The sequence below is a fragment of the Rhizobium sp. ZW T2_16 genome (assembly GCF_044987325.1).
GTDB classification, from domain to species: Bacteria; Pseudomonadota; Alphaproteobacteria; order Rhizobiales; family Rhizobiaceae; genus Neorhizobium; species Neorhizobium cellulosilyticum.
The window spans coordinates 1-57,671 of record NZ_JBJDRG010000013.1 but is presented as its reverse complement, the minus strand read 5'-3'; the positions used below and the strand labels follow the sequence as shown (position 1 = coordinate 57,671).

The window sequence follows — 57,671 nt, the reverse complement described above, 5'->3', positions numbered from 1 at the left end:
GTCAATGTCAGTCGTTCCAACGCCTTCGATATCCCGGCGCTACTGATGAGCCTCGACCGCTATCCTTATGGCTGCGCCGAGCAGACGACGAGCCGGGCGCTGCCGCTTCTCTATCTTAGCGAAATGGCGGTGCAGAACGGGCTTGCCGATGATGCCGAGGTGAAGAAGCGCGTGCAGGATGCGATCTATCGCGTGCTGTCTTTCCAGGCCTCCGCCGGCAGTTTCGGTCTCTGGGGACCGGATGGTGCAGGCAATGATCTCTGGCTCGATGCCTATGTCAGCGATTTCCTCTCGCGTGCCCGCGAGCAGGGTTACGACGTGCCGGAACAGCCGCTGGTGCAGGCGCTGGAAAACCTGCAGAACACGCTCGCCTATACGACGAACGTGCGCGACCAGGGCAACCAGATCGCTTATGCGCTTTATGTTCTGGCCCGTAACCGCAAGGCCGCGATCAGCGATCTCCGCTATTACGCCGATACGATGCTCAATGATTTTCCGACACCGCTTGCGAAGGCACATATCGCGGCCGCACTGTCGCTTTACGGCGATGGCCAGCGGTCGCGAAGTATCTTCAACGATGCGCTGCAGATGTCGGAAAATGCGCAGGTCCATAAGGTGAGCCTTGCCCGTTCCGACTATGGGTCGTCGCTGCGTGACGGGGCTGCGGTTCTGGCGCTAGCCGCCGAAAGCCGTCCAGTACCGCCGATCGTTCCGGCGCTGGCCAATGTCGTTGCCAAGGAGTGGACGCAGAAAAAATACACCAGCACCCAGGAACAGACCTGGATGCTGCTTGCCGCCCGTGCGCTGCAGAATGGCGATGAGAGCCTTCGCCTCAACGTCAATGGCGCTGCCCATAGCGGCACGCTGATGTCGCAGATGGCGGGCGATGTTCTGCTCGATCACCCACTGACCATCCGCAATGACAGCGGCGATGCCCTGTCCGCCGCGATCACCACGGTTGCCGCACCCGCTACGCCGCTTCCGGCTGGTGGCGACGGGTTCGAGATCTCGCGGACCTATTACACGATGGAAGGCGAGGAGGCGAATGTCAGCGAGGCGAAGCAGAACGAGCGCTATGTCGTTGTCTTGAACGTCACCGAGACCAATGACTGGCCGTCGCGTATCGTCGTCACCGACCTTCTGCCGGCCGGTTTCGAGATCGACAATCCGTCGATCGTCAACAGCGCCAATCTTGCCAATTTTGACTGGATCGAAGAGGTGCAGGCGGCGCATACGGAATTCCGCAACGACCGTTTTGTGGCCGCCTTCGATCGCGCCCAGGGCGACAACCGGCAGATCAAGCTGGCTTACGTCGTGCGCGCCGTGACACCGGGCGTCTACGATCATCCGGCCGCACAGGTGGACGACATGTACCGCCCGCAGTTCTCGGGCCGGACGGCGATGGGCAAGATGGAGGTTTTGGCGGCGCAGTGAGGTGATTGGTAGAGGGAGCTAGCCTTAGCCAAACAAGCAATTGGCCAGCACTCTCTTAATTCTAGATGGGGCTGCTCTCGCCCTCTTCATTTGTGGTGGGCTTGCTTCTCACCCTGACCCTCTCCCCGCAGGCGGGGAGAGGGGACGTGGCTCGCGCACAACGTTGGAGGGAGACGGATTGGCTGCGGCACAGGTCCTTCGCCCCGTGTACGGGGCGAAGGTGGCGGCAGCCGGATGAGGGGCGGACGTTGCCGAAGGTTCGGCGCATGATTGAAAACGGACAACAGAAGAACCCGCATGAAGCGCAGGTGGAAATTCTCGGTCGGTTTCGGCGCCTGCCTCTTGTTGGCGGGAGCGGCGACCCTCGGCCTTGACTGGGCCGATCGCGCCTATCCGCCGCCACTCGAGAATGCAACGGTCACCTCGCGCGAAGTGCTGGATGCCGATGGAGACTTGCTGCGGGCATTTGCCGCGCCGCAAGGGCGCTGGCGGTTGAAGACGGATGTCGAGGATGTCGATCCACGTTTTCTCGCCATGCTGATCGGTTATGAGGATCGACGGTTTTACCAGCATGGCGGCATTGATCCGCTTGCGATCGGTCGCGCAGCATTCCAGCTTCTCACCAATGGCCGGATCGTCTCCGGTGCCTCGACGCTTTCCATGCAGGTGGCGCGGTTGATCGAGCCACGCGAGACCCGGTCGTTTTCGGCAAAGCTCCTGCAGCTCGCCCGTGCGATCCAGATCGAGCGCCGTCTGGACAAGAAGGCGATCCTCGAACTCTATCTCACGCATGCGCCCTATGGCGGCAATCTGGAGGGTGTGAGGGCAGCGAGCCTCGCGTATTTCGGTAAGGAGCCGAAGCGGCTGACGGTGGCGGAGGCGGCACTTCTCGTCGCCCTGCCGCAATCGCCGGAGATGCGCCGGCCGGATCGCCATCCGCAAGCGGCTCATGCTGCGCGCGAACGGGTGCTGACCCGTCCTGCGGTGGCGGAGGTGACGGGTGAGGGTGAGGCGGAGCGGGCTTCCCTTGATGCGGTGCCGCGGCAAAGGCTGCAATTGCCAGCCTTAGCCGCGCATCTCGCCGAAGCCGCCATCCGCAAGCAGCCGAAGGCGGAAGAATATCGCACCACGCTGAAACGCGGCATCCAGAGACAACTTGAGGAGGTGGCGCGAGAGGCTTCCGCAAAGCTAGCCCCAAAGGTTTCGCTTGCCATTGTGATGGCGGATGCAACGACCGGCGAGATCGTCGGGGAAGTGGGATCTGCGGATTATTTCGATGCGGGGCGTTCCGGCTGGATCGACATGACGCGCGTATTGCGGTCGCCGGGCTCGACGCTCAAACCGTTCATCTACGGCCTTGCCTTCGAGCAGGGGCTGGTTTCCCAGGAAACCATGATCGAGGACCGGCCGGCGGATTTCTTCGGTTACCGGCCGAAGAATTTCGACATGACCTATCAGGGCGACGTGACGATCAGGCAGGCGCTGCAATTGTCGCTCAACGTGCCGGCGGTGAGGTTGCTCGATGCGGTCGGGCCGTCGCGGCTGATGATCCGTTTTCGTCGTGCCGATGTGCGCCCGGTCCTGCCGCCGAGCGAAGCGCCGGGGCTGGCGATCGGGCTTGGCGGGGTTGGGATCACGCTGAAAGATCTGGTGCAGTCGTACTCAGCGCTTGCCAATGGCGGGCAGCCGGTGCGGGTCGGCAATGGCATCGACGAGCAACCGGCCGTGCTCGACAACGAGATGCTGCTGGACCGGCAGGCGATCTGGAATGTTACGGATATTCTCTCTGACGTGCTGCCGCCGACTGGTAGCCGGAAACTCGGCATCGCCTACAAGACCGGTACCAGCTACGGTTATCGCGATGCATGGTCTGTCGGGTATGACGGGCGTTATGTGCTTGGCGTCTGGGTCGGGCGGCCGGATAATGGCGCGGTGCCGGGCATTGCCGGTTACCAGACGGCGGCGCCGATCCTGTTCGAGGCGTTTTCGCGCTCCGGCGTGCCGTTCACGCCGCATCCCGCCGCACCGGCCGGTGCCGTGCGGCTGTCGCAGTCGGACCTTCCGATTGCCCAGCGACGGTTTGCGGTCACCGCAAGCGGGCTTATCCGCTCTTCATCCCGCGAGACTGCGCCGCAGATCGTCTATCCGCCGGAAGGGGCGAAGGTCGATCTCGGAGCGTCATCGGGCGAACTCTCGCCGCTGGTGCTGAAACTGCAGGGCGGTCGTCCGCCGTTCCGCTGGCTCGCCAACGGCAAGCCACTGGATGCTCTCTCCCGCCGACGCACCAATGAATGGCAGCCTGAAGGCGCGGGGTTTTCGACGCTGACGGTGATCGATGCAGCGGGAAAGGCTGCGACGGTGAGGGTGTTCGTCGAATAAAAAAGACCGGAGAGATTTCTCTCTCCGGTCCCCTATCTGTCGCGAGCAGTGAGTATTAAGCCGCCGAAGCAGCCTTCTTCGCCGCTATACGGGCGCGGATGGATTCCACGTCGGCCTTCGGCGTCGCCTTGAACAGGGTCTGCGTGTATTCGTGCTTCGGATTTGAAAACACCTCGTCGCGCGTGCCGTATTCGACCGCCTCGCCAAAATACATCACCATCACCTCATCTGCGATGTAGCGAACGACCGAGAGATCGTGGCTGATGAACACGTAGGTGAGGTTGAACTCGTCCTGCAGGTCGGCGAGCAGGTTCAGCACCTGAGCCTGAACCGAAAGGTCGAGTGCGGAAACCGGTTCGTCGAGCACCAGCAGTTTCGGGTTCATCATCAGCGCGCGGGCAATGGCGATACGCTGGCGCTGACCGCCGGAGAACATGTGCGGGTAGCGATTATAGTGTTCCGGGCCGAGGCCGACCTTGATCAGCATTTCGGTGGCGCGGTTGCGGCGCTCGGCAGCAGACAGATCGGTGTTGATAGCCAGCGGCTCACCCAGAACGTCGCCGATCTTCTGGCGCGGGTTGAGTGAACCGTAGGGGTTCTGGAAGATGATCTGCACCTTCTGGCGCATTTCCGACGTCAGATGGCCCGGGCGGGTGTCCATTTTCTTGCCGTCGATGATCAGCTCACCGGATGTCGGCTCGTCGATGAAGGTGATCATGCGGGCGAGCGTGGACTTCCCGCAACCGGATTCACCGACGATCGCCAGCGTCTTGCCGCGTTCCAGGCTGAAGGAAACGCCCTTCACCGCATGAAGCGTCTTCTTCGGCTTCATGAAGCCGCCCGGCAGTTCGTAGTCGCGCTTGATGTCGCGGACTTCCAGCATGGTGTCGGTGGTCTTTACGTCGCTCATACCGATGCTCCTGCGGAAGGTGCCGGTTCCGGGTTGCCGTCGAAGAAGGCGGAAACCGTGGTCAGGCGGTCACCGGTGGCGTTTTCGGGCAGGGCTGCCAGAAGCGCCTTGGTGTAATTGCTCTTCGGGTTTTCGAACAGCGAAAGCACGTCGGCTTCCTCCATCTTGCGACCCTTGTACTGCACGACGACGCGGTCGGCGGTTTCCGCCACTACGCCCATGTCATGGGTGATCATGATCAGGCCCATGCCGGTGCGTGCCTGCAGGTCCATGATCAGGTCGAGGATCTGCTTCTGGATCGTCACGTCGAGCGCCGTGGTCGGCTCGTCGGCGATCAGCAGCTTGGGATTACAGGCGATCGCGATCGCGATCATCACACGCTGGCACTGGCCGCCCGACATCTGGTGCGGGAAGGCATGCATGCGCTCTTCCGGGTTCGGCAGGCCAACCTGCTTGAACAGTTCGATGGCGCGCGCTCGGCGCTCCTTCTTTCCGAGGCCGAGATGGATGCGCAGGACTTCCTCGATCTGGAAGCCGACCGTGAAGCAGGGGTTGAGGCTGGCGATCGGCTCCTGGAAGATCATGGCGATATCCTTGCCGATCAGCTTGCGGCGCTCGGCCGGGCTGAGTTTCTGGATATCCCGGCCTTCAAAGAGCATACGGTCGGCAGTGATCTTGGCCGTCCAAGGCAGAAGTCCCATGACGGCAAGCATGGAGACCGACTTGCCGGACCCGGATTCACCGACGATGGCAAGAACTTCGGCCTTGTCGACCGAGATCGAGACGCCGTCGACGGCGCGGAACCAGCCGCTGGCGGTTTCGAATTCGACGGTGAGATTGTCGATTTGCAGAAGCGACATGATCAGGACCTCTTCAGCTTCGGATCAAGCGCATCGCGCAGGCCGTCGCCCATCAGGTTGATGGCAAGAACGGTGATGAGGATTGCGAGACCCGGGAAGGTGACGACCCACCAGGCGCGCAGAATGAATTCGCGGGCTTCGGCCAGCATCGTGCCCCATTCCGGTGTCGGCGGCTGAGCGCCCATGCCGAGGAAGCCGAGAGCGGCCGCATCGAGAATGGCGTTGGAGAAGGACAGGGTTGCCTGGACGATCAGCGGTGCGGTGCAGTTCGGCAGGATGGTGCGGAACATCAGGCGCAGCGGGCTTGCGCCGGCGATACGGGCGGCGGTGACATAGTCGCGGGTCTTTTCGGCCATCACGGCGGCGCGGGTGAGGCGCACGAAATGCGGCTGCAGCGTCACGGCAATCGCGATCATGGCGCTGTTCAGGCCCGGACCGAGAATGGTGACGAGCACCAGCGCCAGAAGCAGCGAGGGAACGGCGAGGATCATGTCCATCAGGCGCATGATGATCGTGTCCAGCCAGCCGCGGTAATAACCGGCCAGAAGACCGACGACGATGCCGGAAACCAGCGACAGTGTGGTGACGACCAGACCGACGAACAGCGAATACTGCGCGCCGTAGATCAGGCGCGAGAGGATATCGCGACCGACCGGATCGGTGCCGAGAATATAGGTGGCGGTGCCACCTTCAGCCCATACCGGCGGCTTCAAGACCGCATCACGATACTGTTCGAACGGCGAATGGGGCGCGATCACCGGTGCGAGGATCGCGACCAGCACCAAAGCCAGGAAAACGAACAGGCCGATCACGGCGCCGCGGTTTTCGGAAAAGTAGAACCAGAACTCCTTGAGCATCTGGCGTCGCATCTGGGCCGAGGATACGGGCTCCGCAGCCTTTGGTGTAAGAGTGGCGTCAGCCATGGGATTTTGCTCCTTCTTAGTGGCGGATACGCGGGTTGACGAGACCATAGAGCAGGTCGACGATCAGGTTGACCGTCATGATGATCGCGGCGATCAGCAGCAGTCCACCCTGGATGACGGCGTAGTCACGGCGGAAGACGCTATCGAGGATCCATTTGCCGATGCCCGGCCAGGAGAAGATCGTCTCGGTCAGGATCGCGCCGGCCAACATGACGCCGACCTGCAGGCCGACCGTCGTGATAACCGGGATCATGGCGTTGCGCAGCGCATGGATGCCGACGACGCGGAATGGCGACAGGCCTTTGGCGCGGGCGGTGCGCACATAGTCTTCGGACAGAACTTCCAGCATGGCCGAACGGGTCTGGCGGGCGATGACGGCGAGCGGAATGGTGGCGAGCACGATCGACGGCAGAACGAGGTGGCTGAGTGCCGAGGCAAACGCCCCCTTCTGGCCGGAAATCAGGCTGTCGATCAGCATGAAGCCGGTGACCTGCGGGAAATAGAACATCAGCGAGATGCGACCCGATACCGGGAACCACTGCAGGGTGCCCGAAAACAGGATGATCAGCAGCAGACCCCACCAGAAGATCGGCATGGAATAACCGACCAGTGCGATGCCCATCAGGCCCTGATCGAAGATCGAGCCTCGCTTGATTGCGGCAATGACACCGGCGGGAATGCCGAGCGCGATCGCTATGATGATGGCACAGAAAGACAGTTCGACCGTTGCCGGGAACAGTGTCAGGAACTGATCAAGAACCGGCTTCTTCGAGACGATCGAGGTGCCGAAGTCGCCGGTGAGTACGCCACCGAGATAATCGAAATACTGCACGATCATCGGCCGGTCCATGCCGAGCTGCGCACTGATCTGCGCGTGACGCTCCGGAGACATGACGCGCTCACCCGAAAGGAGCGCAACCGGATCACCCGGCAAGAGCCGGATGAAGGAGAAGGCGATGATGGAGACCCCGATGAAAGTCGGGATCAGGACGGCGAGGCGCCGCAGAAGGAAGCCAAACATTTTAAGCCTTTGCGGAAAGGGGGCTGGACCGACCTGGGCTTTTGTCAAGCCATGGATCGAACCATATCGGCGTCACCGCCATATTTTTAGGCATCTCATAAGAAAATGCCGCGGGAAACGCAACGCGTCCCGCGGCAAAAAGTTGTGATAGGCCAGTTTTACTCGGCGATATCGACTGCTTCAAAAGTGAAGTCGCCGAGCGGGCTCTGGGTAAAGCCGGTCACACCCTTGCGCATCGGAACGACGGCGAGCGAGTGATCGATGGTTGCCCAGGGAGCGTCCTTTTTGAAGACGGCCTGTGCCTGCTCATAAAGCTTGGTGCGCTCAGCCTGGTCGGAGGTGACCTTGGCCTTCTTCACGAGAGCGTCGAATTCCTGGTTGCACCACTGTGCGCGGTTGTTGCCGCCAACTGCATCGCAGCCGAGCAGGGTGTCGAGGAAGTTGTCCGGGTCGCCGTTGTCGCCGGTCCAGCCGAGGATTGCGGCACCGTCACGGTCTTTTGCCTTCGAACGCGACAGGTATTCAGCCCATTCGTAGGAAACGATCTCGACCTTGACGCCGATCTTGGCGAAGTCGTCCTGCATGATTTCAGCAGCGCGACGTGCGTTGAGCATGTATGGACGCGAAACCGGCATTGCCCAGATCTTCATCGAGAGATCCTTGACGCCAGCGTCTGCCAGCATCTTCTTGGCAGCGTCGAGGTCGTAGGTGTCGTCCTTGGTCTCGTTGTTGTAAGACCACATTGTCGGCGGGATCGGGTTGGTTGCAGGCGTTGCCATGCCCTGGAAGACGGCGTCAACGATGGCCTTCTTGTTGATCGCCTTGTTCAGAGCGATACGAACTTCCGGCTTGTCGAACGGAGCCTGGGTCGTGTTGTAGGCGAGGTAGGCGATGTTGAGGCCTTCCTGCTCCAGAACTTCCAGGTTCGGGTCGGACTTCATCGATTCAACGTCGGCGGCATTCGGGAACGGCATCAGGTGGCATTCGCCGGCCTTCAGCTTCTGGTAACGAACGGCAGCGTCGCTGGTGATCGCGAAGACGAGATCGTCGATCTTCGGAGCGGTGCCCCAGTAGTCGGCGTTCTTCTTGTAGCGGATGATGGCGTCCTGCTGGTAGGCGACGAAGGTGAACGGACCGGTACCGACCGGGTTCTGGTTCAACTGCTCCTTCTTGCCGTCCTTCTCGAGGCTGTCGGCATATTCCTTCGACAGGATCGAAGCGAACGGCATGGCAAGGTTGGCCAGGAACGGTGCTTCCGGACGGTTCAGCGTGACCTTGACCGTCAGGTCGTCGACTTTTTCGATCGACTTGATCAGCTTCGGGAAGCCCATGCCGTCGGCATATTCCCAGGTGCCGCCGGAAATGTACTTGTTCCAGGCGTTCTTTTCGTCAATCTGGCGACCGATCGAGAAGATGACGTCGTCTGCGTTCAATTCGCGGGTCGGGGTGAAGAAGTCCGTGGTCTGGAACTTGACGCCCTTGCGCAGCTTGAAGGTGTAGACGGTGCCGTCAGCGGAAATTTCCCAGCTCTCTGCGAGACCGGCTTCCGGCTGCGTCGTGCCCGGCTTGAATTCGAGCAGGCGGTTGAAGATCGGATGAGCCGAGGCGTCGAAGGTCGTGCCGGCGGTATAGAGGCCCGGATCGAAGCCTTCTGGCGAACCTTCGGAGCAATAAACGAAGGTCTTCGCGCTGGCGGCGCCGGCAAAGAATGTTGCGGACAGAAGCGCTGCCGCTGCGAGAGTAAGTACACGTTTCATTGATAGTCTCCCTACCTGTGCCGGCTTTGCCAGCACGGTTGATTTCCCTGATTTACGATGCGTTTTGCCGCATCTTTTGACCAAGTCCTGTGTTGTTCACCTCCTGACCGGCAAGCCCAACTCTATGCCGGTCGAAATATATTTCCCCATCTCGGGTGAAACTGCAGGATCATGCGGGTCGTCCTACATATCGGCTGCCTCAAGGAATAGATTTTCAATCGAGGCGACAAATGCAGAACGTCATGCTTGGTCTTTGCTCATTCACTCCATATTTGTTTTGCGGTGAAGCAATGCTCGCTCAGCGTGTCTGCTTCCCGTGGCGCGCGAGAATAGCGATTATCACTCGGTTGTCGAGACGGTAAGATTCGGGATTTGATCACAACTGCGGTGACGCTGCCTAATCGATGCGCATAGCCTTAATTCTTTGCATTATGCGTTGCGCTTGGCCCGGAAAGGGATAGGTATGCGGTTATTGCATTCCATACCCAAAACTCATCTTAGCTAGAAATCAAGGCGGCTGTTTCATGACCGATGGCAACTCGAACCTCCCTCTCGTCTGGGATCTCGTGGATCGTAAAACGGAGGTGTTCGCGGAACTGGCCAACCAAGTCTGGGAGACGCCCGAGACCTGCTACATGGAGACGGAGTCTGCTGCTGCCCATCGCGAGATGCTGGAGGCGCAGGGTTTTCGGATTACCGATGCGGTTGCCAATATCCCGACCGCTGTGATGGGCGAGGCCGGCAGCGGTGGCCCGGTCATTGCATTTCTCGGCGAATATGATGCGCTGGCCGGTCTCAGCCAGAAGGCGGACACCGTAGAGCACGATCCGCTGGTTGCCGGTGCAAACGGTCACGGCTGCGGGCACAACCTGCTCGGTTCCGCTTCCCTCCTGGCTGCGACCGCGCTCAAGGATTGGCTTGAAAAGACGGGCACGCCCGGCCGGGTCCGTTATTACGGCTGCCCGGCGGAAGAGGGTGGTGCCGCCAAGGCCTTCATGGTGCGTGACGGCGCCTTTTCCGATGTCGATATCGCCATCAGTTGGCATCCGAGCAACTTTGCCGGGGTGCAGCGTGAGACGTCGCTTGCCAATTGCCGCATCGATTTCACCTTTACCGGCCGTGCCGCCCATGCCGCCGCCGTGCCGGAACTGGGTCGTAGCGCGCTCGATGCCGTCGAACTGATGAGCGTCGGTGTCAATTATATGCGCGAGCACATGCCGTCCGAATGCCGTATTCATTATGCGGTGCTGGACACCGGCGGCATTTCTCCGAACGTCGTTCAGGCGCATGCCAAGGTTCGTTATGTCGTGCGCGCGCCGGATCTCGCCGGTCTCTTCGCGCTTATCGAGAGGGTAAAGAAGGTGGCCGAGGGCGCGGCGCTGATGACCGAGACGAAGATGGAATCCGTCACGCTTGCCGGCGTTTCCAACCTCGTGGTGAACACGCCGCTGATGGATACGATGCAGGATATCTGGGAGAGCATGGGGCCGCCGGCCTTCGATGCTGCGGATATCGAATTTGCGGAAAAGATCCGCGCCACACTGACACCCGAGGATGTTGCGGCCAGCTGGGCGCAGGAGCGCCTCGAACAGCGGGATATCCCGCTTGCCGACTTCGTTCTGCCGCCTCACAACGAAGTTCGCCAGATGGGCGGATCGACTGATGTGGGCGATGTCAGTTGGGTCGTGCCGACTGTTCAGGCCTATGGTGCGACGCTCGCCATAGGCACGCAGCTTCATACCTGGCAGGTGGTTGCGCAGGGCAAGAGCGCGCTCGCCCACAAGGGTATGGCTTCGGTCGCGAAAGTGATGGCGGCCACGGGTCTTGCGGCGATGACCAGCGAACAGCTGCGCGAGGCTGCCTGGGCAGATCTGAAGCGCCGGCACAAGGGGCAGGATTACAAGAGCCCGATCCCTGCTCAAGCAGAGCCGCCGATCGCGGCCATGTCTGTACGCTAGGATGTCGGTTCGCTGATCAGGCCTATGAAAATTGCTCATGAGCCCGTCAATTATTTTAAACGACGGGCTCTGCTAAATCGTGTTTGAGGGCTGGAAATCCGCTGGATTCCTCTTATGAATTTCCTATTCGCGTTCGTGCAAGAGGAGAACAGCCCGTGACGATCCAGCCCAATTCCATCGAGGCCCGCGACAAGGCCTATCATCTGCATTCGTACACGAACGCACGGGCGCTGGAGCGCGATGGCGCGCTGGTGATCGAGCGCGGCGAAGGCATCCATGTCTACGACAATGCCGGCAAGCAGTATATCGAGGGCATGGCGGGGCTTTGGAGCGTCGGCGTCGGCTTCGGCGAAAGTCGGTTGGTGGAAGCCGCTGCCAAGCAGATGGCGAAGCTGCCTTATTACCACACATTCACCGCGCGCACCCACAGCCCCTCCGTCGAGCTTGCCGAAAAGCTCATCGAGATCGCGCCGGTGCCGATGTCAAAGGCTTATTTCACCAATTCGGGTTCGGAAGCCAATGATACGGCGATGAAGATCGTCTGGTACCGGTCGAACGCGCTCGGCAAGCCGGACAAGAAGAAGATCATTTCCCGCACCAAGGGCTATCACGGCGTCACCATCGCGTCCGCCAGCCTGACCGGCCTGCCCAACAATCACCGCTCATTCGACTTGCCGATTGCCCGCGTACTGCACACGAGCTGCCCGCATTACCGCGCCTTCAAGACCGAGGGCGAGACCGAGGCGCAGTTCGTCGAGCGCTGCGCAAAAGATCTGGAAGACCTGATCCTGAAGCAAGGTCCCGATACGGTTGCCGCCTTTATCGGCGAGCCGGTCATGGGTGCGGGCGGCGTCATCGTGCCGCCGGCCGGTTACTGGGAAGCGATCCAGAAGGTTCTGAAGAAATATGATGTGCTTTTCATCGCCGACGAAGTTATCTGCGGTTTCGGCCGCACGGGCGAGATGTTCGGCGCCACGACCTATGCGCTGCAGCCCGACATGATGACGCTGTCGAAGCAGATCTCGTCTTCCTATCAGCCGATCTCGGCGCTTCTGATCAACGAAAATGTCTACCAGCCACTGGCGGATGAATCGGCGAAGATCGGTACGTTCGGCCATGGCGTCACTGCTGCCGGCCATCCGGTCGCTGCTGCCGTCGCTCTGGAAAATATCAGGATCATCGAGGAGCGTGATCTTGTCGGCAATGTCAGGTCGCTCAGCCCGAAATTCCTGGCGCGGCTGAAGTCGATCGCTGATCATCCGCTGGTCATAGAATACCGCGGGGTGGGCTTGATCGGCGCCTTCGAACTTGTGCCGCGCGAAGGCTTTGCCGCCGGGCAGCTCGGGCCTAAGCTGTTCGGATATCTGATGGAGGAGGGCGTCATCAGCCGCGCGATCGGCGATTCGATTGCGTTTTGCCCGCCGATGATCATTACCGACGAGCAGGTCGATGACATGTTCGACAAGGTCGAGCGCGGGCTTGAAAAATTCGCCAAGGAGCTGACGGCGTAAACCGCTGATTTCTCCAATTGTCTAGCCGCATTGCCTAGTATCATGGCGTCCCTATATTGGACGCCATGATCTTGCTTATCGACGCCTATTGGCCGCACATCCTGTTCATTGTCTCGGTGGTGGCCGGCGCGTCTGCGGCCTTTCACGCGACAATGACGAAGGAAGAGGTCCGCTCCGCGGTCGGGTGGGTCGGCGTCATCCTTCTGTCGCCCATCGTCGGCGCGGCGTTTTATCTGATCGCCGGCGTCAATCGTATCCGCCGTAATGTCATCGGTGATCGGCGCTCGCTGCTGCAGGGAGCGGAGCGTTTCGATTTCGCCTCCTATGATGCGACCGATGATCAGGTGATCGAGGACTTCGGCCACCGGTTTCGGGGGATGAAGACGCTTGGCGACCGTGTCACCCGGCACCACCTGACGACCGGCAATACGATTTCCGCCTTCGACAATGGCGATGCAGCCTATGGCGCAATGCTCGAAGAGATCGCGCTCGCGAGCCGTTCCATTCTGCTCGAAACCTATATTTTCGACCGGGACCGGATTGGCGCGCGGTTTATCGAGGCGCTGAGTGCGGCGGCTCGGCGTGGTGTCGAGGTCCGGGTGCTGATTGATGCCGTCGGTGCACGTTATTCCGTGCCGAGTGTGCTCGGCATGCTGCGTGAGGGCGGCGTCACCGTCGATGTGTTCAACGGCAATGTCATCACCGGCCTGCGGCTGCCCTATGCGAACCTGCGGACCCACCGCAAGATCATGGTCATCGACGGCGAAATAGCCTTTACCGGCGGCATGAACATCCGTGAGGGATTTTCCTGCGAATTCAGCGGCGATAAATGTGCCGCTGACACGCATTTCCGCGTGACCGGACCGGTTGTGGCCGATCTTTTGGCGATCTCGGCTGCCGACTGGGAGTTTTCCACCGACGAAAAGCTGGAGGGTGAAGCCTGGAAGGTTCCGACACCTGGCATGCGGCCCGGTTCGCCCACCATAATGCGAGCCGTCTCTTCCGGTCCGGATCGCAGCGTCGAGACGAACCAGAAGATGCTGATGGGCGCTTTTTCCATCGCCCGGTCCTCGATCAAGATCGTCTCACCTTATTTCCTGCCCGACCGGGAGCTGATCACTGCGCTGATCACGGCGGCCCGGCGCGGCGTGGTGGTCGATATCGTCGTACCGAGCGCCAACAACCTGAAACTAGTCGATCTCGCCATGACGGCTCAGTTCGACCAGATGCTGAAAAACTATTGCCGCATCTGGCGGGCGGCAGGACCGTTCAACCACTCCAAGCTGATGGCTATCGACGGCTGCTGGGCCTATGTCGGTTCTTCGAATATCGACCCCCGCTCGCTGAGGTTGAATTTCGAGGTCGATCTTGAAGTTTTCGATCGTGGATTTGCGCAAGCGCTGGAACGAAGGGTCGACCTGGCTATTTCCTCTGCGGAAGAGGTGACGCTGCATGGTCTTCGTTCACGACCATTTGCAAAACGCCTGCTTGAACGGGTGCTCTGGTTGGGTTCACCCTATCTGTGATCTGTACCGGTCGGCGCGGCCCGCGTCGGTCATGCTTTGAAGAATGACGGTGATGCACGAGAAACGTACAACCTTGCCGGCCAGCATCATTGCGTCGATCCGCGCCCGAAAGGCGCGCGGGATTGGCATCCATTCACAGCATGATCCTTCAACCGGCCTGCTTGTCGCATCCTACAATGTGCACAAATGCGTCGGGGTCGATGGCAAATTCGATCCTGGCCGGATCGCCCAGGTAATCCGCGAAATCGGTGCCGATATCATCGCGCTGCAGGAGGCGGATACACGCTTCGGTGAGCGCCGTGGGCTTCTCGATCTCGCATGGATGGAGAGGGAAACGGGGCTTTACCCGGTTCCGGTCTCTGGCGTCGCGCGCGCGCATGGTTGGCATGGCAATGTCGTGTTTTTCCGCGAGGGGGTGGTGCGTGATGTGCACCAGGTGAAGCTGCCGGGACTGGAGCCGCGCGGGGCGCTGATGGCGGAACTCGACCTTGCAGGTGGAAATACATTTCGGGTGATTGCCGCGCATCTTGGCCTGCTCAATCGGTCCCGCCAACAGCAGGCGCGGATGATCCTCGATATCCTGCGCGCACGCGAAGAATATCCGACCGTTCTAATGGGGGACCTCAACGAATGGCGGCTGGGCGATCGTTCCTCGCTCAACACGCTGGCGACGGTTTTCGGCCTGCCATCGGCGGTGCCAAGTTTCCCGTCACGACTGCCGGTGCTGGCGCTCGACCGCATCATGGCGAACCGCCCCGAGTTGATCGATCGTGTCGAAACGCATGACACGCCGCTTTCTCGGCGGGCATCGGATCATTTGCCGATCAAGGCTGTGGTGAAGATCGGTGCCCGGCTTACTCGTTGAAACTGGCCGGCTGAATTGACTTGGTGACAATCTTCCCGGCTTGCGTCGCTTTACCTCGAGCCGGGGCGATAATAGGCTTTTGTCATTCACGCGCCGCTGCCTTTTCCGAGCAAGGATTTCCATGACCGATATTGCCATGATCGAAGCCGCCCGAGCCCGTCTCGACGGCCATGTCCGCCGCACGCCGCTGCTTTCCTCTCCCTTCCTCGACGAGATCGCCGGACGGCGGATTTTCGTCAAACCCGAATGCCTGCAGCATACGGGATCGTTCAAATTCCGCGGTGCATGGTCGGCGATTTCGGGGCTGGCGCCGGAGGTTCGTGCAAAAGGCGTGATCGCGTTTTCTTCCGGCAATCACGCGCAGGGCGTGGCGCTTGCCGCGAAGCTGCACGGCATTCCGGCAGTCATCATCATGCCGGCCGATGCGCCGCGCATCAAGATCGAGAACACCCGTGCCTATGGCGCCGAAGTCGTGCTCTACGATCGCGCGACGGAGGATCGCGATGCGATCGGTGCGCGGCTCTCGGCCGAGCGCAACCTCACGCTGGTCAAACCGTTCGATGAACCGCTGGTGATCGCCGGTCAGGGGACGGCGGGTCTCGAAATCGCCGAACAGGCAGAGGAACTGGGTATCGAAAAGGCCGGCGTTCTCGTCCCGACCGGTGGCGGCGGCTTCATTTCCGGCGTTTCGCTGGCGCTCGCCGCCAAGGCGCCGGGCTTCACTGTCCACCCTTGCGAGCCGGAAGGGTTCGATGATGTCACGCGTTCGCTGGCATCCGGCACGATCGAAAAAAACGCGAGGCAGTCCGGTTCGCTCTGCGATGCGATCATCACGCCGCAGCCGGGAAACATCACCTTTCCGATCATGTCGAAGCTTTGCGGCGCCGGGCTCGTCGTCACCGAGGACGAGGCTTTGAAAGCCATGGCGCTTGCCTTCAGCCGGTTGAAGATCGTCGTCGAACCGGGCGGCGCTGTGGCGCTTGCGGCAGCGCTTTTCCACGGCGAGACGCTCGGCGACACCGTGATTGCGGTCTGCTCGGGCGGCAATGTCGATAGCGACATTTTCCGCATGGCGCTCGAACGAAATCCGGATTGAGGCGACAAAAAGGCGCTCGTCGGAACCGGAGGCATAATAAACCGTTAACGTCGCATTACAGGCATTAACGGAAAAGGATTTTCCAATCCGCCGCTTTTGCTTGGAACTTTATCTCTACCAAGTTGATAGGGATAAGGTAGCATCAGTCATCACCCGGAGAATGGTGGCTTTAAGAAAAGCTGGAGGAAGATCATGCGACACTCGACTGTTCAGACACGATCGCTTTCCCATCGCCACTCGCTGTTCGACAGCTGGCAATCTGCCACGCATCTGGCAATCGCCGTTGCGGCTTTTGTCTTCGTCGGTGCCGTGACGCTCGGTATTTTCTGAGCCTTAAATGCGGTAATGCCGCGTTCTGTCATGCTCGGGCTTGTCCCGAGCATCTGCTACGTTGAATTGGTGGAAACGTGATTAGATCCTCGCGACAAACCCGAGGATGACGAGCGGGAGAGATCGTCGATAACGTCTCCTCCCGTAAAGAAATCCTATTTCGACGCCAGATAAGTCTCGGCAAGCTCAACCCAGAGATTGACGCCGATCGGTAGTGCATCGTCGTTGAAGTTGAAGCGCGGATGATGCAGCGAAGGGTCGTTGTCGGTCTTCGCGGTGCCGAGGAAAAAGTAGCTGCCGGGACGCTCAGCCAGCATATAGGCAAAGTCCTCGGCGCCCATCATCGGGCGTTCGATCTCGGCGACATTCTCTGCTCCGACGACCTTTTTTGCCAGGTCGCGAACGAAATCGGTTTCCGCTGTGTGATTGATAGTCGCTTCGTACCCCCGCTCGTAATGGACCGTGGCGGTCATGCCATAGCTTGCGGCCTGGCCTTCGGCGATGGCGCGGATGCGCTCTTCCAGCTTGTTGCGCACACCCGGATCGAAGGAGCGGATGGTGATGACCATTTCCGAGCGTTCGGGAATGACATTGCTGGCGATGCCAGCGTTGAATGCGCCGACCGTGACGACAGCCGGATCGAGCGGATGGATGTTGCGCGAGACGATCGTCTGCAGCGCCATGATGATGCTGGCGCCAGCAACGATCGGATCGGATGCCGCCTGCGGTTCGGCGCCGTGACCGCCATGGCCGTTGACGATGATGCGGGCTTCATCGACCGCCGCCATCAGTGGGCCGTCCTTGACGAAGACCTTGCCGAAGGGCATGGCCGGATCATTGTGCATGCCGAAGACGGCGTCGCAGGGGAATTTATCGAACAGGCCTTCGTCAATCATGATCCTGGCGCCACCAAAGTTTTCCTCCGCCGGCTGGAAGATCAGATGGATCGTGCCGTCGAAATTCTTTCGCTCGGCAAGGATTTTTGCCGCTCCCAACAGCATGGCGGTGTGTCCGTCGTGGCCGCAGGCATGCATCACACCCTTGTTCTTGCTGGCATATTCGAGGCCGGTCTCTTCGGTGATCGGCAGGGCGTCGATATCGGCGCGAATGCCGACGGAACGCGAACTGTCGCCGTTTTTAAGCGTTGCGACGATGCCGGTCTTCGCCAGCCCGCGCGTGACCTCGTAGCCGTACTCCTCAAGCTTCCCGGCAATGAAATCCGAGGTCTTGAATTCTGAAAGGCCGATTTCCGGATTTTCATGCAGATGCCGGCGGATGGCGATCACGTCGGTCATGTCGTTTGAAAATCGCAGCGTCATCTGTCAGGCCTTTCTGGCTTTCGCAAAGAGAAGGCGCGGGTATAGACCATTGGCCGCTATGCGCCAATCGAGTGGCTCAAGCTTTAAAGTTTTCTTCCTGAATCAATCGTTTGAATCCGTTCAGCCTTTATTCAGGCTGCCAAGGTTAATTGGATAGATTGTGTCAATCCGAGCTGTGGCTGGCGATAATTGGTGTCTTTGATTTGCAATATTCAAGCCGGCCTCTATCTCCCTTCGCGCGGATTGCACCGGAACTTGGCGCCATTTCCCAGATGGCGACGTGATCTTCCGGCGTAGGCCCAAGAAATTTGGCCGATAAACCCCGATCTTTCATTCAGAAGCGTGTCCATGTCCCTTGATACTCCGAAGCCCGGCTCCTCGCGCGAAACAGACGTCAAGCAGATCGATCACAATGATTCGATCCGTGCGAGCTATCTGACGATAGACGACCTGAGAGACTGCGGCGTAAGGCTCGGCCGCGGCGAGGGGGAAGATCTTCCCGGCCTCATGTCCTTCGAGTTCTTCCAGCAGCATTCCGACAACGAGAAGGAAATCCTTCGCGTCTATCGCGCTGCGGCTCTCGACGTGGACGCCGGTGCCTCGATCACGCCGGCGGCCGAATGGCTGCTCGACAACTATTACATCGTCGAAGAGGCGATCCAGGAAGTCCGCCGCGATTTTCCTAAAAAGTTCTTCAAGCAACTGCCGACCCGCGTCGTCCAGGGACAGAAGATGCCGCGCGTTCTGGCGCTCGCATGGCTTTACGTGGCGCATACCCATTCGGGCGTGAACCGCGAGACGCTGGCCGCCATGGTCGAGGGTTTCCAGGAAAACGAACCGCTCGAAATCGGCGAACTTTGGGCGCTGCCGTCCTTCATCCGCTTCGTGCTGATCGAGAACCTGCGCCGTATCGCCACCCGCGTCGACCGTTCGCGCAACATGCGCAAGCGCGCCAATGACGTGGCCGACGAGATCATCCGCCTGAACGACGAGACCGAAAGCGCCAAGGTGCTGGCCGGTGTTGCGGATCTGGTGCGCGACAACACGTTTGCAGCTCAGTTCCTCTATAGAATGCGCAATGCCTCTCAGTCGACGACGTTCGCCACGCAGTGGATTGAACAGCGCCTTGCCGAGGTCGGCACGGATGTCGAGACCGTCACGCAGTCGGAGCAGAGCCGTCTGTCTTCCGGCAATGTGACGATGGGCAATATCATCAAGAGCCTGCGTCTCATCATCGATACGGAATGGAGCGTCTGGTTCGAGGACGTCTCGCAGATCGACAAGCTGTTTCGCGAGCATACCGATTACGAAGCGCTCGATTTCGGTTCGCGCAACGCCTATCGCAACCGCATCGAAAAGCTCGCGCGCCTTTCCAAGCGCAGCGAAGCCGAAGTCACCCAGGCCGCTATCAAGCTTTCGCAGGAAGCGGCCGAAAAAGACCCGGATGTACGCGAGACCAATGTAGGCGCATTCATCGTCGGCCGTCACCGCAAGGAACTGGAGGCAGCCGTCAATTATCACCCGCCGATCCTGCAGCGGGCCGTGCGCGCCTATCGCAAGCTGAACTGGCTCGCGATTGCCGCTCCGGTGATCCTGCTGACCGTGCTTGCCCTGGCGATCACAGGCCATTTCCTGGTTCAGGCCGCGATCCCGCTGATCGTCGTTTTCTTCCTGCTCCTGATGTTTGCGCTTCCTGCTTCGGAAGGCGCGACCGGCCTGTTCAACACGGTCGTCACCTATTTCGTTAAACCGGCGCGGCTTGTCGGTTACGAATTCAAGGAAGGCATTCCGGAAGAGGCAAAGACGCTCGTCGTCGTGCCGTGCCTGATTACCGACCGCGATACGGTCGATGAACTGGTGCGCAATCTCGAGGTTCATTATCTCGCCAACCCGCAGGGCGAGATCTATTTCTCGCTGCTGTCCGACTGGCGCGACAGCAAGGTTGAGCAGACCGAAGCCGATCTAGAAATCCTCGATTATGCCAAGCGCGAAATCGTGGCGCTCAACGCGCGTTACAAGGACGAGGTGGCAAGCGACCGGTTCTTCCTTCTCCATCGTCGTCGCCTGTTCAATCCGAACGAAGGCGTATGGATGGGCTGGGAGCGCAAGCGCGGAAAGCTGCATGAGCTGAACCTGCTTCTGCGCGGCGACCGCGATACGACCTATCTCCAGGGCGCCAACACGGTTCCGGCAAACATCCAGTATGTGATGACGCTCGATGCCGATACCCGCCTCATCCGCGATGCGGCGACCAAGCTCGTCGGCAAGATGCACCACCCCATCAACCGCCCGGTTCTCGATCCTGAAACCAACCAGGTGGTCAAGGGCTACGGCCTGATGCAGCCGCGCGTCACGCCGTCGCTGACGACCGGCACGGAAGCCTCGGTCTTCCAGCGCGTCTTCTCGGTCGGCCGCGGTCTCGACCCTTACGTCTTCGCCGTCTCCGACGTCTATCAGGACCTGACCGCTGAAGGTTCGTTCACCGGCAAGGGCCTCTATCACGTCGATGCCTTCGAGGCATCGCTGAAGGGCCGTATCGAAGAAAACGCGGTTCTCTCCCACGACCTTCTCGAAGGGTCTTTCGCGCGTTGCGCTCTTGTCACCGATGTCGAGCTGGTCGAGGATTTCCCGACCCGTTACGAAGTCGAAGTTTCGCGCCAGCATCGCTGGGCACGCGGCGACTGGCAGCTCATCCCTTACATCATCGACGCCAAGCGTGGTGTGACCGCGCTCGGTCGTTGGAAGATGCTCGATAACCTGCGCCGGTCGCTCACTCCGATCGCATGGTTCTTCGCCTCCGTGCTCGGCTGGTATTGCATGGACCCGCTTGGCGCGCTGATCTGGCAGATTTTGCTGATCTTCTCGCTGTTCGTCGCTCCGACGATCTCGCTTCTGACCAATCTTTTGCCGCGTTCGAGCGACAACGTCGCCAAGGCGCATTTCTATTCTGTCTGGTCCGACGTCCGCTCGACCAATGCTCAGGTGGCGCTCCGGATCGTCTTCATTGCCGATTCTGCCTGCATCATGACGGACGCGATCGGCCGTTCGCTCTATCGCCTGTTCGTTTCCCGCAAGCTGATGCTGGAATGGAAGACGGCTGCGTCTATCCAGTCGAATGCGCAGGGCAGCCCGACCGATTATTACCGGTCGATGTGGCATGCGCCGGCAATTGCCGTGCTCAGCATCATTCTTGCCGCCATCCCGGGCGACAATGCCTTCCTCGTCGGCATTCCGTTTGCAATCCTGTGGATCTTCTCGCCGCTCGTTGCCTGGTATGTCAGCCAGTCGGCCGAGACGGAAGACAAGCTGTTCGTGCCGGAAAACGTGTCGGTCGAGCTGCGCAAGATCGCGCGCCGCACCTGGCGTTATTTCGAAATGTTCGTGACGCCGGAACACAGCTATCTGCCGCCGGACAACTATCAGGAAAAGCCGAATCCGTCGGTCGCCAAGCGCACCTCGCCGACCAATATCGGCGTCTATCTCCTGTCGACCATTTCGGCGCGTCACTTCGGCTGGATCAGCTTTGCCGAGACGATCGAACGGCTTGAGCAGACGCTTGCGACCGTCGAAAAGGCCGACAAGTTCCGCGGCCACATGTATAACTGGTATCATATCGACACGATGAAGCCGCTGATGCCGCGCTACGTGTCGTCGGTCGACAGCGGTAACTTCGCCGGTCACCTGATTGCGATTTCGTCTGCCTGCCGCATCTGGGCAGAAGCGCCGTCGGCGCATCTGCAGGGCAATCTCGATGGTCTGGGTGATGTCGCCGGCATTCTCGGTGAAACGCTGAAGGCGCTTCCCGACGATCGCAAGACCGTGCGTCCGCTGCGTCGCCGTCTCGAAGAGCGGATCAACGGCTTTGCCAATGCGCTTGCCGCCGTCAAGCGCGAGCACGAGTTCGCCTCGATCCGCATCATCAACCTGTCGGTGCTGGCGCGCGAGATCCAGAAGCTTTCGCACAATCTCGACCACGAAGTTCGCTCCAGCCAGAGCGAGGAAGTGACCAAGTGGGCCGCCTCGCTGGTAACCGCCTGCGAAGCGCATATTGCCGACAGTACCTTCGATAACGCCAATGTCGAAGAGCTGCGCGATCGCCTCGCGTCGCTTAGTGTCCGTGCCCGCAAGATCGCCTTTGCGATGGACTTCAAGTTCCTGTTCCGCAAGGATCGTCGTCTTCTGTCGATCGGTTACCGGGTCGAGAGCAACGAAGTCGACGAAGCCTGCTATGACCTGCTCGCGTCCGAGGCTCGCCTCACCAGCCTGTTCGGCATCGCCAAGGGCGACCTGCCGAACGAGCACTGGTACAAGCTCGGCCGCCATGTCGTGCCGATCGGTGCGCGCGGTGCGCTGGTGTCCTGGTCGGGTTCGATGTTCGAATACCTGATGCCGCCGCTCGTCATGCAGGAGCGTCAGGGCGGTATCCTCAACCAGACCAACAACCTGATCGTCAAGGAACAGATGAACCATGGCCGCCGCCTCGGCACGCCGTGGGGCATTTCGGAAGCCGCGTTCAACGCGCTCGACCATCAGATGCACTACCAGTACACCAATTTCGGTGTGCCGACGCTGGGTCTGAAGCGTGGTCTCGGCCAGAACGCCGTCATCGCGCCTTACGCGTCGATCCTTGCCAGCCAGTACGACCCGACGGCAGCGGTCGAAAACCTTGCCGAACTGCGCGAACTCGGTGCGCTCGGCATTTACGGTTTCCACGATGCGGTCGACTTCACACCGACCCGTGTGCCGGAAGGCAAGCGCTGCGCTGTCGTCTACAACTACTATGCCCACCACCATGGCATGTCGATTGCTGCTGTTGCCAACGTCGTCATGAACGGCTTGCTGCGCGAGCTCTTCCACGCCGATCCGGTGATCGAGGCGGCCGAACTGCTGCTGCAGGAAAAGGCGCCGCGCGACATTCCGGTGATGAGCGCCAAGCACGAGGAAAAGCCGGGTACCGGCGGCGGCGAGTTGCTTCGTCCGGAAATTCGCACGATCACCAGCCCGGCCACCAAGGACCGCGAACTGGTGCTGCTCTCCAACGGTCATTACTCGCTAATGATGACGGCGACCGGTTCGGGTTACTCCCGCTGGAACGGCCTCTCCGTTTCGCGCTGGAGACCAGATCCGACGGAAGATCGCTGGGGTCAGTTCATCTTCCTACGCGATACGGCGACCAATGACTGGTGGTCGACCACGACCGAACCGCGTCGTGCGGAAGGCGAGCAGTCGAAGGCTGTGTTCGGCGACGAAAAGGCCGAGTTCCACAAGACGGTCGGCGACCTGACCAGCACGGTCGAGGTCATCGTCGGCACCGAGCACGATGCCGAAGGCCGTCGCGTGACGCTGCTCAATATGGGCACCGAAGACCGTTTCATCGAAGTCACCTCCTATATGGAGCCGGTGATTGCGGGTGATGACGGCGATAACGGCCACCCGGTCTTCTCGCGCATGTTTATCAATACCGAAATCGGCAAGCGCGGCGACGTGATCCGCGCATGGCGCAACAAGCGCGATCACAGCGAACCGGACATGCTGGTTGCGCATCTCGCCGCCGACCACGCCGGAACGGACCGCCCGACCGAATACGAAACCGACCGCCGCAAATTCCTCGGCCGTGGCCGCACGCTGTCGGAGGCTGCTGCCTTCGATCCGGGCGCGTCGCTGTCGAATACCGACGGCTTCACGCTCGATCCGATCCTATCGCTGCGCCGCAGCGTGCGGGTTCCGGCCGGCAAGAAGGTCAGCGTCGTCTTCTGGACGATCGCAGCACCGAAACGCGAAGATCTCGACAAGGCGATTGAACATTATCGCCACGCCGAAAGCTTCCAGAGCGAACTGACCCAGGCCTGGACGCGTACGCAGATGCAGATGCGCCATCTCGGCGTCACCTCGCAGGATGCGGCCGTCTTCCAGCATCTGGCCCGTTATCTCGTCTATCCCGACATGCAGCTTCGCGCCGACCAGCAGACGCTGCAGGCAGGCATGCAGAAGCAGTCGGGCCTCTGGCCGTCCTCGGTTTCGGGCGACCTTCCGATATTCACGCTGCGGATCAATGACGAGGCGGACATGCCGGTCGCCAAGGAAGCCATCCTGGCGCAGCAATATCTGCGTTCGCGCGGCGTAGTCTCCGATCTCGTGATCTTCAACGAGCGCGGGGCCGACGATGCACAGGACATGCAGCAGTCGATCGAGCAGATGGCGACCCGCATGGGCCAGGAAGGCGGACGCACGCATGTGTTCACGCTGCGCCGCGATCTTCTGGAAGGCGCGGGCGCTGATGGCCTGATCGCCGCTTCCCGCGTCGTCCTGCATGCCCGTAACGGCCAATTCGGGGATCAGCTCAACCGTACGAGCACGATCTTTGCGCCTTCGACGGAACAGCAGATCGATGCCGATCGTCGTCCGCTTCTGAACGGCGAGATCTTTGCCGCTCCCGAAGTCCTGCCGAAGGAGCCTACGGATCTCGAATTCTGGAACGGCATCGGCGGCTTCTCGGAAGAGGGCAACGAATATGTGGTCCGCCTCAACGGTGGCCAGTCGACGCCGCATCCGTGGATCAACGTCATCTCCAACGATACGTTCGGCTTCCACGTTTCGGCCGAAGGTGCAGGCTTCTCCTGGGCGGAAAACTCCCGTGACTACCAGCTGACGCCTTGGACCAATGATCTCGTTATCAACCGTCCGGGTGAAGGTTTCTACGTATCCGATACGGAAACGAACAAGGTTTATACGCCGTTCGCTGCGCTCTCGCGTCGCCCGGAAGTCCTGTTCGAAGCCCGCCACGGCCTCGGTTATTCGGTCTTCTCGTCCGAAGAGGACGGCCTGAAGCTGGAACTGACCCAGACCGTCGACCGGACGCGTCATGCCAAGTTCTCGCATATCAAGCTGAAGAACTCCGGCTCGGAAACGAAGAAGCTGAAGCTTTACGGTTATGTCGAATGGCTGCTCGGTGCGAACACGGCAAAGACTGTTCCCTTCATCCTGCCTTCGCGGGACGAGGCGACGGGCACGCTGTTTGCCAACAACGCGTTCAGCATCAATTTCAGCCGCTTTGCCTTCCTCGGCATGAGCGAGATGCCGACCGGCTTCACGGCAAGCCGTCGCGAATTCGTCGGCCGCTTCGGCTCGGTTCAGATGCCGGCTGCGGTGGCGGGTGTGTCCTCACTCAGCGGTTCGCTCGATCTCGATGGCGATCCGTGTGCGGCGCTCGCCTATGACGTGGAGCTTGCTCCGGGTCAGGAAACGGAAGTCACCTTCTTCCTCGGTGATGCCGCAACGAAGGAGGAGGCAGTTGCGCTTTCCGCCGAGCTCAAGACCGTCAGGTTCGACGGTGCGCTGGCAGAGAACCGTGGCTTCTGGAACGAGTTCACCGGTCGTCTGAAAATCTCGACGCCGGACAAGTCGCTCGACAACATGGTCAACCACTGGCTGCCCTATCAGGCGCTCGGTTGCCGCATCATGGCCCGTACCGCCTTCTATCAGGCATCGGGTGCATTCGGCTTCCGCGACCAGTTGCAGGATACGCTGGCCTTCCTCGTGCACGAGCCGTCGCTTGCCCGCCGGCAGATCATCAATGCGGCGTCGCGCCAGTTCAAGGAAGGCGACGTGATGCACTGGTGGCTGCCGCATAACGGCTCCGGCGTGCGCACGACGATCTCCGACGACGTGGTGTGGCTCGCCTATGCGATCAACCAGTATGTCTCGGTCACCGGCGACCAGACCATTCTGGAAGAGCAGTTGCCGTTCCTCTCCGGTCCGATCCTCGAAAAGACGAAGCACGATGCCTTCATCCAGCCCGAGGTGACGAACGAGATCGCCGACCTCTACGAACATGCGGCGCGTGCGCTCGATCTTGCTATCGACCGTACCGGCGACATGGGCCTGCCCTTGATGCTCGGCGGCGACTGGAACGACGGCATGAACCGTGTCGGCGTTGCAGGCCGCGGCATGAGTGTCTGGCTCGGCTGGTTCCTGGCGGCTGCCCTGCGTGACTTCATTCCTTACGCCGAAGCGCGCAAGGACAAGAAGCGCGTTGATCGCTGGAAGAAGCATATCGACACGCTGAAGGATGCGCTCGAAACCGACGGCTGGGACGGCGACTATTATCGTCGCGGCTATTTCGATGACGGCACGCCGCTCGGTTCTGCCAAGAGCGACGAATGCCGCATCGACAGCCTCGGCCAATCGTGGAGCGTACTTTCCGGCGAAGGCCGGGTGGACCGGCGTGACCAGGCGATGGATGCGGTGATGAAACAGCTGGTGGACGAAGAGGCGGGCATCATCCGCCTGTTCACCCCGCCGTTCGAAAAGACCCGGCAGGATCCCGGCTATATCAAGGCCTATCCGCCCGGTGTCCGCGAAAACGGCGGTCAGTACACGCATGCAGCCATCTGGGTCGTGCTGGCGCTGGCGCAGATGAAACGTGGTGACGATGCCTGGAAATGCTTCCAGATCCTCAACCCCATCAACCACGCGCTCAATCGCGATGCGGCCGAAACATATCGGGTCGAACCTTACGTCGTTGCCGCCGATGTCTATGGCGCCGGCGACTATCAGAGCCGAGGTGGCTGGACCTGGTATACGGGTTCCGCCGGCTGGCTCTATCGCGCGGCGATCGAGGGCATTCTCGGCATCAAGCGCAACGGCGATCGTCTGACCGTCGATCCGTCGCTGCCGACCGGCTGGGATGGTTTCGAGGCCGAACTGACGATTGAGGGCAAGGCCCACAAGATCAAGGTCGAAGGCGGCAATGTTACCGTCGACGGCAATTCTGCCGGCAAGGATGGCGGGTTTCTGCTGTCGTCCAAATAGGCCGCAAAGCCAGACAACTGCGTGACGTGACAATCGAATGAGATGGCATCGCCCCGGAAACCGGAATGGTTTTCGGGGCGATGCTTTTCTACGTCGGCATAAGGCAGTCTCCATCGAAAAGAAGCGCAGCACAGGTGACCGCAACGGGAGATTCCGTCACGGTCGGCTCATTGGGGAGGCGGGCAGTGCGATAATGGGTGGATATTGGTGTCAGGCATTCTGCCCGCCCGATCGTGAAGCGTTCCGGAAGGTTGACGGGTGAGGAGCATCCCGTTTTTCCGTTCCGGTGAAGGACTTTGCCCTGACGGCATGCCCTTCCGCTTAACGACCATCATCGTGCGCCGGATCTTTCGTCCGTAGGCGTCCGGTTCGCGACCCGGCCCCCTGCTTGATGACGTGATCAGGTTAAGCGGTTGGCCGGGTGTGGGGATGATCGTCGGCGATGATTTTCGCCAGGTGATTGATTGGCAATGATGTTTTTTGCGGGGAGGGCGGATTTCGTCCCCACCGCGGCAAGCCCGCGTAAGAACCGCTGCCTCTTTCGTCATGCTCAGGCGTGTCCCTAGGATGACGCCACGCAAAAGGCTTATCCCACAAACATAAAAGCCCGGCGTCTTATGGAGCGCCGGGCCGTATAGTAATCTATCCAAAAAACTGCATCACGCCGGGTTCGGCGTCGCCTCCGGTTTCTTGTCCTTCTTCGACGCGTCATCATCCTCGCTGTCGTCCAGCAAGCCGCTGGTTCGCAGGAGCGAGGCGAAGCGGCCGCCGAGGCGGCTCAGCTCGTCATAACTTCCCACTTCGGCGACACGACCGCCATCGAGGAAGATGACGGTGTTGGCGTCACGGACAGTCGACAGGCGGTGGGCGATGATGAAGGTGGTGCGGTCCTGCCGGAGCTTGTCGATCGCTACCTTCACCCGGGCTTCGGTTTCGACGTCGAGCGCACTGGTCGCCTCGTCGAGAACGAGGATCGGGGCATTTTTCAGGATTGCGCGAGCGATTGCGATACGCTGGCGTTCGCCACCGGACAGCTTGTTGCCGCGTTCGCCGACCGCAGTCTCATAACCATTGAGGCGGTCTTCGATGAATTCGGTCGCGGCCGCGGCTTCCGCAGCTTTGATGATATCGGCTTCCGTGGCACCCTCGCGGCCGAGGCGGATATTGTCGCTGATCGAGCGGTTCAGAAGGCCGGCATCCTGGAAGACGGTGGCGATCTGCTGGCGCAGCGATTTGCGGGTGACGGTCGAGATATCGATCCCGTCGATCAGGATCTTGCCCTGTTGTGGATCGTAAACTCGCTGGAGAAGGTTGATGAGGGTTGTCTTGCCGGCACCCGTCGGCCCGACGATCGCAACAGTCTGACCGGCCTTGGCGGTAAACGAGATGTTGTGAACGCCCTGTTTGGTGTTGGCGAAACCGAAGCTCACATCGCGGAATTCGACCTCGCCGCTGACATCGCGCAACTCGCCGGCATTGGCGGGCTCGGTGCGGTCATCGACGGAATCTTCGAGCGCGAAGAAATCTTCGAGCTTGGCGCGGGCCTCGAAAATCTGGGTGGCGAACTGGCGCAGCAGGTCGAGGCGGGCGATCAGAAGGTTGGCGAAACCGATAAATGCGACCACATCACCGACGCGGATCTCGCCGCGCTGGACGAGCGTGGTGCCGATGACGAGGATAACGCCCATGGAGACGGTCGAGGCCGTGCGGTTGAGGCCGCCTGCCAGCGCCCACCAGTCGAGAACCGGATACTGGGCTTTCAGCAGGTCCTTGGTATAGACCTTGAGGGCCTGGGTTTCAGCCTCGATACGGTTGTAGCTATGCAGGACCGAGACGTTGCTGATCGAATCGCTGACATGCGAGAACACCTGGTGATAGTGGCTTTCCACGGAGGCCTGGCCTTCCTTGGTTCGCTTCATCACCGCAACGCCGATCACCCAGTAGAAGACGGCGAGGCAGAGCAGTACGAGGCTGAGGCGCCAGTCCATGGAGATTGCGGTCGGGATCAGGAAGAGGATCGCCACAGCGGTTGCGAGATGCGTGCGCATGAATTCGAGCCAGAGACCGAAAAGGCTTTCGGCGGCGCGAAGCAGCGTGTGAAGGGCGTTGGAAGTGCCGCGCTGGTGATGCCAGGAGAGCGGCATCGAGATGATCCGCCCGAAGGCCTCTGTCAGCAGCGATGCACGCCGGCCGTGTGCAAGCCGGTCAGCCTCACGGGCCACGAGTACGTATGCTACCGTATTGAAGAAGCCGAAAGCTGCCCATAGGATCAGGACATTGGTCACTGCACCGCCGGAGGATATCGCATCGATGATCCAGCCGAACAGGATCGGCTCTGCGATGGTGATCACGGCCAGCACGATGTTGGCGATGACGATTGCCGTCACGCGCCACTTGTTCTTGCCCAGGTATCCAAGTGCCCGCCCATAAACCTGAAATAGTGTCAACCGTCTAACCTCTTCAGTCACTTTCACCCTAATGTGGGTCACAGAGCTTTATGGACAATACAAGGCGATTCCAAGCCATTATCGTAGGCGAGATTGTGTCGCTATGGTGTGTCGTGTAGAAAAATAGGAATGCACGTATTTGTGGTGTTTATCGATTCAGCGATGCTAGATTTGGCGGCCCGGTTTCAATCAATCCTAACCGTCTGTGTAAACTATCTCGGCAATTGTAGCTTATGTAATTCGGCATGCCCGGTTCGGGCTCGGGGGCGGTATTGAATATTACCATGATTGTCCAGTTCCTGGTGTTGCTTGGGGAAGCAAAGACGCCGGAACAGGTTACCGCCGAGCTGGAAAGCCTGGTCGGTAGCTATGGGTTTGATTTTTACAGTCTTCTCATCCAGCCCCTGCCGCAGCTCAATCTGCAGAGATCAATCCTTGCCGCCGAATGGCCGGCAAACTGGACGGAACTCTATACCCAACGGAAATATTCGCTGATCGATCCGACGCTTCGATGGCTGCGCCTGGCTCAACGGCCGTTCCGCTGGAAGGATGCGCTTTTGACGTTGAAGGCCGATCCGCATCGTCAACGAATGAAGAGGATGCTTCAGGAGGCCGCGCGGCACGGGCTGCACGACGGATATCTGTTTCCGGTTCATGGCCGCAACGGACTTGTCGGCAGTTTCGCGGTTGGGGGTAACCCGGTCGACCTCTCGCCGGCCGAAATCAGCCTGTTCGATGCGGCTGCCAAAGCGGTTTTCTGGAAGTTGCTTGAGCTTCGCCACAAGGCGGATATCTTCGAGAATGCGCCTTTGAGCGATGTACAATTGACGCGGCGTGAAATGGAAATCACACTTCTATTGGCCAACGGGCTTACCTCTAACGAGATAGCAAAGGAGCTGGATATTTCCAGCCATACAGTCGATTGGTACATCAACGGGCTGCACGAAAAGCTCGGTGCTAACAACCGGCAGCATTTGATTGCGCTGGCGTTTCGCCTGGCGCTGATCGCCTGAGGCAATCTGTGCAACTTGAGGTGCCATTTTCGGCCAACTTTATACTTGCGTAATTTCAGGGATATTGATCTCTTGCGGTGCAACAAACTCAAATTGCCGTGGGGAGAGCGCTTTGCAGATAAAGAAGATCCTTGTTGCCAACCGATCCGAGATCGCAATCCGCGTTTTCCGCGCTGCCAACGAGCTCGGGATTAAGACGGTCGCGATCTGGGCGGAGGAAGACAAACTTTCGCTGCACCGGTTCAAGGCGGACGAGAGCTATCAGGTCGGCCGCGGCCCGCATCTTGCCAAGGATCTCGGGCCGATCGAGAGCTATCTCTCGATCCCGGAAGTGATCCGGGTCGCTAAACTTTCCGGCGCCGACGCGATCCATCCCGGCTACGGGCTCCTGTCGGAAAGCCCGGAATTCGTCGATGCATGCGATGAGGCTGGCATCATCTTTATTGGTCCGCGGCCCGATACGATGCGGCAGCTCGGTAACAAGGTGGCGGCCCGCAATCTGGCCATTTCCGTCGGCGTGCCGGTCGTGCCGGCAACCGATCCACTGCCGGACGACGCTGCAGAAGTGGCGCGGATGGCCGAGGAAATCGGTTATCCCATAATGCTGAAGGCTTCCTGGGGCGGCGGCGGTCGTGGTATGCGCGCCATCCGCGACCCCAAGGACCTGGCCAAGGAAGTCGTCGAGGCCAAGCGCGAGGCGAAGGCGGCTTTCGGCAAGGACGAGGTCTATCTGGAGAAGCTGGTCGAACGTGCCCGTCACGTCGAAAGTCAGGTGCTGGGCGATACGCACGGCAATGTCGTGCACCTGTTCGAGCGCGATTGTTCCATCCAGCGACGTAACCAGAAGGTGGTGGAGCGCGCGCCGGCTCCTTATCTTTCCGAGGCGCAGCGTGCTGAGCTTGCCGGCTATTCGCTGAAGATCGCCAAGGCAACGAATTATGTCGGCGCCGGCACGGTCGAGTATCTGATGGATGCCGAGACCGGCAAGTTCTACTTCATCGAAGTGAACCCGCGCATTCAGGTCGAACATACGGTGACGGAAGTCGTGACCGGTATCGATATCGTCAAGGCGCAGATCCACATTCTGGAAGGCTTTGCAATCGGTACGCCGGAATCGGGCGTGCCTGCCCAGGAGAATATCCGGCTCAACGGCCACGCCCTTCAGTGCCGCATCACCACGGAAGATCCGGAACAGAACTTCATCCCGGACTACGGGCGTATCACCGCTTATCGTTCGGCTGCCGGCTTCGGTATCCGGCTGGATGGCGGTACGGCCTATACGGGTGCGATCATCACCCGTTATTACGATCCGCTGCTGGTCAAGGTGACGGCCTCGGGATCGACGCCGCAAGAAGCGATCAGCCGCATGGATCGCGCGTTGCGCGAATTCCGTATTCGTGGTGTGGCTACAAACCTGACCTTCCTCGAAGCGATCATCGGGCACCCGAAATTCCGCGACAACACCTATACGACGCGGTTTATCGATACGACGCCGGAACTGTTCGAACAGGTGAAGCGCGCCGACCGTGCGACGAAGCTTCTGACATATCTCGCCGACGTGACCGTCAACGGCCATCCGGAGACGAAGGGGCGGCCGACGCCATCGGACAAAATCTCGAAGCCCGTCCTGCCGTTCATCGAAGGGGCGATCCCGGCCGGTACCAAGCAGAAACTCGATGAGCTGGGGCCGAAGAAGTTTGCCGAATGGATTCGCGGCGAAGGCAGGGCGCTGATCACCGACACGACGATGCGTGATGGCCACCAGTCGCTGCTCGCGACCCGCATGCGTACCCACGACATTGCCAGCATTGCCGGTGTCTATGCACGGGCGTTGCCGAACCTCTTCTCGCTGGAGTGCTGGGGCGGTGCGACGTTCGACGTTTCGATGCGCTTCCTCACCGAAGATCCGTGGGAGCGGCTGGCGCTGATCCGCGAGGCGGCTCCGAACATCCTTCTGCAGATGCTTCTGCGCGGGGCAAACGGCGTCGGCTACAAGAATTATCCCGACAATGTCGTCAAATATTTCGTCCGTCAGGCGGCGAAGGGCAGTTCAGAAAACGGCGGCATCGATCTGTTCCGCGTGTTCGACTGCCTGAACTGGGTCGACAACATGCGAGTGTCGATGGATGCGGTGAACGAGGAAGGCAAGCTGTGCGAGGCTGCGATCTGCTATACCGGCGATCTCGGCAATTCGGCGCGGCCGAAATACGACCTCAAATATTATGTCGGGCTGGCGCAGGAACTGGAAAAGGCCGGTGCGCATATCATTGCCGTCAAGGACATGGCCGGGCTTCTGAAGCCGGCCGCGGCCAAGGTTCTGTTCAAGGCGCTGCGTGACGCGACATCGCTGCCGATCCATTTCCATACGCATGACACATCGGGCATTTCGGCAGCCACAGTGCTTGCGGCCGTCGACGCCGGCGTCGATGTGGTCGATGCGGCTATGGATGCGTTTTCCGGCAATACATCGCAGCCATGTCTCGGTTCGATCGTCGAGGCTCTTTCGGGCTCCGAGCGCGATCCGGGTCTCGATCCGGAATGGATCAGAAAAATCTCGTTCTACTGGGAAGCGGTGCGCAACCAGTATGCGGCCTTCGAAAGCGATCTCAAGGGGCCGGCATCGGAAGTCTATCTGCATGAGATGCCGGGTGGTCAGTTCACCAACCTGAAGGAACAGGCCCGTTCGCTGGGGCTGGATACCAAGTGGCACAAGGTCGCCCAGACCTATGCCGACGTGAACCAGATGTTCGGCGATATCGTCAAGGTGACGCCGTCTTCGAAGGTCGTCGGCGACATGGCGCTGATGATGGTGTCCCAGGACCTGACGGTGGCCGATGTCGAGAACCCGGACAAGGATATCGCCTTCCCGGAATCGGTCGTTTCGATGCTGAAGGGCGATCTGGGCCAGCCTCCGGGCGGATGGCCGGAAGGTATCCAGAAGAAGGCGCTGAAGGGCGAAAAGCCCTATACGGCGGTGCCCGGTTCGCTGCTGCCGCCGGCCGATCTTGCCAAGGAGCGCAAGGACATCGAGGAGAAGCTTGGCCGTAAGGTCGATGACTTCGAGTTCGCTTCTTATCTCATGTATCCGAAGGTGTTCACTGATTTCGCACTGGCGTCGGAAACCTATGGCCCGGTCTCCGTGCTGCCGACGCCCACCTATTTTTACGGTTTGGCAGACGGCGAGGAAATGTTTGCCGATATCGAGCGGGGCAAGACGCTGGTTATCGTCAACCAGGCAATCAGCGCTGCAGATGCGCAGGGCATGGTGACAGTGTTCTTCGAACTCAACGGCCAGCCGCGCCGCATCAAGGTGCCGGACCGCAATCGTGCCGCCTCCGGTACCGTCCGCCGCAAGGCGGAAGCCGGCAATGCAGCGCATCTGGGCGCACCGATGCCGGGTGTCGTCTCGACGGTTTTCGTCTCTTCCGGCCAGACGGTGCAGGCGGGCGATGTGCTGTTGTCGATCGAGGCAATGAAGATGGAGACCGCGCTGCATGCCGAAAAGGACGGCGTGATCACGGAAGTTCTCGTCAAGGCCGGCGATCAGATCGACGCCAAGGATCTGCTGGTGGTCTACGCCGCCTGAACAGGGTTTGCGCATGAATGATAGAAGGCGGCTCGCCATGCGGGCCGCCTTTTTGCGTTGTGACATATTTCGTGTTTTTGCACGATATTGCGTATTTATGCCGAATCGTGCATGGTTACGGCATGGATCAATTTGTCAGTGAAAGACAGGCGCGCATCCTTGCCGAACTTCGCACCAAGGGGCGTGTTGCGGCGCAGGATCTCGCGCAGGCGTTCGGTGTTTCAGAGGATACGGTTCGGCGCGACCTCAGGGAAATGGCGGGACGGGGCGAATGCGAACGGGTCTATGGCGGGGCGCTGCTGCCGGGCGGCACGACGGTTCCGCTGAAAACGCGCATCTCAGAGCAGCCGGATCGCAAGGTGATGCTGGGGCAAAAGGTGGTGGAACTGCTTGAAGAAGGCAGTGTCGTCTTCTTCGACGCGGGGTCGACCAATCTTGCTGTTGCCCGCAGCCTGCCTGAAAATTTTCGCCTGACCGCCGTCACCAATACGCCGGCAATTGCTGCAGAACTCTCCGGTCGACCCGGCGTCGAACTGATCATGATCGGCGGCAGGGTGGATCCGGCTGTCGGGGCTGCGCTCGATGCGACTGCCATCCGGCAGTTGGAAATGATCCGGCCGGATCTTTGCATTCTCGGCGCCTGCGGCCTGACGCTGGAAGACGGGCTGGCCGCGGATATTTTTGAAGACGCTGCCTTCAAGCGTATGGCCTGTGCTGCCAGCAGACGCAGCCTCGCCGCCATCACCTCGGACAAGCTGGGCTTGAAGGCCGCGTTTCATGTGCATGCGCTTCAGGCCCCCTTGTCGCTGGTGTTCGAGGCCGATGCCGACGAGGCGCTGGTGGAAAAGATAAGTCTTCAGGGTGTCGAGGCACATCGATGCGGTGCGGCCGCCTCAATCAACGAAAAAAATGCATCAAGAGGAAATACCCCATGAGCCAATCCGAGATCGAGAAGGCCGGCCGGCCGCTTGGATCCTATCTGACCAGGGAGCGGGCCGGTGTCGCGCTTCTTTTCCTGATGAACGGTTTCATGATCGGTTCCTGGGCGCCGAAAATTCCGGAATTCGCCTCGCGCCTTGGCCTCAGCGAAAAAGAGCTGGGACTGATGATCCTCGTCTTCGGCGTTGGTTCGATCGTGATGATGCCGATCGCCGGAAGCCAGATCGCCCGGTTCGGGTCGAGCACGGTTTCAAAATTCGCTGCGGTGCTTCTGACACCCATGCTGCTGCTTCTTTCTGTAACCGGGGAAGTCTGGAGCGGGGTGGTGGCAATCTTCCTGTTCGGCGGCCTGATCGGTGCGATGGACGTGGCGATGAATGCCAATGCGGTGGCGACCGAAAAGCATATGCGCCGGGCGATCATGTCGTCCTGCCACGCTTTCTGGAGCCTCGGCGGCCTGCTTGGCGCATCGAGCGGCGGTTTTCTGATCCAGAAGCTCGGGGTTTTCAGCCATTCTATTATCGTCACGCTGATTGCGGCGCTGATGGTCATCCTCTGCTGGAGGATTGTGCTGCATGACGCGCCACATCCTGATGAAGTCAAGGACGAGACACGCAGCCGGTTGCCGCGTTCGCCGCTGCCCTGGCTGATCGGCGTGATCGCGCTGTTCTGCATGATCCCGGAAGGCGCCATCCTCGATTGGGGCGCGCTTTACATGCGCAACGAGCTTGGCGCGTCCGTCGCCCTTTCCGGTTTCGCCTTTGCCGGTTTCTCCTGCACCATGGCGATCATGCGGTTTGCCGGCGACCTTATCCGCGACCGTCTGGGTGCCGTCATGACGCTTCGGATCTGCGGCACGATCGCGATCTGCGGGCTGGCGATCATCGGGCTTGCGCCAAATACGACCGTTGCGATCGCCGGCTTTGCGCTGGCCGGCATAGGCATCTCCAACATGGTGCCGATCGTGTTTTCCGCTGCCGGCAACCTGCCGGGCATGGCTGCCGGTGTCGGATTGTCGGTCGTCACGACGATGGGTTATTCCGGCATTCTGCTTGCGCCGTCGGTGATCGGCTTTGTCGCCGAACATACCGGGCTGGCGTCGATCTTCCTTGCGTTGTCGGGTTTCCTCGTCGTCGTGCTGGCGGTCTCCCGGCTCGCCCGGCATGCGGATGGAGCGCATCATTGAGGCCGATGCCGCAAAACTGACACGGCTCGGTGGTTGACAAGCGGCAATGCATACGCCACCTGAATTGCAACTCTGCTTGTAGGCACCGAGACCCGACCATGACATCACCCATAGACTTCGATCCGAAACCGCGCCGTCAAACCGTTGCGGTCGATGTGGGCGGGGTGATCGTGGGTGGCGGTGCGCCGGTCGTCGTGCAGTCGATGACCAATACGGATACGGCCGATATCGATGCGACGGTGGCGCAGGTCGCAGCGCTCTACAAAGCCGGTTCGGAAATCGTGCGCATCACCGTTGATCGCGACGAAAGTGCTGCTGCCGTGCCCAAGGTGCGCGAGCGCCTTCTGCGGCTCGGCATGGATGTGCCGCTTGTCGGCGATTTCCACTATATCGGCCACAAGCTGCTCTCCGATCACCCGGCCTGTGCCGAAGCGCTGGCAAAGTATCGCATCAATCCGGGCAATGTCGGCTTCAAGGACAAGAAGGACAAGCAGTTCGGCGACATTATCGAAATGGCGATCCGCCATGACAAGCCGGTGCGTATCGGCGTCAACTGGGGTTCGCTCGATCAGGACCTCCTGACGACGCTGATGGACCGCAATGCGGAAGCCGGTTCGCCGCTTTCGGCCCGTCAGGTCATGCATGAGGCAATCGTGCAGTCGGCGCTTATCTCGGCCGAGCTTGCCGAATCGATCGGCCTGCCGCGCAACCGCATCATCTTGTCGGCCAAGGTCAGCCAAGTGCAGGACCTGATCGCCTGTTATTCCATGCTGGCCGAGCGCTCCAACCACGCGCTGCATCTTGGTCTCACTGAAGCGGGCATGGGCTCGAAGGGCATCGTCGCCTCTTCGGCGGCCATGGGCTATGTGCTGCAGCACGGGATCGGCGACACGATCCGCGTTTCGCTGACGCCGGAGCCGAATGGCGACCGGACGAAGGAAGTGCAGGTGGCCCAGGAAATCCTGCAGGTCATGGGCTTCCGCCAGTTCATTCCGGTCGTCGCCGCGTGTCCGGGTTGCGGTCGTACGACTTCGACCGTGTTCCAGGAACTGGCCCAGAACATTCAGGCGGATATCCGCAAGAACATGCCGATCTGGCGCGAGAAATATCCGGGTGTCGAAGCGCTCAACGTCGCCGTCATGGGCTGCATCGTCAATGGTCCGGGCGAGAGCAAGCATGCCGATATCGGCATCTCGCTGCCGGGTACGGGTGAAACGCCATCCGCGCCCGTCTTCATAGACGGCAAGAAGGCGATGACGCTGAAGGGCCCGAACATTGCCGGCGATTTCGAGAAGCTCGTCACCGACTATATCGAAAACCGTTTCGGCCAGAACCGCTCGGCTGCCGAATAGTCATTCCGCCTCGGCCAATGCTTTCGCAAGCATGGCCTGGGCAGACCAGCGCACGACCTTTTCCCCCCTGTCGATATCCATGGCGCAGACGTCGCGCAGCACGATGATCGCTTCGATGCCTGTCAGTAGCGACAGGCCGGCGAGCAGGGTCTCGTAAGCCGGTTTCGACAGCTTTTCCTCGATCGGCTGCAGCGCTTCCGACAGCCAGGGAAGGCGGCGGCCCGTGCGCGGGATCTGGTCGTCGGTGACCGACGCTGCCAGAAATGCGCGAAACACGCTTTCGTTTTCGGCGACCATCCGGAAAATCCGGCCGACCATCTCGTCCAGCCGCTGCTCGACCGTGCCGTTGTTCGAAACCTCGTCGGAAAGCTGAACCTGCTCCGCCACCGCATCCAGTGCGGCCTCGCGCAAAATGTCGTCCGGCTTGGAGAAGTATCGATAGGCCGTGGCGCGGGAAATACCGGATGCATCGGCCACATCCGCGACCGAAAACGACATTCCATCCTCGATCATTTTTCGTGCTGTCTTCAGCAATTCGGCGCGCGTTCTCTTCTTCTGGTTGATCCGTCCGGAGCCTGTTTCGCGCAATACTTGACCTGTCATCATATTTCCTTTATGAGAAACTTGTCTCATTAAGAGGCGATCGTATCACAAATACAAGAGAGGACAAGACGACATGACCGCCAAGGTCAATCCCAACGACACCGCACCGATGACGGTGCATTTTCTCGGCAATCTGCTGACCTTCCATATTCGAAGTGCCGTGACGAATGACAAATTCACCCTGATCGAGAACCGCACAGCGCCCGGACAAGGCGCGCCGATGCACCGGCAGGCGGATGACGAGGCCTTCTATGTTCTGGAGGGTGAATACGAGTTCCTGCTCGACGGTATCTGGCACAGGAAGGGAGCTGGCGAGGCGCTTCATATCGCGCCCGGCACCGTGCATGCTTTCAGAAACCCCGGAAAAACCGATGCGCGGATGCTGATCATCAACTTGCCCGGCAGCCTGCATGAGGCTTTCTTTGTCGATGTCGGCGACAGGGTCGAATTCGGACAGACGGTATTCCCGCCGATAACGCCGCCGGATATTCCGGCCATCGTTGCCAGCGGATTGCACAACCGTATCGAAATCCTTCCTCCTGCCGCATGATGGAATTTGCAGTCATGTGATCTCCCCGTCAGTGGCCAATGATGGGGAGAAAGCAGCCTTTTCCTCGTTTTGCCGCATTTCGTGGTAAGGAAGTGCGACCACCTAGGACGGGAAACGATTCGAATGCTCAAGAAATTTGCCATTGTCGCGCTGGCCGCGACCTTCCTTTCTGCCTGCACCACGACCGATCCGTATACGGGCGAGCAGAAGGTTTCCAACACTGCGGGCGGCGCCGCAATCGGTGCCGGTATCGGCGCACTCGGCGGTCTCGTCATCGGCGGCGGCAACAAGGGCCGCAATGCCTTGATCGGTGCCGCAATCGGCGGTCTCGCCGGTGGCGCGATCGGCAATTACATGGACCGCCAGGAAGCCGAACTGCGCCAGCAGTTGCAGGGTACCGGCGTCTCCGTGACGCGCCAGGGTGACCGCATCATCCTCAATATGCCGTCGAACATCACGTTCGCAACCGACCAGGACCAGGTCATCCCGCCGTTCTACGATACGCTGAATTCTGTTGCGATCGTGCTCAACAAGTTCGGCAAGACCTATATCGACGTCAACGGTCATACGGACTCGACCGGCAGCCTGCAGCATAACCAGGCGCTTTCCGAGCGCCGCGCGGCATCGGTCGCAAACTATCTCGGCGGTCGCGGTGTCGACCAGCGTCGTATCTCGACCATGGGCTTCGGTCCGTCGCAGCCGGTCGCTTCCAACGCAACGCCGGACGGCCGCGCGCAGAACCGCCGCGTCGAAGTGGCGATCGCTCCGATCCAGCAGTAAAAACAAACCCACCGTCGGCTTGTTCAGGCCGGCGGTGGGTTTATCTCTGTGAAGTCGGTTGTTTGCCGGCTTAGCTCTGGCGATTGGCGACGAAGCGCGCCGCCTGCTGCAGGACTTCTGCCTTTTCGCCATAGGGCGCGAGCAGATCGACAGCTTCCACCGTTAGCGCATTCAGCGTCTTTTCCGCCCAATCCATCCCGTGCAATCCGACCAGCGTGCCCTTGCCGCGTCCGGCATCCTTGCCGGCTGCCTTGCCGAGCGTTGCCGCATCGGAGGTGACGTCGAGCAGGTCGTCGGCGAGCTGGAAGGCAAGGCCGATCTTTTCGCCGAAGAGCCGGAGCCGCTTGCGGTCGTCATCGGATGCGCCGGCAATGACCGGCCCCGCCTCGCAGGCAAACCGCAGCAATGCGCCGGTCTTCATTGCCTGCAGGGTGCGGATGCCGGCTTCATCGGGGGCCTTCTTTTCCGCCGCCAGATCGAGCGCTTGTCCGCCTGCCATGCCGCCGACACCGGCAGCACGGGCAAGTGCAGAGATCAGCTGCACCTTGCGGTCAGCAGGAAGCCGGGTTTCCTGCGCCGAAATGATATCGAAAGCGTAGGTCAGCAGGCTGTCGCCGGCGAGGATCGCAACGGCCTCATCGAAGGCCTTGTGGACCGTCGGCTGGCCGCGGCGCAGGTCGTCATCGTCCATGGCCGGCAAATCGTCATGGATGAGCGAATAACAGTGCAGGCATTCGAGTGCCGCACCGATGCGCAGTGCCGTCTCGCGATCTCCGCCGAACAGGGCGGCACTTTCGAGAACGAGGAAGGGTCGCAACCGCTTGCCGCCGTTCAGCGTTCCGTGGCGCATGGCGGCGGTCAGGTTTTCCGGCCGGGCGATCTCGTCTTCCAGCGCCTGCGATGACAGAAGGCGCATCAGCAGTGTTTCCGTCTCGACGGCGCTCTGCTTCAGTCGGGTCTCGAAAAGGGGCTGATCGGCGGGCTTCGTGTTCATGGCCGCTGTGTTGCATGCCGCCACAGCGCTGGCAACGGGATTTACCACCCCACAGGAAGTTTAACGCGAAAGACTCGTCACATGCCGACATACTGGCTATGAAACATCGGGTTGCTTATCGGGGCTCTTGGGAACTTCGTTTGGATATCACGCCAGATCGACAGACTGAGGAAGAGGAACCCGCCATGCCGCGACGGCAAAAGGCGGGATCGTTTTCGCATATCGCGAAGCGGGCGGTTCTCGTCCTCGCCGCACTTCTCATCCTGCCCTACCTGCTCATTCCCGTTTACGCCGTGCCGTTTACGCGGCCAGTCTCGACGCTGATGCTGTCGGAACTTTTCCTCCTGCGCGGCTATGATCGGCGTTGGGTGGATCTCGACGAGATCTCGCCCAATCTCGTGCGCGCGGTGATGATGTCGGAAGACGGGCAGTTCTGCTTTCACGGCGGAGTCGACTGGAAACAGATGCGAGGTGTCGTCGAGGATACTCTCAGCGGCGAGGCGACCCGCGGCGCCAGCACGATCTCGATGCAGACGGCGAAAAACCTGTTTTTGTGGAACGGTCGTTTCTTCGTGCGCAAGGTGCTGGAAATGCCGCTGGCGATTGCTGCCGATACGATCTGGACGAAGCGGCGGATGCTGGAAATCTATCTCAACGTAGCGGAATGGGGGCCGGGCATCTATGGTGCGGAAGCCGCCGCCCAGCATTATTTCAAGACAAGTGCGGCAAAGCTCAGCACCGGCCAGGCAGCACTTCTGGCCGTGGCACTGCCCAATCCGTTTACCCGCGTTGCCAGCAAACCGGGCCGCGGAATGCGCCGTCTGGCTGCCGTCATCGATCGGCGGGCGAGGAATTCCGGCGAATATATCAAATGCATTTATGACTAGGTTCTAGGCTTTTCATTGGAGGCTTTTGGCGTGTGCCTGTAGCGTGAGGCAAAAGCTGGAGACTGTCATGGCTGAAGAACTCACTCTTTATATCGGCAACAAGAACTATTCATCCTGGTCATTCCGGCCATGGATTGCGCTGACCGCCGCGGGGGTTCCGTTCAGTGAAGTGCTGATCCCTTTCGATGATGAGGGCGGAAATCCGAAATTCAGGGAAATCTCGCCGACCGGCCGAGTGCCGTGCTTGCATCATGGTGCGTTTCGCGTCTGGGAATCGCTTGCGATCATCGAATATGCTGCCGAGCTTTTTCCGGAGAGAGCCATTTGGCCGAAAGCTCTTGCCGACAGGGCTTTGGCGCGCTCCGTTTCGATGGAGATGCTGTCCGGCTTCAGGGGTATACGCAATGCCTGCCCGATGAACCTGCGGCGGCCAAAACGCCGGCTCGACTTGGCGGTGGACGTGCAGGCGGGCGTGGATGCCGACGTCTCGCGGATTTCCGCGATCTGGACCGAGCTGACGGCACGCTCGGGCGGGCCTTATCTGTTCGGCGAGTTTTCGGCGGCAGATGCTATGTTCGCGCCGGTGGTCAACCGGTTCGAGGCGTATGACCTCGTGTCCGACAAGGCTGTGCTTGCCTATATGGCGGCGATGAAGGCGCATCCGGCGTGGAAGGCGTGGGAAACGGCAGCGCTTGCCGAGACCTGGATCGTGCCGGCGGACGAGGCATGAATGGCTGGATTCGACGAATCCGGCGCGGCCGCGAAAAAATGCCTGTGGGGACTGGTCAAAGCCCTGACGTGCATGTATAAGCCAGCCAAATTTCCGAGATCGAGACGTGACGGGTTCGGCCTCACAGGGGCCGAATAAGGCGTTTTGCACGAAGTGGAGTAACACAAATGGCAGTACCAAAGAGAAAAGTTAGCCGATCCAAGCGCGGTATGCGCCGCTCCGCAGACGCGCTGGCTACCCCGACGTTTGTCGAGGACAAGAATTCCGGCGAACTTCGCCGTCCGCACCATATCGACCTGAAGACCGGCATGTACCGCGGTCGCCAGGTTCTGACGCCGAAGGAAAGCGCATAAGCGCTTTTCTCAAGCAGAAACAAAAAAGCCCGGTCTGACCGGGCTTTTTTGTTGCGCGAATTCTATTTTCAGAATTGCAGTGTCAGGCGCCGAGGCTGTCCAGCCGACTCTGGAGGCTACGGAGCTGTTCCTTCAACTCGTCGATATCGCGTGCCTCGGCTTTTTTCGGTGCCGGGCTTGCCGGTGGGGCGGAATAGGGTGCGAACATCTGCATAGCCTGACGGAACATTTCCGTGTTGCGACGCACCTGATCTTCCATCATCTGCATCGGAGCGTGAAGGTTCTTGGCCAAAGGCGTCTCGCCGAAGGCGCGTGTCATCTGCTCTCGCATCTGTACTTGCTGTTCGGTGAAAGCGTGCATGGATTGTTCAAGGAATGTCGGCACGACCATCTGCATCTGATCGCCATAGAAAGAAATGAGCTGGCGCAGGAAGGAAACCGGCAGAAGCGTGTTTCCCGTCTTGGATTCCTGCTCGAAGATAATCTGTGTCAGGACCGAATGGGTGATGTCCTCGCCGGTCTTTGCGTCCTGCACCGCAAAAACCTCACCCTTCTTCACCATCTTGGCGAGATCCTCCAGGGTGACATAGGTGCTGGTGCCGGTGTTATACAGCCGCCGGTTGGCGTATTTCTTGATAACCGTCTCGCCTTCGGCTTTCGCCATTGTTTTGCCTCCCACAGCACAAATCTTATTATTTCCAGGGCAAGCGCCCTTCTCCCAGCATGAAATGTAAGCTCAACCATGCGCCGAGACAATGTTTTTGTGCGGCGCGACGAAAATCGTGTTGCGCAGCAAATGACTTCAAAGCCGATGTCGCGTGCGTCCATTTGACACCTCGACCGAGCTTTGCCAGTGTCCGGCCAACAATAATGCCGGAGGAAACGCATGCCTCATCCTTCTATTGTCATCGCCGCTGCGGGTCGTACCGCTGTCGGCTCGTTCAACGGTGCCTTCGCAAGCGTGCTGGCGCATGAACTCGGAGCCGTTGCCATCAAGGGGGTATTGGCGCGCGCCGGGGTCGAGGCAGGCGAGGTGGATGAAGTCATCCTCGGCCAGGTCCTGCCGGCAGGCGAGGGGCAGAACCCCGCAAGGCAGGCGGCGATGAAGGCAGGCGTGCCGCAGGAAGCGACCGCCTGGGGCGTCAACCAGCTTTGCGGATCAGGTCTGCGTGCTGTCGCGCTTGGTATGCAGCAGGTGGCGCTTGGCGACGCGAAGATCATTGTTGCCGGTGGACAGGAATCGATGTCAATGGCGCCGCATTGCGCCCATCTTCGCGGCGGTGTGAAGATGGGTGACTTCAAGATGGTCGATACGATGCTGAAGGATGGCCTGACCGACGCATTTTACGGTTATCACATGGGAATTACGGCGGAAAATATCGCCCGCCAATGGCAGCTTTCCCGTGATGACCAGGATCAGTATGCGGTTTCCTCGCAAAACAAAGCCGAGACTGCACAGGCGGCAGGGCGGTTCCGGGACGAGATCCTGCCCTTCGTCGTCAAGGGAAGAAAGGGTGATGTCACCGTCGACCAGGACGAATATATCCGGGCCGGCGCGACGCTGGACCTGATGGCCAAACTTCGCCCTGCCTTCGACAAGGAAGGTACGGTAACGGCCGGAAATGCCTCGGGTCTCAATGATGGTGCTGCCGCCGTCGTACTGATGACGGAAGAAGAAGCCGTTCGCCGCGGTATCGAGCCGCTCGCACGCATTGCGTCCTGGGCAACGGCAGGCGTCGACCCGCAGATCATGGGGACGGGGCCGATCCCGGCGTCGCGCAAAGCCTTGGAAAAGGCGGGCTGGAAAGTTTCCGATCTTGATCTTATTGAGGCGAATGAGGCATTTGCGGCGCAGAGCTGCGCGGTGGTCCGTGATCTCGGTCTCGATCCGTCGATCGTCAACGTCAATGGCGGAGCAATCGCCATCGGTCATCCGATCGGCGCTTCCGGCGCTCGCATTCTCAACACTTTGTTGTTCGAGATGAAGCGGCGCGGATCGTCGAAAGGGCTGGCGACGCTATGCATCGGCGGCGGCATGGGGGTCGCCATGTGTCTGGAACGTCCATGAACGCCCTTGAACCGTGACGCGGTTTTAAAAGAGAAGGAAGAATGATGGGGCGAGTTGCTCTCGTTTCGGGTGGTACGCGCGGCATCGGTGCCGCGGTTTCGGTCGCCCTAAAGGCCGCAGGATACAGGGTTGCTGCGAGTTATCACGGCAATGACGAGCGTGCATCCCAGTTTCACGACGCAACCGGCATTCCGGTTTTCAAGTGGGACGTGTCGAATTACGATGCCTGCGTTGCCGGTGTCGAGGCTGTTGAGAAGCAGATGGGTCCGATTGAGGTTCTCGTCAACAATGCCGGCATTGCGCGGGACAACATGTTCCACCGCATGACGCCGCAGCAGTGGAACGAGGTGATCGGCACCAATCTCAGCGGACTGTTCAACATGACCCATCCTGTGTGGCCGGGGATGCGGGAACGCGGTTTTGGCCGGATCATCAGCATATCGTCGATCAACGGACAAAAAGGCCAGTTGGGTCAGGCGAATTATGCAGCCGCGAAAGCCGGCGATGTCGGTTTCACCAAGGCACTGGCGCTCGAAGGCGCGTCGCGCAACATCACGGTCAATGCGATCTGCCCGGGTTATACCGAGACGGACATGGTGAAAGCCATTCCGCAACATGTGCTGGGGGAAAAAATCCTTCCGCATATCCCGGTCGGGCGGCTTGGCAGGCCGGAAGAAATTGCCCGCTGCGTGGTGTTTCTGGCTTCCGACGATGCGGGTTTCATTACCGGGTCGACGCTTACCGCCAACGGCGGCCAGTATATGGCCGGCTGAACAGGCCGGGGCCTGTTGCTACTTGCAGGCAATATAGATCATCAAAAGATTAAGGCCGGAATCCTCTCCCGATTCCGGCCTTAACATATTCAGCTGAAAACGTGCCGCTTAGCGGCAACGAGCTTCGTAGGTACGGCCATAGCGGTCGCGATAGACGCAGTAGCCGCGGTGCTTCTGGGATTCGCCGATGGCTGCCCCGATCAGACCGCCGCCCACAGCGCCGACTGCCGCGCCGCCCCAGCTGTTCGTTACGGCGCCGCCGATAACCGCGCCGGATGCTGCGCCGATGGCCGTTCCCTTTTCGGTCGAGGTGCACGATGCGAGAGTGCCGACAAGCGCGGCGATCAGCATGATCTTCTTCATAACTCGGTTTCCTTCCCTTCCACGTTGATAGTTCAGATCCTGCCCATGAGAAGCAGGATGATGATGATAAGAACGACGAGACCCAAGCCGCCCGAAGGACCATAACCCCAGTTCCGGCTATGTCCCCAATTCGGCAGAGCGCCGATAAGGAGCAGAATGAGTATTACGAGTAGAACCGTTCCGAGCATGGGTTTATCTCCGCTTTCCTGAAGCCAGGATGAATTTGCGGTGAGAACGTGGCGCTGGAACTTTTGTTCCATTGGCGTGGAAGTCCTTGTTCTCACTCCTTGTTACGGGCTGTTAACGGACGTTGAGAGATGTCTCTAACTTCTGATGCGTCAAAAAATGCTGATTGGTCGGGTGATTGACTCTCGAAGCGATACGAGTCCTTGACCTGTTCTCGTCGGGAAAGTCGGCGGAATGTCCGTTGGTACAATATGATGTGTCTGTCTAGTTTCTGTGTCTATATATTGTGAGAACGGAGCGTGAATCCAGTGAGTCTTCGATTCGTCGCCGATTCGTTCACTTTTGTTCCGAAGATGTCGTCAGCCCGGTTTTCAGCCGCCTCAGCGTCTTTCTTCTTGCGTTTGTCGCGTTGCGTCGCCATGTGTTGCGAAACTTCGGGCGACAATGGAGCCCGTGGTTGATTAGACGTGGAACTTCGCTTTGAATTCTCAGCCAATGATTTTTAGCGGGCGTGGCGTAACCGCCGTGCTTGGCCCCACGAATACCGGCAAGACCCATTACGCGATCGAGCGCATGGTGGCGCACGGCTCAGGCGTGATCGGCCTGCCGCTCCGGTTGCTCGCGCGCGAAGTCTATACGAGGCTGGTGGAGAAGGTCGGGCATCACAATGTTGCACTGATCACCGGGGAAGAGAAGATCACGCCGCATATGGCGCGTTATTCGGTCTGCACCGTCGAGGCGATGCCACGCGAGACGAAGGCCTCTTTCGTCGCTATCGATGAAGTCCAGCTTGCCGGCGATCTTGAGCGCGGACATATCTTTACCGACCGCATCCTGCATCTGCGCGGCCGTGACGAGACGCTTCTTCTCGGCGCTGCAACCATGCGGCCGATCCTCGAGAATCTTCTGCCAGGCATTACGATCGTGGAGCGCCCGCGCCTGTCGCAGCTTTTTTATGCGGGCCAGAAGAAGATCACGCGCCTGCCGCAGCGGACCGCGATTGTCGCCTTTTCGGCCGATGAGGTTTATGCGATCGCCGAACTGATCCGCCGCCAGCGCGGCGGGGCTGCCGTCGTGCTTGGAGCGCTCAGCCCGCGCACCCGCAATGCGCAGGTCGGCCTTTATCAGGAAGGTGATGTCGAATATCTGGTGGCCACCGATGCGATCGGCATGGGCCTCAACCTCGATGTCGACCATGTCGCCTTCGCGCAGGACCGGAAATTCGACGGATACCAGTTCCGCAATCTCAATCCTGCCGAAATGGCGCAGATTGCCGGTCGTGCGGGACGGCACCTTCGCGATGGCACGTTCGGGGTGACGGGACAGGTCGCGCCGTTCGACGACGAGCTGGTGGAGCGGATCGAGGGGCATCATTTCGACAGTGTAAAGGTGCTGCAGTGGCGTTCGAAAAACCTCAGCTTTTCGTCGCTCAATGAGCTTCGGCGCAGTCTTGATGCAAATCCGACGATACAGGGGCTGACGCGTGCTTTGCCGGCTACCGACAGCCAGGCGCTTGACTATCTGTCGCGCTATCCGGAAGTGAAGGATATCGTTACCACGCCGGAGCGTGTGGAGAAATTATGGGACGCCTGCGCGCTTCCAGACTATAGAAGAATTGCGCCGGCGCAGCATGCTGACCTTATTTCGACGCTTTTCTTCGATCTTGTGCGTCGCGGCACGGTGAACGAGGACTTCATGGCGGAGCAGGTTCGCCGTGCCGACCGCACCGACGGCGAAATCGATACCCTGTCTGCCCGAATCGCGCAGATTCGAACCTGGACCTATGTGTCAAACCGACCCGGCTGGCTTGCCGATCCGACACACTGGCAAGAAAAGACACGGGAAATCGAGGATAGGTTGTCGGACGCGCTACATGAAAGGTTGACGAAACGCTTTGTTGATCGCAGGACATCTGTGCTCATGAGGCGCCTAAGAGAGAATGCGATGCTGGAAGCAGAAATCAGTGTGAATGGCGATGTGTTTGTCGAGGGACATCACGTCGGACAGTTGGCGGGATTCCGCTTTACTCCGGTCTCGGGGACCGAAGGACCGGATGCCAAGGCTGTTCAGGCCGCCTCACAAAAGGCGCTGGCGCTGGAGTTCGAGGCGCGTGCCGCCCGTCTCTATGCTTCCGGCAATAACGATCTTGCCGTCGGTTCCGATGGTTCTGTGCGTTGGCTCGGCGATCCGGTTGCCCGTCTTGCAGCAAGCGACCATGTCATGCGCCCACGGGTCATCCTGCTGTCGGATGAACAGCTGACCGGCAATGCCCGTGAACACGTGGCCGCCCGCATCGAACGTTTCGTCAATCATCATATCGCAACGGTGCTGAAGCCGCTCGACGACCTGTCTCGTGCGGAAGACCTGCAGGGTCTGGCAAAGGGCCTAGCGTTTCAGATCGTCGAAAATCTCGGTGTCTTGTTCCGTCGGGATGTTGCCGAGGACGTGAAGTCCCTCGATCAGGATGCTCGCGCCTCGATGCGCCGCTATGGCATCCGTTTCGGCGCCTATCACGTCTTCATGCCTGCGCTGTTGAAGCCGGCTCCGGCCGAGCTTATCACGCTGCTGTGGGCGCTGAAGAACGATGGTCTCGACAAGCCGGGTTATGGCGACCTTATTCCGGCTCTTGCCGCTGGCCGCACGTCGGTTGTTGCCGATCCGTCGTTTGAGCGGACCTTCTACAAGCTCGCCGGTTTCCGTTTCCTCGGGAAGCGTGCGGTTCGCGTCGATATTCTCGAACGTCTTGCAGACCTTATCCGTCCGCTCTTGCAGTGGAAGCCGGGTGCGACGCCGCGTCCGGAAGGTGCCTATGACGGTCGCCGGTTCACCACGACGACGGCCATGCTGTCGATCCTCGGTGCAACGCCGGACGATATGGAAGAAATTCTTAAGGGTCTCGGCTATCGGGCCGACAGCGTAACTGCGGAAGAGGCTCAGGCCTATCTCGCCAGCCAGACGCCGGCCGCCGCTGCATCCGCAGCATCGGACGAGATTTCCGCTGTGGAGATTTCGGCTGAAGCATCTGCTGTTGAAGAAACGGCAGACGCAGACACTGCGGAAGCCCCGTCTGAAACAGTAACCGAAACTGCGGCTGAACCGGTTGTCGAGGCTGCAGCCGTAGAGCTGTCTGCCGAAGTCGAAGGTGCGAAGCCTGCGGAAGCTGAAGAGCCGAAGCCGGTTCTGTTGTGGCGCCCGGGCGGCGGTCGTGAAAACAACCAGCGTGGTGGCCGTCCGCAGGGCGATCGCCGCGGTCATGGCGGTGACCGGGGTGGTGATCGTGGCGGCCAACGCAATGCCGGCGGCGAAAATGCTCCGCAGGGCCGCCGTGATGGTGATCGTCGTGACAACCGCCGCGGCGGTGAGCAGGACAAGCGCGAAGGCCAGGGTCGCGACCGTAACAACGACCGCAGGGGTGACAAGCGTCCGCAGGGCGATCGTCCCTTCCGTGGCGAGCGCAACGAGGGTGGTCCGCGTCCGGAACGCGGCGGGCAGAAGAACAACCAGCCTGCACGTTTCGAGGCAAAGCCGCCTCGCAAGGAAAAGCCGATCGATCCAGATTCTCCTTTCGCAAAACTCGCTGCTCTTAAGGAGCAGATGAAGAAGTAAAGGGTCATGAGCGAAAAGCCATCCGGGGATTTGCGGCAACGCATAGACAAATGGCTTTTCTTCACCCGCATGGTGAAGTCCCGATCACTCGCGCAAGGCCTGCTCAATTCCGGCCATGTGAAGGTGAACGGGGCTTCGATCCGCCAGCCGAGCTTCCAGGTGAAGGTGGGCGATCGGGTGGAAATCGCGCTCGATCGGCGCGATCTCATCCTGGTCGTCAAGTCCGGTGGCGATCGGCGAGGGCCTTACGAAGAGGCCAAGGAACTCTACGAAGATCTCACCCCACCGCGCGAGAAAACCGAGCGCCTGACAATGCTGGAACAGGCGCAGCGCATCAAGGGATCCGGCCGTCCGACTAAAAAGGAACGCCGCGAGACAGACCGTCTTTTTCCCAATGCTGGTGATGCCGACTTGGGTGCCGGGATCAATTGGGACGATGATTAGAAAATGCGCCCTGTTTCCGCGTTTTTTCGAAATGGTTTATCCTTGCTAAGCTTGGATAAAGGCTTTACGTGACGTTCGAAAATGCCGGATAGCCCGCCTCTGTCGTTCCAGCGGTTGCGTTGCCCCCGTCCGGCCCTCGGGGCCCGACCGTTCCCAATCGTGTCCTGATCAACGCGTTGATGTGGAGTGCTTCATGACTTATGTCGTGACCGATAACTGTGTCCGCTGCAAATATACCGACTGCGTCGAAGTCTGCCCGGTGGATTGCTTCTATGAAGGCGAGAATTTTCTCGTCATCCATCCCGACGAATGCATCGATTGCGGCGTATGCGAACCTGAATGTCCTGCCGAGGCTATCAAGCCCGATACCGAGCCGGGGCTGGACAAATGGCTGAAGATCAATGCGGAGTTCGCCCAGATCTGGCCAAACATCACGATCAAGAAAGATCCGATGGACGGCGCCAAGGAGCTTGACGGCGAGGTGGGCAAGTACGAGAAGTATTTCTCTCCGGAACCGGGCAAGGGCGACTGAGTCTAGGTTGTCCAGCCGGGATGCGCCTGCCTTGCTGTCGCAGGCGCCATTGAAGCGTTGCTGCTTTCATAGGCAGGACGCTATAATGTTGCTTTGCGGACTCTGTGAAGCAAATTATTGATTTCCGCACTTTTTTGTGGTAGACAAGAGATACTGTTCCACAAGGCGGCACTCGCGTGCCCAAAAAACATCACGAAAGCACAGATCAATCACACGCGCTCCCCGAGACATAAACTCGTTTCATGTTGTCGGTCGCAGCTCAGCGATGGGATTTGTTTTTTCGCGCGCGTTTTGTCGGACCAGTATGGAGTGACCCGACGGTTTCCCCCGTCTCATCCGGGCCTGACAGACCCGGCTTTCCCCTGACCCAGATGTGGGTGAGTAGAAGGGAGTTTTTGAAACGAATGACGACTCAGCAGAAGAAGAATTCCCCGGCTCGCCAGGGTTTCAAGACCGGCGAATCGATCGTGTATCCCGCTCATGGCGTTGGTACGATCAGTGCGATTGAAGAGCAAGAAGTTGCTGGCATGAAGCTCGAGCTTTTTGTAATCGACTTCGAAAAGGATAAGATGCGCCTGAAGGTTCCGGTCGCCAAAGCCGTTGCTATCGGCATGCGCAAGCTTTCGGAAACGGATTTCGTCGAACGCGCGCTCAAGGTCGTGCAGGGCAAGGCTCGTGTGAAGCGCACCATGTGGTCGCGCCGCGCCCAGGAATATGATGCAAAGATCAATTCCGGTGACCTGATTTCTATCGCTGAAGTGGTCCGCGATCTCTATCGCGCTGAAAACCAGCCGGAACAGTCTTATTCCGAGCGTCAGCTTTATGAGGCTGCTCTCGATCGAATGGCCCGTGAAATCGCGGCCGTCAACAAGATGTCGGATACCGAAGCTGTTCGTCTTGTCGAGGTCAATCTTGCCAAGGGACCCAAGCGCGGCAAGAGCCTTGATGAGGATGAAGCGCAGGAAGAAGCTGCCTGATTTTTCTGAGATACAGCAATAAAAAAACCCGGCCTCGAGCCGGGTTTTTTTATTGGAACTTTTGCGCTGTCGCCGCGTTAACCCGCCGGAACGGCGAATTGATTGCTGCGTAACGCTGCCCTCGGTTCCCTTCTGAAACTGTTGCGACCAGGATGTTCCGGGTCGCTGATGAGGGGGCGAGATCAGCAGTCCGAACTAACGTTGGCATCCTTCGCGGATGTGCGTTTGCAAGGTTTCCCGCTGTTCATCGTCATATCAGAACCGTTGACGGAGAAGACGATGACAGCCATGTCCGCAGACCGCACAATGATCAAGATAGCGATGTCAGCTCCCTATCTCGCCCGGGAAGAGGAGCGTGATCTTGCCATCCGATGGAAAGACGGCCAGGATCAGAATGCACGAAACCAGATTGCACTTGCGCATATGCGTCTCGTCATAGCCATGGCTTCGAAGTTTCGCGGCTTCGGTCTGCCGATGAGTGATCTCGTTCAAGAAGGTTATGTAGGGCTGCTTGAGGCGGCGGCAAGGTTTGAGCCGGCGCGGGACGTTCGTTTTTCAACCTATGCTAGCTGGTGGATCCGCGCTTCGATGCAGGACTATATCTTGCGCAACTGGTCGATCGTGCGCGGCGGGACCAGCTCTGCGCAGAAGGCGCTTTTCTTCAATCTACGCCGGTTGCGTGCAAAGCTCGCCCGCGGTGACAGCAATCTTACTGCCCGTGCCATCCATGAAGAGATCGCGGTGGCGCTCGGTGTCAGCGTAAACGACGTGCAGACAATGGATGCACGTCTTTCCGCCAACGATGCCTCGCTGCAGGCGCCGACGATTGCTGGTGACGCCGATAGCGGCGAACGGCTGGACATGCTGGAGAGCAACGAGCCACTTCCCGACGAGCAGGTCTCGGGGATGATCGACGGCGAACGACGGCTGAAATGGCTGCAGGGCGCGCTCACCAAACTTAACGACCGCGAGAAGAAGATCATTCGTGCTCGCCGGCTTACCGACGACGGAGCAACGCTCGAAGCGCTAGGTACCGAACTTGGCATTTCCAAGGAACGCGTGCGTCAGATCGAAAGCCGCGCCATCGAGAAGCTTAAGTCTGCGCTCGTTTCCGCCAATCCGCAGATGGCTGCTGCCGCCTGCTGAGTGTGAAGGGGTGTTCCTTCACCCCGCTATTCGGAAATGATCTTCATCTTCTGGCCGGGCGACACCGTCGCGCCGGCCGGTAGCGCGTTGATGAGCTTGAAAAGATCGAGCTTTCGATCCGTTCCCATCATCCGTCCCGAGAGCGATGCAAGAGTGTCACTTGGGCCAACCGTGACGATCCGCACGCGAAGCGGCTTCAGGGAGGCTATTTCTTCTGGCGTCATACGACGAAAGCTGTTGCGTAGCGTATCTGCCGTAGATTGTAGGGTCGTGTTACCCTTTGGTACCGCTGTCAAAAAGCGGAAAATTTGCTCATTGAGGCGCACGACGGTCACGTCGAAATCCCAGCGCTCGGCGGAGGCGCGGGCGGTTGCGGCCGGCAGGCCGTTGACGGTGGACTCGCGCACGGTTTCCGGCTGCAATCCTGCAACCCAGCCGCTCGTCAGGTAATTCGTCAGGTTGTTATTGTCGCCGGCGGCAACGCCATCGAAACGGATGGCGCTTTCGCCGGGGCCGGTTGCGAGCACCGCCTCGACCTTGTTGTCGATCCGGAAATCCGGCGGAACATCGAAACGGATGCCGAGGCTGCCGTGTAGGAACGTCTGGCCTCGAACATAACCTTCCTGCGGGCTGTCGCCGTAAAGGAGACCGTCGATGCCGGCGAGATAATAATCGCGGCCACGGTCGCCGACGCCTTCCTGGCCGAAGGCGCGGGCATGGCGGCGCGCGAGATCGACACGCTGGGCCGAATTCGGGTGGCTTGAAAGGAAGTCGAGGCTCTGGTCGTTATCTGGATCGACGGCGGAATAGCGGGCGTAGGCTGCCATGGAATCAAGGAAGCGAGCGGCTGCATAAGGATCATATCCGGCTTCGCCGAGCATGCGCACGCCGATAACATCCGCCTGCAATTCCTGCTGGCGGGAGAAGGCGGCGAGACGCAGCTTGCCACGTGCGAGCGCCTGCTTGCCGGCGAGATCGCTCGACAGGACCTCGGCGACGACTCGGCTGGCAATGACTTCCGCCTCTTCCCGCTTCTGACGCTCGATGCCGTGATTGGCGGTGACGTGGCCCATTTCGTGCGATAGGACGGCCGCCACTTCCGACGCATCGTTGGCGAGCGCCAGCAGACCGCGTGTGACATAGAGATAACCGCCTGGCAGCGCGAAGGCGTTGATTGCCGGCGAATTCAGAATGGTGATGCGGAAGGACTGGGTTGGATTTTCCGAAACGGCCGTCAATGCACCGGTGATACGCGCGACCAGACGCTCGGTCTTCGCATCGCGATATTCGCCGCCGTAACTTGCGACAATGCGCGGATGCTCGCGGGCGCCCATTGCGGCACGCGGGTCATTCTTCTGAACCTGGTCGACAGTCTGCGGGTTTTCCGACGGCGATACATTGGGTGTATAGGCCTGGTCGAAGATCGACTGGCAGCCGTAAAGCATCGAGGTGACGGCAAAGAGTGTGGCTGCGGAACGGAATGCGCGGCTACGCTGCCAAAATCTCGGCCACCTGGCACGATCCGTCTTTACAGTCTTCGCCTGCACTACCATCTCCGGAATTACACTTCGGCATCCTGCCGTCGCGTCTGGCTTCGTCTTCCGCCCGTTGTCGCTTACCGTCTTTCGCGCCAACTGCACAGATATTCCTAAATGAATATGTATTGCCTACTGGGTATGAAAAGAAAATAAACTTGAACGCCGATGCCATTGGGCCACGTCCAAATTGTGGCGGTGCCCATGCACGCTTGATGACTTTCGTTCACACAGTGCCGGATAGGGCCGAAACGGGTGCGGCAAATCGCGAAAGGTAATCCGCCTTTGCTTCGTCGGTAGCGATCTGCCCCTTTTCGACATGCAGGATGCGATCTGCAATGCGGGCAATTTCCTCGCGGTCATGGGTTATCATGACCACGGTATTTGCATTTTCCTTATGCAGGTCAAGAAGAAGGGCGGACATTTGCAGACGCAGATCGGTGTCTAGCGCTGCGAAGGGTTCGTCCAGCAGGAGCACCGGCTTGTTGCGCAGCAAAGCCCGGGCAAATGCTGCCCGCTGTTTTTCTCCTCCCGATAGCGAGCCCGGCATGCGCTTGCCGAATCCGGCAAGACCAACACGCACCAAGGCGTTTTCGGCGCGGTCCCTGTCTTGCGGGGAAAGCCGCAAAGACGGGTTGAGGCCAAGCGCGACGTTGGTGAAGATGTCGAGATGGGCGAAGAGGTTGTGATCCTGGAAGACTACCGAGACCGGTCTTTCCGACGGGTGGCTCAAGGTCTGGTCGATTCCGGCGATAAGGATGTGGCCTGATTGCGGACGTTCGAAACCGGCAATCAGATTGAGCAGCGTCGATTTTCCTGCGCCCGACGGGCCGGCGATCGCGGTGACTGCGCCCGGTTCGATGCGGCAATCGAAAGCGAAACTCGTCTTGCCGAGCGTCAGCGCGACCTTGTCGAGGACGATGCCGTCATGCATTCGCGTTTTCCTTTTTGCCCGCGGTGCCGAGTATGGTCAAGGCAAGGCAGATCACGCCGAGGATCAGCGCCAGCCCATCGGCATCGTTCGTTCTGTAACTCGATAGCGTGCTGTAGACCAGCCAAGGCAGGGTGACGAGCTCGCTGGAGCCGAACAGGGCAACCGCACCGAGATCGCCGAGGGAAAGTGCCATAGCGAAGGAGAGGGCGGTGAGTATCGGGCGTGTCAGGACGGGGAGATCGATTAGCCGCCACTTGGCAGGGCCGCTGATGCCGAGTGAGGTGGCCAGCCGGGCGGTCTGATGGTGGTGGTCATCCAGTGCCGGTTCGAGCACCCGCACGGCGAAGGGCAATGCCATCAGAGCATTGATGAAGGCGACGAGACAGGGTGCAAACGAGGCGACATTGCCGAATTGCCGAAGCACCAAAAACCAGCCGGTGCCGAGAATGATCGGCGGTACGACGAGAACGAGCGAGGATGTGCCGGCGAGCGAGGTCGATAGAAGCCGTGCAGCAATATTGGGATCACGCCGGTCCCTGATCGTCTGCCGCGCCATGATGATGGCGAGCGATGCGGAGACGGCGATCACTGCGGCAGTTACGGCGATCACGAGGCTTGTCGTGGCTGCCTGAATGAAGCGTGGTCCGTTGACGAGTTTCCAGAGATCCGCACGAAGGCCAGCGACGAAAACCGAGAAGAGCGGCGAGGCGACGAAGATGACGGCGACAGCAATGATGAGGCCATCCCACAGGCGGGATGCGGATGAGCGCCCGTCGAGGCGCAAGACCTTTCGGCCTGCGGTCCTGACCGTATCGGTTGCCGCCGGCAGAAACGCGATGAGGCCGATCACGGCCGCTGTGAGGGCGATCTGCAGAAAGGCGAGTGCGACCGCGCGCGGCGGGTCAAAATCAAAGCGTAGGGCCTGGTAGATCGCCACTTCCAGCGTGGTTGCGGCCGGGCCGCCGCCAAGTACTAAGACCAGCGTGAAGCTGGTGGCGCAGAGCATGAAAATCAGCCCCGCAACGCCGGGAACGACACGCGCGAGCGCCGGCCATTCGACAAAACGGAAGATCGAGGCCGGCTTCATGCCGAGGCTGGCCGACAGAAGCCAGTATTCCGCCGGCAGTCGCTCGAGCACGGAGAGCAGCAGGCGCACGGCGAGCGGAATGTTGAAGAATGTATGAGCGAGCAGGATGCCGGAAAGGCCGTAGACGCTGACCGGGTGTTCCAGTCCGGCGGCAGTAAGCCAGCCGTTCAAAACCCCTTGCCTGCCCCAGACGCCGAGGAGGCCGAGCGCGCCGACGAGTGCCGGCAGGCCCATGGGCAAGGCCATGAGGCGGAGGATCCAGGCTCTGCCTGCAAACCGGGGGCGGCGAGCCAGGGCCAGCGCGACCGGAATGGAGAAGGCAACCGACAGCAAGGTCGACAGGGCCGCCTGCCAAAGCGTGAAGCGCAGAATGCTCCAGGTATAGGAGGTGAAAAGCCGGGATGCCGATTGATCGCCATCCCAGGCCAGCAGCGTCGCGATCGCAGTGCCGACAAAGACGATGATGGCGGCAAGCACGGCAAGGCCAGCACCGATGCCGCGTCGTCTTTCAGCAGTCGTCAGCAAATGCGATATTCCGTCCGTTTCGACATGTCACTTCTTGCTCATGGCGGTCAGCCATTCGTCGATCCAGGCCTGACGGTTCTTCGCCACTTCGTCGGAGCCGATCAGCAGCGTCTTTTCCGGCTTTACAAGCTTGTCGAAAGCCTCAGGCAGCGGGGCGGCGGTGGCGGCGGCCGGCATCATCCAGTTGGTGGTCGGAATGATATCCTGTGCGGCCGGCGATATCAGAAACGTCAGGAAGCTTTTCGCCAGATCCTTATCCCGGGCGTGTTTCAGCATGCCGGCGACTTCGATCTGGATGTAATGGCCGTCCGAAAAACTTGCGGCCTGATAGCGGTCGGTTTTTTCCTCGACCATGTGATAGGCCGGCGAGGTCGTATAGGAGAGCACCATCGGCACTTCGCCCTTGGTGAACAGGCCATAGGCTTCCGACCAGCCGGGGGTGACGGTCAGAACCCGGTCCCTGAGTTTCGCCCAGGCTTCCGGCGCCTTGTCGCCATAGACGGACTTTACCCAGAGCAGAAGGCCGAGACCGGGGGTCGAGGTGCGCGGGTCCTGAATGGCGATCTTCTGCGAAGCGTCCCCTTCGATCAGATCCTTGAGGCTCTTCGGCGGGTTCTTGATCGTTTGCGTATCGTAGATGACGGCGAAGTGGCCGTAGTCATAGGGAATGAACGTGTCGTCTGCATAATTGCCGGGAACCTTGACGGCGCCTGCATCGACGCCGTTCGCCTCGAAAAGGCCTGTCGCCTTGGCTTCGGAGATCAGGCTGGTATCCAGGCCGAGCGCGATATCGGCTTCCGATCCCGTACCTTCCAGCTTTAGACGGGTGAGAAGCGCCACGCCATCGGCAACGCCGACGAAATTGACGGTGCAGGCGCAGGTCTTTTCAAACTCGGCCTTGATCTTCGGGCCGGGGCCCCAGTCGGAGGTGAAGCTCTCATAGGTATAGACGGTGAGCGTCTTGTCCTGAGCTTCAGCAGCAAAAGGGGTGAAAAACATGGCCGTGGCGGCCAGAAGAAAAGTCGAAATCCCGCGCATCAGCGCCTCCTCAAAATGTCGATGTGGGGAATAGGCGCTGGTTGCGAGCCGTCTAATCCCTCCGCCGGTGTTAGCCGGATCAGGTTCCGCGGGTTGGCGTTTCGCCTCTCAGCCCAGCAGACGCAGGGCACCCCGTTAGAGCGTGCAAAGATTTACCGGTCTCGCTTCATGCTGGCAAGAGGGGCAACACAATCGTTCTCTCCATGGAAATTCCCCTCTGGCCTGCCGGCCATCTCCGCCAAAAAGGGGGACAAAAAACCGCCGCCCCCGCTTGTTTCCAATCGGGCATAAGCGACGCGTCCAGGTTAGCCCTCCCCCTTGTGGGGAGGGTTGGGAG

The 57,671-nt window shown here is 59.9% G+C and carries 42 protein-coding genes and 1 riboswitch (1 of these 43 running past the window's edge); of the genes, 26 read left to right on the top strand and 16 right to left on the bottom strand.

Annotation, left to right across the window (positions count from 1 at the left end):
- Both ACI3K0_RS22960 and pbpC read left to right on the top strand, forming a co-directional pair.
- Positions 1-1,434 carry the 3' portion of an alpha-2-macroglobulin family protein gene (locus ACI3K0_RS22960; RefSeq protein WP_404946310.1) on the top strand. 4,020 nt of this gene lie to the left of the window's left edge, so 1,434 of the gene's 5,454 nt are visible here — the last part of the coding sequence; its start codon lies off the left edge, out of view; the stop codon is at positions 1,432-1,434.
- Positions 1,435-1,731: 297 nt separating this feature from the next.
- Positions 1,732-3,813, top strand: coding sequence for a penicillin-binding protein 1C (pbpC, locus tag ACI3K0_RS22955; RefSeq protein WP_404946309.1), 2,082 nt, complete (start codon positions 1,732-1,734; stop codon positions 3,811-3,813).
- Between the two features lie 55 nt (positions 3,814-3,868).
- On the opposite strand, the gene ACI3K0_RS22950 is transcribed toward pbpC, so the two are convergent.
- From ACI3K0_RS22950 to ACI3K0_RS22930, 5 genes are all read right to left on the bottom strand, one after another.
- Positions 3,869-4,723: a dipeptide ABC transporter ATP-binding protein gene (locus tag ACI3K0_RS22950; protein ID WP_404946308.1), complete on the bottom strand. Its 855-nt coding sequence runs from the start codon at positions 4,721-4,723 to the stop codon at positions 3,869-3,871.
- Positions 4,720-5,583, bottom strand: coding sequence for an ABC transporter ATP-binding protein (locus ACI3K0_RS22945; RefSeq protein WP_404946307.1), 864 nt, complete (start codon positions 5,581-5,583; stop codon positions 4,720-4,722). Before ACI3K0_RS22945 ends, ACI3K0_RS22950 begins: the two co-directional genes overlap by 4 nt.
- Positions 5,584-5,585: 2 nt before the next feature.
- On the bottom strand, positions 5,586-6,506 hold the full coding sequence (locus tag ACI3K0_RS22940) for an ABC transporter permease subunit (RefSeq protein WP_148147731.1): 921 nt from the start codon (positions 6,504-6,506) through the stop codon (positions 5,586-5,588).
- Positions 6,507-6,522: 16 nt separating this feature from the next.
- Complete coding sequence (locus ACI3K0_RS22935) at positions 6,523-7,527, bottom strand: ABC transporter permease subunit (RefSeq protein ID WP_148147732.1); 1,005 nt, start codon at positions 7,525-7,527, stop codon at positions 6,523-6,525.
- A gap of 158 nt (positions 7,528-7,685) precedes the next feature.
- The gene (locus ACI3K0_RS22930) at positions 7,686-9,284 is read right to left on the bottom strand and encodes an ABC transporter substrate-binding protein (protein ID WP_148147733.1); all 1,599 of its coding nucleotides are present in this window, start codon (positions 9,282-9,284) and stop codon (positions 7,686-7,688) included.
- 524 nt (positions 9,285-9,808) lie between these two features.
- Here ACI3K0_RS22930 and ACI3K0_RS22925 point away from each other — a divergent pair.
- The 6 genes from ACI3K0_RS22925 to ACI3K0_RS22900 all read left to right on the top strand — a co-directional run bounded on the left by ACI3K0_RS22925 (position 9,809) and on the right by ACI3K0_RS22900 (position 16,570).
- The gene (locus ACI3K0_RS22925; protein ID WP_183829246.1) at positions 9,809-11,242 is read left to right on the top strand and encodes a M20 family metallopeptidase; all 1,434 of its coding nucleotides are present in this window, start codon (positions 9,809-9,811) and stop codon (positions 11,240-11,242) included.
- A gap of 155 nt (positions 11,243-11,397) precedes the next feature.
- Complete coding sequence (locus tag ACI3K0_RS22920; protein ID WP_404946306.1) at positions 11,398-12,753, top strand: aspartate aminotransferase family protein; 1,356 nt, start codon at positions 11,398-11,400, stop codon at positions 12,751-12,753.
- A gap of 65 nt (positions 12,754-12,818) precedes the next feature.
- Positions 12,819-14,279: a phospholipase D-like domain-containing protein gene (locus tag ACI3K0_RS22915; protein ID WP_404946305.1), complete on the top strand. Its 1,461-nt coding sequence runs from the start codon at positions 12,819-12,821 to the stop codon at positions 14,277-14,279.
- A 52-nt stretch (positions 14,280-14,331) separates the two neighbouring features.
- Positions 14,332-15,144 carry an endonuclease/exonuclease/phosphatase family protein gene (locus tag ACI3K0_RS22910; RefSeq protein ID WP_148147737.1) on the top strand — a complete coding sequence of 271 codons (813 nt, stop codon included), beginning with the start codon at positions 14,332-14,334 and terminating at the stop codon, positions 15,142-15,144.
- 121 nt (positions 15,145-15,265) lie between these two features.
- Entirely contained in the window at positions 15,266-16,240 is a 975-nt protein-coding gene (locus ACI3K0_RS22905; protein WP_183829237.1) for a threonine/serine dehydratase, read from the top strand.
- Between the two features lie 192 nt (positions 16,241-16,432).
- Positions 16,433-16,570 carry a hypothetical protein gene (locus ACI3K0_RS22900; RefSeq protein ID WP_183829234.1) on the top strand — a complete coding sequence of 46 codons (138 nt, stop codon included), beginning with the start codon at positions 16,433-16,435 and terminating at the stop codon, positions 16,568-16,570.
- Positions 16,571-16,725: 155 nt separating this feature from the next.
- Here the strand turns inward: ACI3K0_RS22900 and ACI3K0_RS22895 are convergent, their stop codons facing one another.
- Positions 16,726-17,889 (bottom strand): M20 aminoacylase family protein, encoded by a 1,164-nt coding sequence (locus ACI3K0_RS22895; protein ID WP_246436448.1) that lies wholly within the window; start codon positions 17,887-17,889, stop codon positions 16,726-16,728.
- 348 nt (positions 17,890-18,237) lie between these two features.
- Here ACI3K0_RS22895 and ACI3K0_RS22890 point away from each other — a divergent pair, with 348 nt between their 5' ends.
- The gene (locus tag ACI3K0_RS22890; protein ID WP_404946304.1) at positions 18,238-26,700 is read left to right on the top strand and encodes a GH36-type glycosyl hydrolase domain-containing protein; all 8,463 of its coding nucleotides are present in this window, start codon (positions 18,238-18,240) and stop codon (positions 26,698-26,700) included.
- 659 nt (positions 26,701-27,359) lie between these two features.
- Here the strand turns inward: ACI3K0_RS22890 and ACI3K0_RS22885 are convergent.
- Entirely contained in the window at positions 27,360-29,147 is a 1,788-nt protein-coding gene (locus ACI3K0_RS22885) for a glucan ABC transporter ATP-binding protein/ permease (protein ID WP_183829228.1), read from the bottom strand.
- Between the two features lie 272 nt (positions 29,148-29,419).
- Here ACI3K0_RS22885 and ACI3K0_RS22880 point away from each other — a divergent pair, with 272 nt between their 5' ends.
- The 5 genes from ACI3K0_RS22880 (at position 29,420) to ispG (ending at position 37,223) form a co-directional block, all read left to right on the top strand.
- Positions 29,420-30,160, top strand: coding sequence for a LuxR family transcriptional regulator (locus ACI3K0_RS22880; protein ID WP_183829225.1), 741 nt, complete (start codon positions 29,420-29,422; stop codon positions 30,158-30,160).
- 112 nt (positions 30,161-30,272) lie between these two features.
- Positions 30,273-33,746: a pyruvate carboxylase gene (gene pyc, locus ACI3K0_RS22875; RefSeq protein WP_183829222.1), complete on the top strand. Its 3,474-nt coding sequence runs from the start codon at positions 30,273-30,275 to the stop codon at positions 33,744-33,746.
- A 122-nt stretch (positions 33,747-33,868) separates the two neighbouring features.
- A complete protein-coding gene (locus tag ACI3K0_RS22870; RefSeq protein ID WP_183829220.1) occupies positions 33,869-34,681 on the top strand; it encodes a DeoR/GlpR family DNA-binding transcription regulator in 813 nt (270 codons plus the stop codon).
- Entirely contained in the window at positions 34,678-35,871 is a 1,194-nt protein-coding gene (locus ACI3K0_RS22865) for an MFS transporter (RefSeq protein ID WP_404946303.1), read from the top strand. The genes ACI3K0_RS22870 and ACI3K0_RS22865 overlap by 4 nt, the downstream gene beginning before the upstream one ends.
- A gap of 98 nt (positions 35,872-35,969) precedes the next feature.
- On the top strand, positions 35,970-37,223 hold the full coding sequence (ispG, locus tag ACI3K0_RS22860) for a flavodoxin-dependent (E)-4-hydroxy-3-methylbut-2-enyl-diphosphate synthase (protein WP_183829214.1): 1,254 nt from the start codon (positions 35,970-35,972) through the stop codon (positions 37,221-37,223).
- Here ispG and ACI3K0_RS22855 read toward each other — a convergent pair whose 3' ends face one another.
- On the bottom strand, positions 37,224-37,826 hold the full coding sequence (locus ACI3K0_RS22855; RefSeq protein ID WP_183829211.1) for a TetR/AcrR family transcriptional regulator: 603 nt from the start codon (positions 37,824-37,826) through the stop codon (positions 37,224-37,226).
- 73 nt (positions 37,827-37,899) lie between these two features.
- Here ACI3K0_RS22855 and ACI3K0_RS22850 point away from each other — a divergent pair, with 73 nt between their 5' ends.
- Positions 37,900-38,376, top strand: coding sequence for a cupin domain-containing protein (locus ACI3K0_RS22850; protein WP_183829208.1), 477 nt, complete (start codon positions 37,900-37,902; stop codon positions 38,374-38,376).
- Between the two features lie 123 nt (positions 38,377-38,499).
- Complete coding sequence (locus ACI3K0_RS22845; protein WP_148147748.1) at positions 38,500-39,156, top strand: OmpA family protein; 657 nt, start codon at positions 38,500-38,502, stop codon at positions 39,154-39,156.
- Positions 39,157-39,226: 70 nt separating this feature from the next.
- Here ACI3K0_RS22845 and ACI3K0_RS22840 read toward each other — a convergent pair whose 3' ends face one another.
- Positions 39,227-40,150 (bottom strand): polyprenyl synthetase family protein, encoded by a 924-nt coding sequence (locus ACI3K0_RS22840; protein ID WP_183829202.1) that lies wholly within the window; start codon positions 40,148-40,150, stop codon positions 39,227-39,229.
- A gap of 140 nt (positions 40,151-40,290) precedes the next feature.
- Between ACI3K0_RS22840 and mtgA the strand changes: the two genes are divergently transcribed.
- The 3 genes from mtgA to rpmF all read left to right on the top strand — a co-directional run bounded on the left by mtgA (position 40,291) and on the right by rpmF (position 42,120).
- Positions 40,291-41,037 carry a monofunctional biosynthetic peptidoglycan transglycosylase gene (gene mtgA, locus ACI3K0_RS22835; protein ID WP_183829199.1) on the top strand — a complete coding sequence of 249 codons (747 nt, stop codon included), beginning with the start codon at positions 40,291-40,293 and terminating at the stop codon, positions 41,035-41,037.
- Between the two features lie 67 nt (positions 41,038-41,104).
- On the top strand, positions 41,105-41,767 hold the full coding sequence (locus ACI3K0_RS22830; protein WP_183829196.1) for a glutathione S-transferase family protein: 663 nt from the start codon (positions 41,105-41,107) through the stop codon (positions 41,765-41,767).
- A 167-nt stretch (positions 41,768-41,934) separates the two neighbouring features.
- Positions 41,935-42,120, top strand: a complete 186-nt coding sequence (gene rpmF, locus ACI3K0_RS22825; protein ID WP_112458846.1) for a 50S ribosomal protein L32 — start codon at positions 41,935-41,937, stop codon at positions 42,118-42,120.
- Between the two features lie 82 nt (positions 42,121-42,202).
- On the opposite strand, the gene phaR is transcribed toward rpmF, so the two are convergent.
- A complete protein-coding gene (gene phaR / locus ACI3K0_RS22820; RefSeq protein ID WP_183829193.1) occupies positions 42,203-42,784 on the bottom strand; it encodes a polyhydroxyalkanoate synthesis repressor PhaR in 582 nt (193 codons plus the stop codon).
- Between the two features lie 222 nt (positions 42,785-43,006).
- Between phaR and ACI3K0_RS22815 the strand changes: the two genes are divergently transcribed.
- A complete protein-coding gene (locus ACI3K0_RS22815) occupies positions 43,007-44,188 on the top strand; it encodes an acetyl-CoA C-acetyltransferase (RefSeq protein ID WP_183829190.1) in 1,182 nt (393 codons plus the stop codon).
- A 44-nt stretch (positions 44,189-44,232) separates the two neighbouring features.
- Positions 44,233-44,961 (top strand): acetoacetyl-CoA reductase, encoded by a 729-nt coding sequence (gene phbB / locus ACI3K0_RS22810; protein ID WP_404946345.1) that lies wholly within the window; start codon positions 44,233-44,235, stop codon positions 44,959-44,961.
- A gap of 108 nt (positions 44,962-45,069) precedes the next feature.
- On the opposite strand, the gene ACI3K0_RS22805 is transcribed toward phbB, so the two are convergent.
- Together ACI3K0_RS22805 and ACI3K0_RS22800 are read right to left on the bottom strand one after the other, a co-directional pair.
- Positions 45,070-45,324: a YMGG-like glycine zipper-containing protein gene (locus ACI3K0_RS22805; protein WP_148147754.1), complete on the bottom strand. Its 255-nt coding sequence runs from the start codon at positions 45,322-45,324 to the stop codon at positions 45,070-45,072.
- Positions 45,325-45,356: 32 nt separating this feature from the next.
- Positions 45,357-45,512: a DUF3309 family protein gene (locus ACI3K0_RS22800; protein WP_112458869.1), complete on the bottom strand. Its 156-nt coding sequence runs from the start codon at positions 45,510-45,512 to the stop codon at positions 45,357-45,359.
- Positions 45,513-46,005: 493 nt separating this feature from the next.
- Between ACI3K0_RS22800 and ACI3K0_RS22795 the strand changes: the two genes are divergently transcribed.
- From ACI3K0_RS22795 to ACI3K0_RS22775, 5 genes are all read left to right on the top strand, one after another.
- A complete protein-coding gene (locus tag ACI3K0_RS22795; protein ID WP_183829381.1) occupies positions 46,006-49,116 on the top strand; it encodes a helicase-related protein in 3,111 nt (1,036 codons plus the stop codon).
- Between the two features lie 6 nt (positions 49,117-49,122).
- Positions 49,123-49,560 (top strand): RNA-binding S4 domain-containing protein, encoded by a 438-nt coding sequence (locus ACI3K0_RS22790; protein WP_183829187.1) that lies wholly within the window; start codon positions 49,123-49,125, stop codon positions 49,558-49,560.
- A 193-nt stretch (positions 49,561-49,753) separates the two neighbouring features.
- Positions 49,754-50,092 carry a ferredoxin FdxA gene (gene fdxA, locus ACI3K0_RS22785; RefSeq protein WP_183829184.1) on the top strand — a complete coding sequence of 113 codons (339 nt, stop codon included), beginning with the start codon at positions 49,754-49,756 and terminating at the stop codon, positions 50,090-50,092.
- A 404-nt stretch (positions 50,093-50,496) separates the two neighbouring features.
- Positions 50,497-51,069 (top strand): CarD family transcriptional regulator, encoded by a 573-nt coding sequence (locus ACI3K0_RS22780; protein ID WP_148147756.1) that lies wholly within the window; start codon positions 50,497-50,499, stop codon positions 51,067-51,069.
- Between the two features lie 279 nt (positions 51,070-51,348).
- On the top strand, positions 51,349-52,215 hold the full coding sequence (locus tag ACI3K0_RS22775) for an RNA polymerase factor sigma-32 (protein ID WP_148147757.1): 867 nt from the start codon (positions 51,349-51,351) through the stop codon (positions 52,213-52,215).
- A gap of 26 nt (positions 52,216-52,241) precedes the next feature.
- On the opposite strand, the gene ACI3K0_RS22770 is transcribed toward ACI3K0_RS22775, so the two are convergent.
- From ACI3K0_RS22770 to thiB, 4 genes are all read right to left on the bottom strand, one after another.
- Positions 52,242-53,660, bottom strand: a complete 1,419-nt coding sequence (locus ACI3K0_RS22770; RefSeq protein ID WP_246436449.1) for a M48 family metalloprotease — start codon at positions 53,658-53,660, stop codon at positions 52,242-52,244.
- 316 nt (positions 53,661-53,976) lie between these two features.
- Entirely contained in the window at positions 53,977-54,684 is a 708-nt protein-coding gene (locus ACI3K0_RS22765) for an ATP-binding cassette domain-containing protein (RefSeq protein ID WP_148147759.1), read from the bottom strand.
- Entirely contained in the window at positions 54,677-56,296 is a 1,620-nt protein-coding gene (thiP, locus tag ACI3K0_RS22760; RefSeq protein ID WP_183829181.1) for a thiamine/thiamine pyrophosphate ABC transporter permease ThiP, read from the bottom strand. Before thiP ends, ACI3K0_RS22765 begins: the two co-directional genes overlap by 8 nt.
- A gap of 27 nt (positions 56,297-56,323) precedes the next feature.
- Positions 56,324-57,334: a thiamine ABC transporter substrate binding subunit gene (thiB, locus tag ACI3K0_RS22755; RefSeq protein WP_404946302.1), complete on the bottom strand. Its 1,011-nt coding sequence runs from the start codon at positions 57,332-57,334 to the stop codon at positions 56,324-56,326.
- A gap of 39 nt (positions 57,335-57,373) precedes the next feature.
- Positions 57,374-57,479, bottom strand: a riboswitch (TPP riboswitch).
- Between the last annotated feature and the right edge of the window lie 192 nt (positions 57,480-57,671).

Bases quoted from the DNA above. Each gene is read 5' to 3' on its own strand.
- ACI3K0_RS22765 (WP_148147759.1), bottom strand. From the start codon at position 54,684: ATGCATGACGGCATCGTCCTCGACAAGGTCGCGCTGACGCTCGGCAAG.
- ACI3K0_RS22805 (WP_148147754.1), bottom strand. From the start codon at position 45,324: ATGAAGAAGATCATGCTGATCGCCGCGCTTGTCGGCACTCTCGCATCG.
- ACI3K0_RS22900 (WP_183829234.1), top strand. From the start codon at position 16,433: ATGCGACACTCGACTGTTCAGACACGATCGCTTTCCCATCGCCACTCG.
- ACI3K0_RS22935 (WP_148147732.1), bottom strand. From the start codon at position 7,527: ATGTTTGGCTTCCTTCTGCGGCGCCTCGCCGTCCTGATCCCGACTTTC.
- ACI3K0_RS22850 (WP_183829208.1), top strand. From the start codon at position 37,900: ATGACCGCCAAGGTCAATCCCAACGACACCGCACCGATGACGGTGCAT.
- thiB (WP_404946302.1), bottom strand. From the start codon at position 57,334: ATGCGCGGGATTTCGACTTTTCTTCTGGCCGCCACGGCCATGTTTTTC.
- ACI3K0_RS22890 (WP_404946304.1), top strand. From the start codon at position 18,238: ATGTCCCTTGATACTCCGAAGCCCGGCTCCTCGCGCGAAACAGACGTC.
- ACI3K0_RS22815 (WP_183829190.1), top strand. From the start codon at position 43,007: ATGCCTCATCCTTCTATTGTCATCGCCGCTGCGGGTCGTACCGCTGTC.
- ACI3K0_RS22915 (WP_404946305.1), top strand. From the start codon at position 12,819: ATGATCTTGCTTATCGACGCCTATTGGCCGCACATCCTGTTCATTGTC.
- ACI3K0_RS22865 (WP_404946303.1), top strand. From the start codon at position 34,678: ATGAGCCAATCCGAGATCGAGAAGGCCGGCCGGCCGCTTGGATCCTAT.
- ACI3K0_RS22925 (WP_183829246.1), top strand. From the start codon at position 9,809: ATGACCGATGGCAACTCGAACCTCCCTCTCGTCTGGGATCTCGTGGAT.
- ACI3K0_RS22840 (WP_183829202.1), bottom strand. From the start codon at position 40,150: ATGAACACGAAGCCCGCCGATCAGCCCCTTTTCGAGACCCGACTGAAG.
- ACI3K0_RS22770 (WP_246436449.1), bottom strand. From the start codon at position 53,660: ATGCTTTACGGCTGCCAGTCGATCTTCGACCAGGCCTATACACCCAAT.
- ACI3K0_RS22870 (WP_183829220.1), top strand. From the start codon at position 33,869: ATGGATCAATTTGTCAGTGAAAGACAGGCGCGCATCCTTGCCGAACTT.
- pbpC (WP_404946309.1), top strand. From the start codon at position 1,732: ATGAAGCGCAGGTGGAAATTCTCGGTCGGTTTCGGCGCCTGCCTCTTG.
- fdxA (WP_183829184.1), top strand. From the start codon at position 49,754: ATGACTTATGTCGTGACCGATAACTGTGTCCGCTGCAAATATACCGAC.
- ACI3K0_RS22895 (WP_246436448.1), bottom strand. From the start codon at position 17,889: ATGACGCTGCGATTTTCAAACGACATGACCGACGTGATCGCCATCCGC.
- ACI3K0_RS22790 (WP_183829187.1), top strand. From the start codon at position 49,123: ATGAGCGAAAAGCCATCCGGGGATTTGCGGCAACGCATAGACAAATGG.
- phaR (WP_183829193.1), bottom strand. From the start codon at position 42,784: ATGGCGAAAGCCGAAGGCGAGACGGTTATCAAGAAATACGCCAACCGG.
- ACI3K0_RS22830 (WP_183829196.1), top strand. From the start codon at position 41,105: ATGGCTGAAGAACTCACTCTTTATATCGGCAACAAGAACTATTCATCC.
- ACI3K0_RS22775 (WP_148147757.1), top strand. From the start codon at position 51,349: ATGACAGCCATGTCCGCAGACCGCACAATGATCAAGATAGCGATGTCA.
- ACI3K0_RS22945 (WP_404946307.1), bottom strand. From the start codon at position 5,583: ATGTCGCTTCTGCAAATCGACAATCTCACCGTCGAATTCGAAACCGCC.
- ACI3K0_RS22780 (WP_148147756.1), top strand. From the start codon at position 50,497: ATGACGACTCAGCAGAAGAAGAATTCCCCGGCTCGCCAGGGTTTCAAG.
- ACI3K0_RS22855 (WP_183829211.1), bottom strand. From the start codon at position 37,826: ATGACAGGTCAAGTATTGCGCGAAACAGGCTCCGGACGGATCAACCAG.
- ACI3K0_RS22950 (WP_404946308.1), bottom strand. From the start codon at position 4,723: ATGAGCGACGTAAAGACCACCGACACCATGCTGGAAGTCCGCGACATC.
- phbB (WP_404946345.1), top strand. From the start codon at position 44,233: ATGGGGCGAGTTGCTCTCGTTTCGGGTGGTACGCGCGGCATCGGTGCC.
- ispG (WP_183829214.1), top strand. From the start codon at position 35,970: ATGACATCACCCATAGACTTCGATCCGAAACCGCGCCGTCAAACCGTT.
- ACI3K0_RS22845 (WP_148147748.1), top strand. From the start codon at position 38,500: ATGCTCAAGAAATTTGCCATTGTCGCGCTGGCCGCGACCTTCCTTTCT.
- ACI3K0_RS22795 (WP_183829381.1), top strand. From the start codon at position 46,006: ATGATTTTTAGCGGGCGTGGCGTAACCGCCGTGCTTGGCCCCACGAAT.
- ACI3K0_RS22910 (WP_148147737.1), top strand. From the start codon at position 14,332: ATGCACGAGAAACGTACAACCTTGCCGGCCAGCATCATTGCGTCGATC.
- ACI3K0_RS22940 (WP_148147731.1), bottom strand. From the start codon at position 6,506: ATGGCTGACGCCACTCTTACACCAAAGGCTGCGGAGCCCGTATCCTCG.
- ACI3K0_RS22800 (WP_112458869.1), bottom strand. From the start codon at position 45,512: ATGCTCGGAACGGTTCTACTCGTAATACTCATTCTGCTCCTTATCGGC.
- rpmF (WP_112458846.1), top strand. From the start codon at position 41,935: ATGGCAGTACCAAAGAGAAAAGTTAGCCGATCCAAGCGCGGTATGCGC.
- ACI3K0_RS22905 (WP_183829237.1), top strand. From the start codon at position 15,266: ATGACCGATATTGCCATGATCGAAGCCGCCCGAGCCCGTCTCGACGGC.
- ACI3K0_RS22930 (WP_148147733.1), bottom strand. From the start codon at position 9,284: ATGAAACGTGTACTTACTCTCGCAGCGGCAGCGCTTCTGTCCGCAACA.